The 55839-nt window shown below is 74.8% G+C and carries 57 protein-coding genes and 1 pseudogene (2 of these 58 cut by a window edge); 34 read left to right on the top strand and 24 right to left on the bottom strand.

Translation table 11 applies throughout. From position 1 onward, the window contains the following. The 3 genes in view from ND486_RS14705 to ND486_RS14695 are tightly spaced (at most 1 nt apart) and all read right to left on the bottom strand, a layout consistent with a single transcriptional unit that may run on beyond the window. Positions 1–283, bottom strand: partial view of an ABC transporter ATP-binding protein gene (locus tag ND486_RS14705; RefSeq protein ID WP_251784792.1) — the 5' portion only. 1790 nt of this gene lie to the left of the window's left edge; 283 of the gene's 2073 nt are visible here — the first part of the coding sequence; the start codon lies at positions 281–283; the stop codon falls past the left edge of the window. Beyond that, complete coding sequence (locus tag ND486_RS14700) at positions 280–1236, bottom strand: ABC transporter permease (RefSeq protein ID WP_224403170.1); 957 nt, start codon at positions 1234–1236, stop codon at positions 280–282. The genes ND486_RS14705 and ND486_RS14700 overlap by 4 nt, the downstream gene beginning before the upstream one ends. Position 1237: 1 nt before the next feature. Then, a complete protein-coding gene (locus ND486_RS14695) occupies positions 1238–2221 on the bottom strand; it encodes an ABC transporter permease (RefSeq protein WP_062401151.1) in 984 nt (327 codons plus the stop codon). 232 nt (positions 2222–2453) lie between these two features. On the opposite strand from ND486_RS14695, the gene ND486_RS14690 reads away from it, so the two are divergent. Both ND486_RS14690 and dapB read left to right on the top strand, forming a co-directional pair. Next, positions 2454–2933, top strand: a complete 480-nt coding sequence (locus ND486_RS14690) for a DUF456 domain-containing protein (RefSeq protein ID WP_020627871.1) — start codon at positions 2454–2456, stop codon at positions 2931–2933. Positions 2934–3078: 145 nt separating this feature from the next. Further along, a complete protein-coding gene (gene dapB, locus ND486_RS14685) occupies positions 3079–3828 on the top strand; it encodes a 4-hydroxy-tetrahydrodipicolinate reductase (RefSeq protein ID WP_073578118.1) in 750 nt (249 codons plus the stop codon). A 4-nt stretch (positions 3829–3832) separates the two neighbouring features. Here dapB and ND486_RS14680 read toward each other — a convergent pair whose 3' ends face one another. Next, entirely contained in the window at positions 3833–4363 is a 531-nt protein-coding gene (locus ND486_RS14680) for a GNAT family N-acetyltransferase (RefSeq protein WP_224403168.1), read from the bottom strand. A 155-nt stretch (positions 4364–4518) separates the two neighbouring features. Between ND486_RS14680 and ND486_RS14675 the strand changes: the two genes are divergently transcribed. Next, a complete protein-coding gene (locus ND486_RS14675) occupies positions 4519–5412 on the top strand; it encodes a 3,4-dioxygenase subunit beta (RefSeq protein WP_251784791.1) in 894 nt (297 codons plus the stop codon). 118 nt (positions 5413–5530) lie between these two features. Continuing rightward, positions 5531–6778 carry a winged helix-turn-helix domain-containing protein gene (locus ND486_RS14670; RefSeq protein WP_251784790.1) on the top strand — a complete coding sequence of 416 codons (1248 nt, stop codon included), beginning with the start codon at positions 5531–5533 and terminating at the stop codon, positions 6776–6778. Between the two features lie 4 nt (positions 6779–6782). On the opposite strand, the gene ND486_RS14665 is transcribed toward ND486_RS14670, so the two are convergent. The 3 genes from ND486_RS14665 to ND486_RS14655 form a co-directional block, all read right to left on the bottom strand. Continuing rightward, positions 6783–7226, bottom strand: a complete 444-nt coding sequence (locus ND486_RS14665; RefSeq protein WP_251784789.1) for a nitroreductase family deazaflavin-dependent oxidoreductase — start codon at positions 7224–7226, stop codon at positions 6783–6785. A 66-nt stretch (positions 7227–7292) separates the two neighbouring features. Next, entirely contained in the window at positions 7293–8504 is a 1212-nt protein-coding gene (locus ND486_RS14660) for a DUF4097 family beta strand repeat-containing protein (protein ID WP_251784788.1), read from the bottom strand. After that, the gene (locus ND486_RS14655; RefSeq protein ID WP_251784787.1) at positions 8501–9073 is read right to left on the bottom strand and encodes a toxin-antitoxin system HicB family antitoxin; all 573 of its coding nucleotides are present in this window, start codon (positions 9071–9073) and stop codon (positions 8501–8503) included. Before ND486_RS14655 ends, ND486_RS14660 begins: the two co-directional genes overlap by 4 nt. Positions 9074–9224: 151 nt before the next feature. Between ND486_RS14655 and thyX the strand changes: the two genes are divergently transcribed. Next, positions 9225–9989 (top strand): FAD-dependent thymidylate synthase, encoded by a 765-nt coding sequence (gene thyX, locus ND486_RS14650; RefSeq protein ID WP_062401161.1) that lies wholly within the window; start codon positions 9225–9227, stop codon positions 9987–9989. Between the two features lie 39 nt (positions 9990–10028). Here thyX and ND486_RS14645 read toward each other — a convergent pair whose 3' ends face one another. Together ND486_RS14645 and ND486_RS14640 are read right to left on the bottom strand one after the other, a co-directional pair. Beyond that, positions 10029–10772: a Crp/Fnr family transcriptional regulator gene (locus tag ND486_RS14645; RefSeq protein ID WP_208819487.1), complete on the bottom strand. Its 744-nt coding sequence runs from the start codon at positions 10770–10772 to the stop codon at positions 10029–10031. A gap of 188 nt (positions 10773–10960) precedes the next feature. After that, positions 10961–12274 carry an MFS transporter gene (locus ND486_RS14640; protein ID WP_251784786.1) on the bottom strand — a complete coding sequence of 438 codons (1314 nt, stop codon included), beginning with the start codon at positions 12272–12274 and terminating at the stop codon, positions 10961–10963. Between the two features lie 166 nt (positions 12275–12440). Here ND486_RS14640 and ND486_RS14635 point away from each other — a divergent pair, with 166 nt between their 5' ends. From ND486_RS14635 to ND486_RS14615, 5 genes are all read left to right on the top strand, one after another. After that, positions 12441–13067, top strand: a complete 627-nt coding sequence (locus ND486_RS14635; RefSeq protein ID WP_208819483.1) for a TIGR03085 family metal-binding protein — start codon at positions 12441–12443, stop codon at positions 13065–13067. A 40-nt stretch (positions 13068–13107) separates the two neighbouring features. Next, positions 13108–14139 carry a 4-hydroxy-tetrahydrodipicolinate synthase gene (gene dapA, locus ND486_RS14630; RefSeq protein WP_251784785.1) on the top strand — a complete coding sequence of 344 codons (1032 nt, stop codon included), beginning with the start codon at positions 13108–13110 and terminating at the stop codon, positions 14137–14139. A 146-nt stretch (positions 14140–14285) separates the two neighbouring features. Beyond that, positions 14286–15974 (top strand): ribonuclease J, encoded by a 1689-nt coding sequence (locus ND486_RS14625; protein ID WP_208819522.1) that lies wholly within the window; start codon positions 14286–14288, stop codon positions 15972–15974. Positions 15975–16053: 79 nt separating this feature from the next. Next, a complete protein-coding gene (locus ND486_RS14620; RefSeq protein ID WP_251784784.1) occupies positions 16054–18645 on the top strand; it encodes a DNA translocase FtsK in 2592 nt (863 codons plus the stop codon). A 172-nt stretch (positions 18646–18817) separates the two neighbouring features. Then, entirely contained in the window at positions 18818–19693 is an 876-nt protein-coding gene (locus tag ND486_RS14615; RefSeq protein WP_251784783.1) for a YceI family protein, read from the top strand. A 10-nt stretch (positions 19694–19703) separates the two neighbouring features. On the opposite strand, the gene ND486_RS14610 is transcribed toward ND486_RS14615, so the two are convergent. Further along, entirely contained in the window at positions 19704–20855 is a 1152-nt protein-coding gene (locus ND486_RS14610; RefSeq protein WP_251784782.1) for an FAD-dependent monooxygenase, read from the bottom strand. A 95-nt stretch (positions 20856–20950) separates the two neighbouring features. Between ND486_RS14610 and ND486_RS29775 the strand changes: the two genes are divergently transcribed. Beyond that, complete coding sequence (locus ND486_RS29775) at positions 20951–21811, top strand: winged helix-turn-helix domain-containing protein (RefSeq protein ID WP_251784781.1); 861 nt, start codon at positions 20951–20953, stop codon at positions 21809–21811. Here ND486_RS29775 and ND486_RS14600 read toward each other — a convergent pair. Genes ND486_RS14600 through ND486_RS14590 form a run of 3 tightly spaced genes read right to left on the bottom strand, consistent with a single transcriptional unit; the run spans position 21804 to position 23512 of the window. Next, positions 21804–22265 carry a tRNA (cytidine(34)-2'-O)-methyltransferase gene (locus tag ND486_RS14600; RefSeq protein WP_251784780.1) on the bottom strand — a complete coding sequence of 154 codons (462 nt, stop codon included), beginning with the start codon at positions 22263–22265 and terminating at the stop codon, positions 21804–21806. The two genes, ND486_RS29775 and ND486_RS14600, sit on opposite strands and share 8 nt — an antisense overlap. 3 nt (positions 22266–22268) lie before the next feature. Next, a complete protein-coding gene (locus ND486_RS14595; RefSeq protein WP_251784779.1) occupies positions 22269–22655 on the bottom strand; it encodes a VOC family protein in 387 nt (128 codons plus the stop codon). Then, positions 22652–23512, bottom strand: a complete 861-nt coding sequence (locus ND486_RS14590) for an AraC family transcriptional regulator (protein ID WP_251784778.1) — start codon at positions 23510–23512, stop codon at positions 22652–22654. Before ND486_RS14590 ends, ND486_RS14595 begins: the two co-directional genes overlap by 4 nt. Positions 23513–23995: 483 nt before the next feature. On the opposite strand from ND486_RS14590, the gene ND486_RS14585 reads away from it, so the two are divergent. The 10 genes and pseudogenes from ND486_RS14585 to ND486_RS14540 all read left to right on the top strand — a co-directional run bounded on the left by ND486_RS14585 (position 23996) and on the right by ND486_RS14540 (position 30532). Beyond that, positions 23996–24889 (top strand): hypothetical protein, encoded by an 894-nt coding sequence (locus tag ND486_RS14585; RefSeq protein ID WP_251784777.1) that lies wholly within the window; start codon positions 23996–23998, stop codon positions 24887–24889. After that, the gene (locus ND486_RS14580) at positions 24882–26141 is read left to right on the top strand and encodes an SRPBCC family protein (protein ID WP_251784776.1); all 1260 of its coding nucleotides are present in this window, start codon (positions 24882–24884) and stop codon (positions 26139–26141) included. Before ND486_RS14585 ends, ND486_RS14580 begins: the two co-directional genes overlap by 8 nt. A 36-nt stretch (positions 26142–26177) precedes the next feature. After that, complete coding sequence (gene gvpJ, locus ND486_RS14575) at positions 26178–26567, top strand: gas vesicle protein GvpJ (RefSeq protein ID WP_062401185.1); 390 nt, start codon at positions 26178–26180, stop codon at positions 26565–26567. Further along, complete coding sequence (locus tag ND486_RS14570; protein ID WP_251784775.1) at positions 26564–27316, top strand: GvpL/GvpF family gas vesicle protein; 753 nt, start codon at positions 26564–26566, stop codon at positions 27314–27316. Before gvpJ ends, ND486_RS14570 begins: the two co-directional genes overlap by 4 nt. Next, on the top strand, positions 27316–27558 hold the full coding sequence (locus ND486_RS14565; protein ID WP_073578106.1) for a gas vesicle protein GvpG: 243 nt from the start codon (positions 27316–27318) through the stop codon (positions 27556–27558). Before ND486_RS14570 ends, ND486_RS14565 begins: the two co-directional genes overlap by 1 nt. Before the next feature lie 358 nt (positions 27559–27916). Continuing rightward, positions 27917–28735 carry a gas vesicle protein GvpO gene (gene gvpO, locus ND486_RS29770; RefSeq protein ID WP_251784774.1) on the top strand — a complete coding sequence of 273 codons (819 nt, stop codon included), beginning with the start codon at positions 27917–27919 and terminating at the stop codon, positions 28733–28735. Positions 28736–28744: 9 nt separating this feature from the next. Next, positions 28745–29074, top strand: a pseudogene (locus ND486_RS14555) (gas vesicle protein); the annotation flags it as partial. Positions 29075–29293: 219 nt separating this feature from the next. Then, on the top strand, positions 29294–30037 hold the full coding sequence (locus ND486_RS14550) for a GvpL/GvpF family gas vesicle protein (RefSeq protein WP_251784773.1): 744 nt from the start codon (positions 29294–29296) through the stop codon (positions 30035–30037). Beyond that, on the top strand, positions 30034–30243 hold the full coding sequence (locus ND486_RS14545) for a gas vesicle protein (protein WP_251784772.1): 210 nt from the start codon (positions 30034–30036) through the stop codon (positions 30241–30243). The genes ND486_RS14550 and ND486_RS14545 overlap by 4 nt, the downstream gene beginning before the upstream one ends. Beyond that, positions 30233–30532, top strand: a complete 300-nt coding sequence (locus tag ND486_RS14540; protein WP_062401193.1) for a gas vesicle protein K — start codon at positions 30233–30235, stop codon at positions 30530–30532. The genes ND486_RS14545 and ND486_RS14540 overlap by 11 nt, the downstream gene beginning before the upstream one ends. Here ND486_RS14540 and ND486_RS30040 read toward each other — a convergent pair. Further along, on the bottom strand, positions 30447–30833 hold the full coding sequence (locus ND486_RS30040; protein ID WP_224403155.1) for a PadR family transcriptional regulator: 387 nt from the start codon (positions 30831–30833) through the stop codon (positions 30447–30449). The two genes, ND486_RS14540 and ND486_RS30040, sit on opposite strands and share 86 nt — an antisense overlap. Positions 30834–30953: 120 nt before the next feature. Between ND486_RS30040 and ND486_RS14535 the strand changes: the two genes are divergently transcribed. After that, positions 30954–31391 carry a hypothetical protein gene (locus ND486_RS14535; RefSeq protein ID WP_251784771.1) on the top strand — a complete coding sequence of 146 codons (438 nt, stop codon included), beginning with the start codon at positions 30954–30956 and terminating at the stop codon, positions 31389–31391. Between the two features lie 2 nt (positions 31392–31393). On the opposite strand, the gene ND486_RS14530 is transcribed toward ND486_RS14535, so the two are convergent. Then, the gene (locus ND486_RS14530; RefSeq protein ID WP_100880044.1) at positions 31394–31915 is read right to left on the bottom strand and encodes an amino-acid N-acetyltransferase; all 522 of its coding nucleotides are present in this window, start codon (positions 31913–31915) and stop codon (positions 31394–31396) included. A gap of 52 nt (positions 31916–31967) precedes the next feature. On the opposite strand from ND486_RS14530, the gene rimO reads away from it, so the two are divergent. The 4 genes from rimO to ND486_RS14510 all read left to right on the top strand — a co-directional run bounded on the left by rimO (position 31968) and on the right by ND486_RS14510 (position 35623). Next, positions 31968–33464, top strand: a complete 1497-nt coding sequence (gene rimO / locus ND486_RS14525; protein WP_062401199.1) for a 30S ribosomal protein S12 methylthiotransferase RimO — start codon at positions 31968–31970, stop codon at positions 33462–33464. Beyond that, positions 33461–34078, top strand: coding sequence for a CDP-diacylglycerol--glycerol-3-phosphate 3-phosphatidyltransferase (pgsA, locus tag ND486_RS14520; RefSeq protein WP_251784770.1), 618 nt, complete (start codon positions 33461–33463; stop codon positions 34076–34078). Before rimO ends, pgsA begins: the two co-directional genes overlap by 4 nt. Positions 34079–34213: 135 nt before the next feature. Beyond that, the gene (locus ND486_RS14515) at positions 34214–34585 is read left to right on the top strand and encodes a helix-turn-helix domain-containing protein (RefSeq protein WP_062401203.1); all 372 of its coding nucleotides are present in this window, start codon (positions 34214–34216) and stop codon (positions 34583–34585) included. A gap of 189 nt (positions 34586–34774) precedes the next feature. Continuing rightward, entirely contained in the window at positions 34775–35623 is an 849-nt protein-coding gene (locus ND486_RS14510) for a PspA/IM30 family protein (RefSeq protein WP_208819455.1), read from the top strand. A 121-nt stretch (positions 35624–35744) separates the two neighbouring features. Here ND486_RS14510 and ND486_RS14505 read toward each other — a convergent pair whose 3' ends face one another. The 3 genes from ND486_RS14505 to ND486_RS14495 form a co-directional block, all read right to left on the bottom strand. Further along, positions 35745–36620 carry a DNA-formamidopyrimidine glycosylase family protein gene (locus ND486_RS14505; protein WP_251784769.1) on the bottom strand — a complete coding sequence of 292 codons (876 nt, stop codon included), beginning with the start codon at positions 36618–36620 and terminating at the stop codon, positions 35745–35747. A gap of 39 nt (positions 36621–36659) precedes the next feature. Continuing rightward, entirely contained in the window at positions 36660–38123 is a 1464-nt protein-coding gene (locus tag ND486_RS14500; RefSeq protein ID WP_251784768.1) for a glycosyltransferase family 39 protein, read from the bottom strand. Positions 38124–38257: 134 nt separating this feature from the next. Further along, complete coding sequence (locus tag ND486_RS14495; RefSeq protein WP_251784767.1) at positions 38258–38659, bottom strand: MauE/DoxX family redox-associated membrane protein; 402 nt, start codon at positions 38657–38659, stop codon at positions 38258–38260. Positions 38660–38854: 195 nt separating this feature from the next. Between ND486_RS14495 and ND486_RS14490 the strand changes: the two genes are divergently transcribed. Continuing rightward, positions 38855–39793 (top strand): endo alpha-1,4 polygalactosaminidase, encoded by a 939-nt coding sequence (locus ND486_RS14490; RefSeq protein WP_251784766.1) that lies wholly within the window; start codon positions 38855–38857, stop codon positions 39791–39793. Between the two features lie 22 nt (positions 39794–39815). On the opposite strand, the gene ND486_RS14485 is transcribed toward ND486_RS14490, so the two are convergent. Continuing rightward, positions 39816–40502: a DUF2848 domain-containing protein gene (locus tag ND486_RS14485; RefSeq protein WP_062401211.1), complete on the bottom strand. Its 687-nt coding sequence runs from the start codon at positions 40500–40502 to the stop codon at positions 39816–39818. 121 nt (positions 40503–40623) lie between these two features. Between ND486_RS14485 and ND486_RS14480 the strand changes: the two genes are divergently transcribed. Then, positions 40624–41949, top strand: a complete 1326-nt coding sequence (locus ND486_RS14480) for an MFS transporter (RefSeq protein WP_251784765.1) — start codon at positions 40624–40626, stop codon at positions 41947–41949. On the opposite strand, the gene ND486_RS14475 is transcribed toward ND486_RS14480, so the two are convergent. Beyond that, a complete protein-coding gene (locus tag ND486_RS14475) occupies positions 41939–42580 on the bottom strand; it encodes a GntR family transcriptional regulator (RefSeq protein WP_251784764.1) in 642 nt (213 codons plus the stop codon). The two genes, ND486_RS14480 and ND486_RS14475, sit on opposite strands and share 11 nt — an antisense overlap. A gap of 36 nt (positions 42581–42616) precedes the next feature. Between ND486_RS14475 and ND486_RS14470 the strand changes: the two genes are divergently transcribed. Then, positions 42617–43408, top strand: coding sequence for a carbon-nitrogen hydrolase family protein (locus tag ND486_RS14470; RefSeq protein ID WP_251784763.1), 792 nt, complete (start codon positions 42617–42619; stop codon positions 43406–43408). A 263-nt stretch (positions 43409–43671) separates the two neighbouring features. On the opposite strand, the gene ND486_RS14465 is transcribed toward ND486_RS14470, so the two are convergent. Next, a complete protein-coding gene (locus tag ND486_RS14465; protein ID WP_251784762.1) occupies positions 43672–48756 on the bottom strand; it encodes an ATP-dependent helicase in 5085 nt (1694 codons plus the stop codon). A 60-nt stretch (positions 48757–48816) separates the two neighbouring features. Continuing rightward, positions 48817–49338 carry a hypothetical protein gene (locus ND486_RS14460; RefSeq protein ID WP_073578093.1) on the bottom strand — a complete coding sequence of 174 codons (522 nt, stop codon included), beginning with the start codon at positions 49336–49338 and terminating at the stop codon, positions 48817–48819. Positions 49339–49419: 81 nt separating this feature from the next. Here ND486_RS14460 and ND486_RS14455 point away from each other — a divergent pair, with 81 nt between their 5' ends. Continuing rightward, complete coding sequence (locus tag ND486_RS14455) at positions 49420–50682, top strand: MFS transporter (RefSeq protein WP_251784761.1); 1263 nt, start codon at positions 49420–49422, stop codon at positions 50680–50682. A 9-nt stretch (positions 50683–50691) separates the two neighbouring features. On the opposite strand, the gene ND486_RS14450 is transcribed toward ND486_RS14455, so the two are convergent. After that, positions 50692–50853: a hypothetical protein gene (locus ND486_RS14450; RefSeq protein WP_208819443.1), complete on the bottom strand. Its 162-nt coding sequence runs from the start codon at positions 50851–50853 to the stop codon at positions 50692–50694. Positions 50854–50930: 77 nt separating this feature from the next. Here ND486_RS14450 and ND486_RS14445 point away from each other — a divergent pair, with 77 nt between their 5' ends. The 3 genes from ND486_RS14445 to ND486_RS29765 all read left to right on the top strand — a co-directional run bounded on the left by ND486_RS14445 (position 50931) and on the right by ND486_RS29765 (position 53639). After that, positions 50931–51125, top strand: coding sequence for a DUF3046 domain-containing protein (locus tag ND486_RS14445; RefSeq protein ID WP_062401227.1), 195 nt, complete (start codon positions 50931–50933; stop codon positions 51123–51125). A 259-nt stretch (positions 51126–51384) separates the two neighbouring features. Beyond that, entirely contained in the window at positions 51385–52437 is a 1053-nt protein-coding gene (gene recA, locus ND486_RS14440; RefSeq protein ID WP_062401229.1) for a recombinase RecA, read from the top strand. 2 nt (positions 52438–52439) lie between these two features. Continuing rightward, entirely contained in the window at positions 52440–53639 is a 1200-nt protein-coding gene (locus ND486_RS29765; protein ID WP_308215846.1) for a regulatory protein RecX, read from the top strand. 28 nt (positions 53640–53667) lie between these two features. Here the strand turns inward: ND486_RS29765 and ND486_RS14430 are convergent, their stop codons facing one another. Further along, a complete protein-coding gene (locus ND486_RS14430) occupies positions 53668–54819 on the bottom strand; it encodes a hypothetical protein (protein WP_251784760.1) in 1152 nt (383 codons plus the stop codon). Between the two features lie 355 nt (positions 54820–55174). Here ND486_RS14430 and modA point away from each other — a divergent pair, with 355 nt between their 5' ends. Then, positions 55175–55839, top strand: partial view of a molybdate ABC transporter substrate-binding protein gene (gene modA / locus ND486_RS14425; RefSeq protein WP_251784759.1) — the 5' portion only. The gene runs 133 nt beyond the window's last position; the window shows 665 of its 798 coding nt (coding positions 1–665); the start codon lies at positions 55175–55177; its stop codon lies off the right edge, out of view.

Here is a 55839-nt window from a genome sequence, read left to right as displayed (position 1 = left end):
TCATCCCGATGTCGTCGCCGCGGATCCCGGACATCGCCTCGTCGGACAGCCCGACCAGCTCGCGGCCGGACAGGGTGATCGAGCCCGTCACCGACGCCGACTCGGGCAGCAGCCCCATCACGGCCAGCGAGGTCACCGACTTGCCGGACCCGGACTCGCCGACGATGCCGAGCGTGCGCCCGGGCAGCAGGTCGAAGCCGACACCGCGGACGGCCTCCACCCGGCCGGCCTCGGAGGGGAACGCGACGGTCAGGTCGCGCACGGACAGCACGGGGGTGCTCATGCCCTGCCTCCCGCGCGCGACGTCGGGTCGAGGGCGTCGCGCAGGCCGTCGCCGACGAACGCGAGCGACGCCGTCAGCAGCACCAGCAGCACCGACGGCACGATGAAGATCCACGGCGCGGTCGCCATGGAGGAGCCGCCGTCGGCGAGCATGGTGCCCAGCGAGACGTCGGGGATCTGCACGCCGAACCCGATGAACGACAGCGCCGTCTCGCTCTGCACGGTGCTCGCCACGTTCAGAGTGAAGGTGACGATGAGCAGCGAGCCGATGTTCGGGATGAGGTGGCGGAACACGATCCCCGGCCCGGACACGCCCATGAAGCGGGCGGCCGAGACGTACTCGCGCTCGCGCAGCGTCGTCGCGACCGTCCAGACCACGCGGGCGGTGGTCATCCAGCCCAGCAGGGTCAGCGCGACGATCAGGATCCGGTAGTCGCCCGACCCCCACTGCGAGGCCAGCGCCAGGATCAGGAACGACGGCACCACCATCAGGAAGTGGACGACGGTGAGCAGGGCGCGCTCGCCGCGCCGCGCCCAGGTCCGCCCGCCGCCCAGGTAGGCCGCGCCCGCCCCGACCACCGCGGCGATCAGGGTGGTCAGCAGCGAGACCGTGACGGCGATGGTCAGCGAGCGCTGCAGGCCGTGCACCGCCTGGGCGTAGACGTCGTTGCCGCCGGCGGTGGTGCCCAGGGGATGGTCCAGCGACGGCGCCGCGGTCAGCGCCGCGAAGTCGACGTCGGTGTGGTCGTAGGGGGAGAGCAACCCACCGACCAGGGAGAACAGCACCAGCAGGCCGAAGACGACCAGGCCGGCCATCGCGGGCCGGTTGCGCCGGTACCGGCGCCAGACCAGTGCGGCGCGGGCGCCCCGGCGACGGCGGGGCGCGGTGGCCCCGGGGCCGTCGTCGGCGCCGTCGCCGACCGTGGGGGCGAGCTCGGGCATGTTCAGGCTCATGTCAGCCCACCCGCACCCTCGGGTCGAGGGCGACGACCGCGACGTCGGCGAGCATGGCGCCGACCGCCGTCGTCACCGCGCCGAACGCCGCCGTGGCGACGACGCCGTGGATGTCGTTGGTCGAGATGGTGCGGATGAAGTAGTCGCCCATGCCCTGCCAGGCGAAGGTCTTCTCGGTGATCACCGCGCCGGTGAACAGCGCCGGGATCGCGAACGCCACCTGGGTGGCGACCGGGATCATCGAGCTGCGCAGCCCGTGGCGGCGGATGGCCTGCCTGCGGGTCAGCCCCTTGGCCCGGGCGGTCCGCACGTAGTCGGAGTTGACCACGTCGAGCAGCATCGAGCGCTGCAGCAGGTGGTAGCCCGCGTAGGAGATGACCAGCAGCGAGATCGTCGGCAGCACCAGGTGCTGGGCCCGGTCGAGGAGCAGCGGCCAGAACCCGGTGACCCCGGGCGACTCGGACCCCGCGACGTAGAACAGCGTCCCGCCGACACCCTGGTTGATCGCGATGGCGACGAACACGACCGCCAGCGCCGCGACCGCCGACGGGATGTTCAGGGTGAACACCGAGGTCAGCTGGGCGGCGCGGTCACCGAGCCGGTACTGGCGCTGGGCCGAGTAGACCCCGAGCGCCACCCCGATCACGATCGACAGCAGCAGCGAGAAGAACACCAGCTGCCCGGACACCACGACGCGGAACGCCACCTGCGCGTTCACCGGGTCGCCGATCGGGCTGGTGCCCCAGTCCCACCGGGTCACGATCCCGGTGACCCAGATCCACCACCGCTCCAGGACCGGGACGTTCGAGTCCAGGTTGTACTGGCCCAGCGAACGGGCGATCTCCGCGTCGGTGCGCGGCGGCCGCAGCTGCAGGTAGTTGACCCGGGGGTCGAGGAACGAGTTCGCGAGGAAGTAGACCAGGTTGGTCGCGACGACGATCATCGCGAGCCACCCGGCGCCCCTGCGCAGGAGGTACCGGAGCACGCTGCTCTTCTCTGTTCGTCCGCGGTGCGGTGGTGGTGACCGGCACGCGCGGGTGGTGGGACGACCGCAGGTGAGCGGGTGTCACTGTTTCGGGTGACATCGAGGCTGGCACGCCAGTACCAGAAATCGGTAGACCCGGCTCACAGCGTTTACCCATTCGTGATGATGACACCCGGCCGTCATCGCGGGTTCGTCCGCTCGGCGCGTGTGACCTGCTGGCAGGCTGGGTGTCATGACCGCCCTCGCCGTCGTCGCCGGCCTGATGATGCTCGTCGGCCTGGCCGGGATCGTGCTGCCGGTGCTGCCCGGGCCGCTGCTGATCGTCGGCGGGGTGGCGGTCTGGGCGGTCCCGCGCGGCGACGCGGTCGGCTGGTGGGTGCTCGGCATCGCGGTGCTCGTCACCGTCGCCGGTCAGGTCGCGAAGTACCTGCTCCCAGGACGCCGGCTCAAGGCCGCCGGGGTCCCGACGCGCACCCTGTTCGCGGGGCTCGTGCTGGGGGTCGTCGGGTTCTTCGTCGTGCCCGTCGTCGGGCTGTTCCTCGGGTTCGTGCTCGGGGTGTGGCTGGCCGAGCTGGCCCGCCTGCCCGACGCCGCCACCGCCTGGCGCTCGGCACGCGAGGCGCTCACCGCCGTCGGCTGGAGCATCCTCATCGAGCTCGCGGCCGGGCTGGTGACGGTCGCGGTGTGGATCGGCGGCCTGGTCGTCGGCTGAGGCCCCGGCCGACCGTGCCCCGCGGCCGCGGACCGGCACCGTCCGCACCGGCGTGGGACCGGTCCGGTGCCGGATCCGGGATCACGCCGGGCCGCTGCATAGACTCCGCGGCGGTCCACGACGTCGAGGTGCGCGAGGTGTACGGGTGAGCGGGACGATCAAGGTGGCGGTCCTCGGGGCGAAGGGCCGGATGGGCTCCGAGGTGTGCCGGGCGGTCGAGGCCGCCGGGGACACCGAGCTGGTCGCCGCGCTGGACGCGGGCGACGACCTGTCCGCCCTCGACGGCGCCGACGTCGCCGTGGACTTCACCCACCCCGGCGCCGCGATCACCAACATCCGCGAGTGCCTGGCGCGCGGGGTCGCGCCCGTCGTCGGGACCAGCGGCTTCGACGCCGCCAGGTTCGACGAGGTCCGCGCGATCCTCGACGAGCGCGGCTCCGGCAGCGTGCTCGTCGCCCCGAACTTCGGGGTCGGCGCCGTGCTGATGATGCACTTCGCGGCGCAGGCCGCCCGCTTCTTCGACTCCGCCGAGGTCGTCGAGCTGCACCACGCCGGCAAGGTCGACGCGCCGTCCGGTACCGCCGCGCGGACCGCGTCGGTGATCGGCGCGGCACGACGCGAGGCCGGGCTCGGCGAGGTCCCCGACGCCACCACCGACGACCCGCACGGCGCCCGCGGCGCGGTCGTCGAGGGCGTCCACGTGCACGCGGTCCGGATGCCCGGGCTGATCGCGCACCAGGAGGTCATCCTCGGCACCGACGGCGAGGTGCTCACCCTGCGCCACGACTCGATGAACCGGACCAGCTTCATGCCGGGCGTGCTGCTCGCGGTGCGCGCCGTCCGCGACCGCCCGGGCCTGACCATCGGCCTGGAGCCGCTGCTCGGGCTCGGCTGAGCCCTCAGTCGACCAGGTGCAGGTCCAGCGTCCCGGAGTGGCGGACCTCGCGCAGCGTCGACGTGCCGGTGTCCAGCGTGCGCACCGCGCCGTCGGGTGCCCAGCCGGCGCGGCCGTAGAAGTTCCGTGAGGCGGTGTCGGCCTCGGCCACCCAGGTGCGCCCCGAGTCCGAGCCGGACTCCCGCAGCGCGGCCGCGGCGGCGGCGAGCAGCCGTCCGCCGTGCCCGCGCCTGCCCCAGCGCGGCTCCACGAGCAGCGTGCTGACCTCGGCGATCGCCATGCCGTCGGCCCCGGCGTAGCGGGCGGCGGCGGCGAACCCGACGGTCTCGTCCCCCTCGACGGCGACGAAGAGGTGGAAGCCGTCCCCGGCGTGCACGGCGTCGCTCCAGTGCGAGCGCGCGGCGTCCGAGGTGAGCCCGGCGAACGCCTCCTCGGGCAGCAGCCCGGCGTAGGCGGTGCGCCAGGTGCGGTCCTGGATCGCCATGATCGCGCCGACGTCGTCGTCGGTGGCGGGGCGGACGGTCGCGGTGGCCATGGGTCATGCCTACCGTGCGACCCCGCGGGCCGCGTCACCGCCCGGGTCCACAGCGGCCGCACAGGTCGTTGCGATCCGCGCCCCATCCCCGGTCCCTAGCGTCGTCCTCGGTTCCGCACGACAGTTCCCCACGACGACGCACCGGAGGACCCGCCATGCCCCGCTACCAGGGCCGTGACCTGCCCCGCCCCGACGACGAGGTCGTCGACCAGGGCCTCGGGTTCGACCTCGGCACCCTGCTGAGCAGGCGCCGCATGCTGGCCGTGCTCGGCGTCGGCGCCGTCACCGCCGGGCTCGCGGCCTGCGGTACCGCGGCCCCGTCGGCGACGACCGCGACCACGACCGGCGAGATCCCGGACGAGACGGCGGGCCCGTACCCCGGCGACGGCTCCAACGGTGCGAACGTGCTCACCGACTCCGGGGTGGTGCGCAGCGACATCCGGTCGAGCTTCGGCACCGGCTCGGCGACCGCGGCCGGGGTGCCGATGACCCTCGAGCTGACGATCACCGACATGGCCGCCGCGGGCATGGCGGGTGCCGCGGTCTACGTCTGGCACTGCGATCGCGACGGCCGGTACTCCCTGTACTCCGAGGGGCTGGAGGACGAGAACTACCTGCGAGGGGTACAGGTCGCCGGCAGCGACGGGAAGGTGCGCTTCACCAGCATCTTCCCGGCCTGCTACAAGGGGCGCTGGCCGCACATCCACTTCGAGGTCTACCCCTCCGAGGCCGACATCACCGACGCCGCCAACGCGGTCGCCACCTCGCAGGTCGCCCTGCCGCAGGCCGACTGCGACACCGTCTACGCCACCACGGGATACGAGCAGTCTGTGTCCAACCTGGCCGAGCTGAGCCTGGCGTCCGACAACGTCTTCGGCGACGACGGCGGCGCCCTCCAGCTCGCGACCGTCTCCGGCGACCCGGCCACGGGCTACACGGTCGCACTGACCGCCGCCGTCGACCCCACCACCGAGCCGGCCGCGGGAGCCGCCCCGGGCGGTGGCGGGCCGGGTGCCGGCGGCCCCGGCGGCCCGCCGCCCGGCAGCTGACCGGCCGGATGTCACCCGGCGCGGTGCCGCGGGTCCGGTGCCGCCCGGTGTGGTGCGGCCCGGCCACCGGTCCGGGCGGTACCGGATCCTGTCGGTGCTCCGTGGCAGCATCCCGGCCGTGCGCACGATCTCAGCCGACGTCGCCCGTCGGACGTTCCTCGCGGCCCAGGGCTTCACCGACCCGCGGCCGTCCGGGCCGGTCACCCGTCGTCATCTCGGACGGGTGCTGGACCGGGTGAAGCTGCTGCAGCTCGACTCGGTCAACATCGCGGTGCGCGCGCACTACATGCCGCTGTTCAGCAGGCTCGGTGCCTATCCCGCCGCCCTCCTCGACGACGCCGCCTGGTCGCCCGACGCGCGCCGCCCGCGGCTGCTGGTGGAGACCTGGGCGCACGAGGCGAGCCTCGTCCCGGTCGTCGACCGGCCGCTGCTCTCCCACGAGACGCTGCCGCGGCGGTGGTGGAAGCACTACGGGCCGCTGCTGGAGAAGCACCCGCGGCTGGCCGGGGACATCCTCGACGTCGTCGCGGAGGCGGGGCCCATGGGCGCCGGGGCGATCGAGAAGGCGCTGGCCCCGGCCGGCCGGGCCGGTGAGGTGCGCCCGCGCCCGCCCGGCGCGACCTGGTGGGAACGCTCGGAGGTCAAGCGGGTCTGCGAGTACCTGTTCGCGACGGGGGAGCTGTCGGTCGGCACGCGCGTCCACTTCGAACGCCGCTACGACCTGCCCTCCCGGGTCCTGCCGCCGGAGATCCTGGCGCTGCCCGAGCCGGACCCGGCGGACGCCGCTCGCGAGCTCGTGGCCAAGTCCGCGTCGGCGCTGGGGATCGGCACCGAGACCGACCTGCGCGACTACTACCGGCTCGGCCCGGACCGCACCCGCACCGCGATCGCCGAGCTGGTCGACGCGGGTGCCCTGGAGCCGGTGAGCGTGCGCGGCTGGGACCGGCCCGCCTACCGGGACCCGGCGGCCCGGGTGCCGCGCGCGGTGACCGGGCGGGCGCTGCTGTGCCCGTTCGACCCGCTGGTGTGGGAGCGGGACCGGACCGAGCGGATCTTCGGGTTCCGCTACCGCATCGAGATCTACGTGCCGGAGCCGAAGCGGGAGTACGGCTACTACGTCTTCCCGTTCCTGCTCGACGGCGAGCTCGTCGGCCGGGTCGACCTCAAGGCCGACCGGGCGGCCGGGGTGCTGCGGGTGCCCGGCGCGTTCGCCGAGCCCGGGGCGAGCGCCCCGCGCCCGCGGATCGCGGCCGAGCTGGCCGGTGAGCTCGCGACGATGGCGGGCTGGCTCGGGCTCGACGGCGTCGCCGTGGGGGAGCGGGGCGATCTGGCCGCCGAGCTCCGCGCCGAGGTCGCCGCCCGCTGAGGGGTCAGGCGGGATCGAGGCGGAACACGGCGATCGTGTCCAGGTGCTCGGCGACCTGCTCCTCGGTGGCGTCGGCCTGCACCGGGAACGCCGACAGCGCCCACGGCACGTCGAGTGCCCGCAGGTAGCCGACGACGACGGCCGCGGCCTCGGCGCGCCCGGGCTCGACCGCGCGGTGCGGCTCGTCGCCCGTGGCGGAGCGGATCGCGCACTCCGGCGTCGCCCGCAGGTTGCGCACCCAGTCCCGCCCACCGGTGGGGGAGACCAGGTAGCCGGCACCACCGTGCCCGACGACACCGATCGGGGTGTCGCGCGGCTCCCCGCTGCGCCGCCCGCGGGTACGCAGCACGCGCAGGGCGTAGCCGCCGTCGGGGACGGGGGTGGCGGGCATCTGCAGCACCCGGGCGGTCATGGAGGCGTTCGTCGCGGCGATCTCGGTGCGGTCCACGACGCCGAGCCTACGCCGGTACCTCGCTCGCCGATCATCTCGATGAGCGAGGGACCGGTCGCAGGGTCAGACCGCGGCGGCCGACGCCCGGGTCACGAGGACGTCGCCGCTGCCGGTGCGTCCGGACAGCCGCACCGCGGGCGCCGTGGACGGGGTGTCGTGGCGGACGTCGAGCTCGGATCGGGCGCGGCCCGACCCGGTCGACAGGTCCAGCTCGGCGGCCACACCGGAGTGCACCCCGACCCGGACCGACCCCGACCCGGTGCCGAGCCGGACGTCACCGGAGACCGCGTCGGCGACGACGACGTCCCCCGACCCCGAGCGCACCTCGAGGTCCGCGGTGAGCTCGCCGACGCGGACGTCGCCGCTGCCGGTCCGGATGCGCGACGCGCCGCCGAGCGACCCGGCCTCGACGCTGCCGGAGCCGGCACGCAGATGCGCCCGGCCCGAGCACGTGCCCAGGTCGATCGACCCCGAGCCGGTGGTGACGTCGGCGTCGCCGTGCACCTGGGCCACGCGGGCCGCGCCGGACCCGGTCCGCACCGCGGCCCAGGACGCCCGGCCGGTCAGCTCGACCGAGGCCGCGCCGGTCCGCACCGCGGGCCGCGACCCGGCGGGGGCGGAGATGGTGACCACGAGCGGCACCGCGCCGAGGGCCGGGTCGTCCGGCCCGCGGACCACCAGGCGTCGCGACGAGGCCGACCACTCGACGGTGACGGCGTCGACGGCGTCCGCCGACGGGTCGCCGGTGGCCTCCCACGGGGCGCCGACGATCGGGTCGAACCCGCGGCCGGACCAGCCCACCCCGGCCCGGGGCACGCCGGAGCCGCCGGTCATCGAGCTGCCGATCCAGTCGAGCAGCCCGCCGAGGCCGCCGGACCACGGCGCGGCGCTGCGGTCGGCGGTGACCTCCGCGCGGACCTCGCCGGCCCCGTCGACCAGGTCGATCCGGACCCGGCCGGCGCCGGTCGTCACCTCGATCTCGGCGGCGCCGGCGCAGTCGAACCGCTCGCTGCGGGAGGGGGTGCCGGCGGGGCCGGTGCCGCCCGTGGAGCCGTGGTCGCCGCCCGCGCCGCCGGAGCCGGCGCCGCCGGTGCCCGCGCTGTCGGTGTCGCCGGTCGGCGCGGGGCCGGCGCCGCCGCCGTCGGCGCCGCTCGCGCCGGGGGAGCCGCCGCCCTCCCCGCCGGGGCCGCTGTCGGAGCCGGTGTGGGCGTCGCCGCCGTGCGTGGCGTCACCGCTGCCGTCGTCCGGCCCGGGGCCCGTCCGCTCGTCGCTCATCCCTGCACCCATCCCCTCAGGTTGCGCCCGTCACGGTGCGGACGGCCGGTGCGTCCCTCCGCGCCGGCCAGTGCCCCCTGCACCGCCTGGGACACCCAGGTGTTGAGCGAGACGCCCTGGGACTGGGCGGCACGCTCGGCCTGGGCCTTGATCTGCTCGACGATGCGCAGGGTGACCCGGCTGATGTCCCCGGCGTCGCCGGAGAACGGCGAGCCACCGGAGGCCGGGCCACCGGAGGCGCCGCCGCCGAACGGGAAGCCGCCGAACGGCGCGGTCCCCTCGCTCGCCGGGGCCGGGTCCGGGGTGGGGGAGTGCCCGGGCTCCGGGTCACCCCCGGACACCGACACGCGTACCTCCCGGCCGTGCAGGCGGACCTCGACCGAGCGGTCGCCGAGCGCGGCGGTCGCCTCCGAGGCCAGGTCGGACAGGGCGTTCATGATCGCGAGCCGGGCGGCGGGCTCGATCGCGGAGCCGAGCAGGGCCGCCGTGCGGCGGGTCTGCTCGTCACCCGCGGCCGCCGCGGCGGCGAGGTCGTCGCGCAGCTGCGCGACATACGGCGTGAGGTCCATGACACCACTATGGCGTCACCGGTGACATCACGCCACCCGTTCGTGGCGTCGGTGGCGACGTCGCAGGGCACCGGGGGTGGCGCGGCCGCCACCGTGGGTGCGGGCGCGGGGCCCGGCGGGTGCCGGGGACGCCGGTCGTTACCCTCGCGGCATGCCGGAGACCGCGCCGAAGACCGTCCCGCTGACCGTGCAGCTCGTCGCGAAGACCGAGTTCACCCCGCCCGCGGACGTCCCGTGGTCCACCGACGCCGACGGCGGCCAGGCGCTGGCCGAGTTCGCCGGCCGCGCCTGCTACCAGTCGTGGACCAAGCCGAACCCGCGCACCGCGACCAACGCCGGCTACATCGCCCACATCCTCGAGGTCGGGCACCTCTCGGTCCTCGAGCACGGCTCGGTCAGCTTCTACCTGACCGGCATCTCGCGCTCCCTGACCCACGAGCTGATCCGGCACCGCCACTTCTCCTACTCCCAGCTCTCGCAGCGCTACGTCCCCGAGCGTGACGCCGCGATGGTCGAGCCCGACGTCATCGCCCAGGACCCGGAGCTGCACGAGCTGTTCCTGCAGGCCTCGGCCGACGCGCTCGCCTCCTACGAGAAGCTCCTCGAGGGTCTGGAGGCGCGCTTCGCCGACGTGCCGAACGGCACGCTGCGGCGCAAGCAGGCCCGCCAGGCCGCGCGGTCGGTGCTGCCGAACGCCACCGAGACCAAGATCGTCGTCACCGGGAACTACCGGGCGTGGCGGCACTTCATCGCGATGCGCGCCTCCGAGGCCGCCGACGTCGAGATCCGCAACCTCGCCGTCGAGTGCCTGCGCCAGCTGCAGGTCGAGGTGCCGAACGTGTTCGCGGACTTCCAGATCCAGACCCTCGCCGACGGCACCGAGATCGCCTCCAGCCCACTGGTGGCCGAGGGCTGAGCGAGGCTCTCCGAGCGGGCATCGGCGCCGGGGACCGGCTCAGGCCAGGACGGCGTGCACCCGTCGTCGCAGGTCCGGCAGGTCCCGCACGACGAACCCGCGTCCCTCCTTCTCCAGCAGGCCCTCCGCGACCAGCCGGGACAGCTCCCGGCTGGTCGTGACCCGGGTGAGCCCCACGAGCAGCCCCAGCTCGTCGACGGCGGGGCGGATCGACAGCCGGGCCACCTCGTCGAGTGCGATCTCGCCGTAGGCCTCCACCAGGTGGCCGAGCAGCAGGATGATCCGCTCGCGGGCGGGCAGCCCCTCGATGAGCACGTGCAGCTGCATGACCCGCTGCTTGTAGGCGATCCGGCGGGTGATCTCCAGCAGCAGTTCCGGCTCGTCGCGGGCGGCGGTCAGCAACGCGTCGCGGGTCACCGAGACGATCTCCGACGGCCGGGTGCAGACCGAGGCGAGGTGCCGCGGCCGTCCGTCGACGCAGGCCGCCTCGCCGAGGCTGGCGCCGGGCTCGGCGTAGGCCAGGGAGCGTTCCGAGCCGTCGGGCCGGTGCAGGTAGATCCGGACCCGCCCGGACACGACGAGGTGGAACCGCGACGACAGCTGGCCCTGGGTGTAGACGTGCTCGCCGCGGGCGTAGTGGCGGGGGCTGCCCAGCTGCGCGATCCGCGAGGTCAGCGACGTCCACGGGGCGGTCAGGAACGGTGAGACCGGGTGGTCGTCGGGGTCGGGGGCGGGCAGCGCGCGCACGGTGCCGTCGGGCCGCCGTACCGCGCCGCTGCTCATGGTCCCGCCTCCCGGCCGTCGCCGCTGGTCCGTCCGGACGGTAGCGGGCTCGGGCGCCTGCGGGTAGGTGGACGGCCCGGACGCCGAGGGGTGCGTCCGGGCCGTCGGGTCCGGGGGTGCCGGCCGGCGGCCGCCGGCACCGGGTGGGGTGCGGTGCGGCCCGCCCGGACGGGCCGCACCGGTGGCCGTCAGGCGGCCGCGAGCTGTGCGTCCTGCTCGGCGAGGGAGTCCGCGTCGGTCTGCGGCAGGGCCAGCGTGCAGAGCAGGCTGATCAGCGAGACCGCCGAGAGCAGCAGGCCGATGCCGAGGCTGCCCAGCGTCGACGCGGCCAGCGCCGCGGCGAACAGCGGGACCACGCCGCCGCCGAAGACGCCGGCGAGGTTGTAGGCGATCCCGGCGCCGGTGTAGCGGAAGCGGGTCGGGAACAGCTCCGGGAGCTGGGCGCCGATCGGGCCGTAGGCGATGCCGACGACGCCGAGCACCAGCGACAGGCCGAGACCGAACGACCACACGGTGCCGATGTCGATGATCGGGAACGCGAGCAGGCCGGCCGCGACCGAGGCGATGTTGCCGCCCACGACCATCTTCCGGCGTCCGACCCGGTCGGACAGGATCGCGGAGGCGATCGTCGTCAGGGCGAAGACCAGGCCGCCGACGATGCCCATGGCCAGCACCGAGGTGCGCGGGAGCTCGAGCTGCTGGGTGCCGTAGCTGGTCAGGTAGGTGACGCCGATGTAGAAGAAGGCGAACACGGCGGTCGTCGAGCCGGCGCCGAGGAACACCGCGGCCGTCCGGGTCGTGAAGACCTCCGTGACCGGCAGCCTGGTCGAGACCGGGCCGCTGTTCTTGAACGTGGCGGTCTCCTCCAGCGCGAGGCGGACGTAGAGTCCGACCGCGACGAGCAGCACCGACCCGATGAACGGGATGCGCCAGCCCCAGGCGAGGAACGCCTCGTTGCTCATGGTGAGCGCGGTGACCAGGAAGGTCGCCGAGGCCAGCGCGAACGCGACCGACGGGCCGAGCTGCGGGAACAGGGCGTACTTGCCCCGCGCCTTGGTCGGCGCGTTCTCCGCGGTCAGCAGCGTGGCACCGGCCCACTCGCCGCCGACGGCGAGGCCCTGCAGGATGCGCAGCACCACGAGCAGGATCGGCGCGAGGACGCCGATCGTGCCGGTGGTGGGCAGCAGGCCGATGGCCAGCGTCGAGAACCCCATCAGCAGCAGCGTGGTGACCAGCGTGCCCTTGCGGCCGAGCCGGTCGCCGAAGTGGCCGAACAGGATCGACCCGAACGGGCGCGCGACGAACGCGACGCCGAAGGTGGCCAGGGCGAGGGCGGTACCGGCCGCCGCCCCGAGCTCGGGGAAGAAGACCTTGTTGAACACCAGGGCCGCGGCGGTGCCGTAGATGAAGAAGTCGTAGAACTCGATGACCGTGCCGGTCATGCTCGCGAGCGCGATCTTGCGCATCGACCGCGGCGGCTGCGTGGCGACAGCGTTCGTCACGTGTGTTCTCCCCGTCGAGAAGCATGGAGTGGGACGGATCGGAGTATCGGGACACGGACAGGTGAGATCTGTATCACCGGCTACAGACGGCCTGCGTTCCGTCAGCCGTTTGTCGACCGTTCGTCGTGCGGTGCGGCCCGGAGCGGGCCGGACTAGGTTGGGGGCGGTGAGCCTTGCCACCGCCGAACGTGCCGCCCTGTGTGCCGAGTTCGAACGCTCGGGCCCCGACCGCCCGACGCTGTGCGAGGGGTGGAACGCGCGGGACCTGCTCACCCACCTGCTGGTGCGCGAGCGGCAGCCGTGGAACGCCGCGGGGATCGTGGTGCCCGCGCTGTCGGGCATGACCGACAAGGCGATGGACGGGTACGCGTCCGCGGCCTGGCCGAACATGATCGACGACCTGCGCAAGGGGCCGCCCGCGTGGTCGCCGTTCAAGGTCGGCAAGGTCGACGAGATCGCCAACGGTGCCGAGTTCTTCGTCCACCACGAGGACCTGCGCCGCGGGGAGCCCGGCTGGGAGCCCCGCCCGTCGGACCCGGAGCGTGACGGGCAGCTGTGGAACCTGCTCGCGAACCAGGCGAAGCTGCTGTTCCGGCGCAGCCCGGTCGGCCTGGTCCTGGCCCGTCCGGAGGGCGCGACCCAGGTCGTCGCGACCGGGTTCGGCGTGGTCACGGTGACCGGTGAGCCCGCCGAGCTCGTGCTGCACGCCTTCGGCCGGGACGCCGCGCGGGTGGAGGTGACCGGTCTGCCCGCCGACGTGGAGGCCTACCGGGGTGCCCCGTCCGGCATGTGACCGGGAACCGTCGGTCCTCCGGGCGGTACCGTCACCAGTCATGAGCACCGGCCCCGATCCCGCCCCCGGCGGGCAGCAGCACCCGCCGCGCCGACCGTTCGGCGAGGTGCTGACCGCGATGGTCACGCCGTTCGACGCCGATGGCGAGCTGGACCTGGCGAAGGCCGAGGAGCTGGCGAACCACCTGGTCGACCTCGGCAACGACGGGCTGGTCGTCAACGGCACGACCGGTGAGGGGCCGACGACGTCGGACACCGAGAAGTCCGAGCTGATCCGCGCCGTCGTGTCGGCGGTGGGGGACCGGGCGACCGTCGTCGCCGGGGCGGGCACCTACGACACCGCGCACTCGATCGAGCTGGCCCGCAGCGCGGAACGCGCGGGTGCGCACGGGCTGCTCGTGGTGACGCCGTACTACTCGCGGCCGCCGCAGGAGGGCCTGCTCGCGCACTTCACCGCCGTCGCCGATGCGGGCGACCTGCCGGTGATGCTCTACGACATCCCGCCGCGCAGTGTGATCGGGATCGACGTCGAGACCTTCCAGCGCCTGGCGCAGAACCCCCGCATCGTCGCGGTGAAGGACGCCCGCAACGACCTGCGCGTCGGCACCGAGGTGCTGGCCACCACGACGCTCGCCTACTACTCGGGCGACGACCCGGTGAACCTGCCGTGGCTCTCGGTCGGGGCGGTCGGCTTCGTCAGCGTGATCGGCCACGTCGTCGCCGACCGGCTGCGCGCCATGATCGACGCCTACCACGCCGGTGAACACCAGCGGGCCCGTGCGCTGCACTACGCGATGCTCCCGGTGATCCGCGGGATGGGCCGGGTCGGCGGCGCGGTGTTCGCCAAGACCGCACTGCGGCTGCGCGGCATCGACGTCGGCGACACCCGGCTGCCGCTGCCGCCCGCCACCGAGGACCAGGTCGCGGCGATCGCCGGCGACCTGGCCGTCGCCGGGGTGGCGCTGGACCCGCAGGCCCGCCCGAACGCCCCCGCCTACCAGCCCGGCCACGGTGCCCTGGGCGGACGCACCGCAGCCGACATCGGCGCCGAGGTCGCGTACCACCGCACCTGAGCGGAGCGCCGCCTCCGCACCCGGGCGGGCCCCGAGAACGCGAACCAGAGAACACGAACCCATGTGAGGCACGAACCCCTGTGAGTCCCCAGCGCAACGACCGACGCAACCGGCCCGGCCGGACGCTCTCCGCACCGCCGGAGGACATCGAGCGCCCGGAGCTCCCGGACGCCCCGCCACCCGCCCTCGCGCGGGGTGGCCTGCGCGTCTACGCGCTCGGCGGCATCGGCGAGGTCGGTCGCAACATGACCGTCTTCGAGTACGAGGGCCGGCTGCTCGTCGTCGACTGCGGCGTGCTGTTCCCGTCCGACTCCGAGCCGGGCATCGACCTGATCCTGCCCGACTTCCGGACCATCGAGGACCGCCTCGACGACATCGACGCGCTCGTGCTGACCCACGGCCACGAGGACCACATCGGTGCCGTGCCGTGGTTGCTGCGCATGCGCCCGGACATCCCCGTCGTCGGGTCCCGGTTCACGCTCGCCCTGGTCGCGGCCAAGTGCAAGGAACACCGCCTGACCCCGCACCTGCAGGAGATCAAGGAGGGCGACCGGGTGTCCCACGGCGGGTGGGACTGCGAGTACTTCGCGGTCAACCACTCGATCCCCGACGCCGTCGCCGTCGCGATCCGCACGCCCGCCGGGCTGCTGCTGCACACCGGCGACATCAAGCTCGACCAGCTCCCGCTCGACGGGCGGCTCACCGACCTGGGCGGGTTCTCCCGGCTGGGCGAGGAGGGCGTCGACCTGTTCCTGGTCGACTCCACCAACGCCGAGGTGCCGGGCTTCGTCACCCCCGAGGCCGACATCGGGCCGGTCATCTCCGACCTGGTCCGCCGGGCGCCGTCGCGGATCATCCTGGCCTGCTTCGCCAGCCACGTGCACCGTGTCCAGCAGGTGCTCGACGCCGCGCACGCGCACGGCCGCAAGGTGTGCCTGACCGGGCGCTCGATGGTCCGCAACATGGGCCTGGCCGACGACCACTCGCTGCTGAACATCCCCGACGGGCTGCTCGTCGACATCGACGAGGCGATGCGCCTGCCCGACGAGAAGCTGGTGCTCGTCTCCACCGGATCGCAGGGCGAGCCGCTCGCCGCGCTGTCCCGGATGGCGCGCGGGGACCACCGCAGCATCACGATCCGCCCGGACGACACGATCATCCTGGCCAGCTCGCTGATCCCGGGCAACGAGACCGCCGTGTTCGGCGTGATCAACGGGCTGACCCGGCTCGGCGCGACCGTCGTGCACCAGGGCAACGCCAAGGTGCACGTCTCCGGGCACGCCCCGGCCGGCGAGCTGTTGTTCCTCTACAACGCGGTGCGCCCGTCGAACGTCATGCCGGTGCACGGGGAGTGGCGCCACCTGCGGGCCAACGCCGCGCTCGCGCGTCGCACGGGGGTGCCCGAGGAGTCGGTGGTCATCGCGGAGAACGGCGTGGTCGTGGACCTCGTCGACGGCCGCGCGGCGATCACCGGCCGGGTCGAGGTCGGGCAGGTCTACGTCGACGGGCTGTCGGTCGGTGACGTGGGCGAGACCACTCTCGGTGACCGCATCGCGCTCGGCGAGGGCGGTTTCATCGCGATCAACGTGGCGATCGACCACAAGACCGGCCGTGCGCTGTCGCGTCCGACGCTGTCCGGCCGCGGGTTCTCCGACGACCCCAAGGCGCTCGACGCCGCCCAGTCGCTGGTCGAGGACGAGCTGTCCCGGCTGGAGAACGAGAACGTCACCGACCCGCACCGGATCGCCCAGGGCGTGCGGCGCGTCGTCGGCCGCTGGGTGTCGGACACCTACCGCCGCCGCCCCATGATCGTCCCCACGGTCATCGCCGTCTGAGTGTGTGGAGGGGTCGTCGACCCCTCCACACCCGCGTCGGTCCCCGGTTCGATCACCGAACCGGGCTACCGTGTGTGACATGGCGGGACGCACGGGCACGGGCAGGACCACCACGACTGCGGCCGCGGGCCGCGGCTCGGGGCGGTCGGGCTCGCGCGCGTCCACCGCCCGCAAGCGCCCGTCGGCAGGCCGCAGGCCACCGGCCCGGCGCCAGGGCCCGGACCTGGTCGACCGCGGGATCGACGCGGTCGGCCGGGGCGTGGCGAAGACCGTCCGCGCCTCCGGGCGCGCGGTCGGGCGCACCCGCGAGATCGACCCCGCGCACCGCCGTGACGGCATCGGCTTCGGCATGCTCGTGCTCGCCGTCATCGCCGCCGCCGGGCTGTGGTGGCAGGCGGGCGGCTCGGTCGGCTACTGGTTCACCTTCCTCGTGCAGGCGGTGATGGGCCAGGCCGGCGTGGCGCTGCCGGCGATCCTGCTGGGCATCGGCATCGTGCTGGTCACCACCGAGGGGCACCCGGAGGCCCGGCCGCGGATCGTGACCGGCAGCCTGCTGCTCGCCCTCGGCGTGCTCGGGCTGGTGCACCTGGGCGCCGGAGCGCCCGCCGAGCCCGACGCCTGGCGCGGCGCGGGCGGCGCGGTCGGCTACGTCGCGGGGACCCCGCTGAAGGCCGGGCTCAGCCTGTGGACGGCCGTCCCCGTTCTCGTCCTCCTGACGCTGTACTCGGTCCTGCTGGTCACCGGCATCCCGGTGCGGGAGCTGCCGGACCGTTTCCGCAGGCTCACCGGGCAGCTGCCGCCCGAGCGGGACGACGAGGAGGACACCGGCGCGGGCCGCCCGCGCACGGTGGCCGACGCCGTCGCCGAGCGGGACGGGCAGGCCGGGGACGCCGCGGAGGCGCCGAAGAAGCGGCGCCCGGCGCGGCGCAGGCAGGGGGCCGCGGAGGCCGACGCGTTCCGGACGGAGGAGGGCGAGCACGCCCCGGCCCCGGTGGACCCGTCGCTGCCCGGCGTCCCGGACGAGGAGGCGCCCGCCGCCGTCCCCGCCGCGGCCGCACCGCCGGCGACGAAGCCGCGCAAGCCCGTCGTCGAGACGCCGCAGGTCGCGGACGAGCCGCTCGAGGGAGAGCAGCTCTCGATGGCGATCCGCGAGCCGCAGTCCGACACCGAGTACATCCTGCCGCCGGCGGACACCCTGGAGTCCGGGCCGCCGCCGAAGTCGCGCAGCTCCGCCAACGACGCGATGATCGAGGCGATCACCGGGGTCCTCGACCAGTTCAACGTCGACGCCCAGGTCACCGGCTTCACCCGTGGCCCGACGGTCACCCGCTACGAGATCGAGCTCGGCCCGGCGGTGAAGGTCGAGAAGATCACCCAGCTGCAGCGCAACCTCGCCTACGCCGTCGCCAACGACAACGTGCGGCTGCTCGCGCCGATCCCCGGCAAGTCCGCGGTCGGCATCGAGGTGCCCAACACCGACCGCGAGATGGTCCGCCTCGGCGACGTGCTGCGCTCGGGCAACGCCCGCGCCGAGCAGCACCCGATGGGCATCGGCCTGGGCAAGGACATCGAGGGCCACTACCTCGTCGCGAACCTGGCGAAGATGCCGCACCTGCTGGTCGCGGGCTCCACCGGTTCCGGTAAGTCCAGCTTCGTCAACTCGATGCTGGTGTCGCTGCTGACGCGGGCCACGCCGGACGAGGTCCGGATGATCCTCATCGACCCGAAGATGGTCGAGCTGACGCCCTACGAGGGCATCCCGCACCTGATCACGCCCATCATCACCCAGCCGAAGAAGGCCGCCGCGGCGCTGTCCTGGCTGGTGGAGGAGATGGAGCAGCGCTACCAGGACATGCAGGCCAACCGGGTCCGCCACGTCGACGACTTCAACCGCAAGGTCCGCACCGGGGAGATCACCGCCCCGCCCGGGTCCGAGCGGGTGTACCGGCCCTACCCGTACATCATGTGCATCGTCGACGAGCTCGCCGACCTCATGATGACCGCGCCGCGCGACGTCGAGGACGCGATCGTCCGGATCACCCAGAAGGCGCGTGCGGCCGGGATCCACCTGATCCTGGCGACCCAGCGGCCGTCGGTGGACGTCGTCACCGGTCTGATCAAGACCAACGTGCCCAGCCGCCTGGCGTTCGCGACGTCCTCGCTCACCGACTCGCGGGTCATCCTCGACCAGCCGGGCGCGGAGAAGCTGATCGGCATGGGCGACGCGCTCTACCTGCCGATGGGCGCCGGCAAGCCGGTCCGCATGCAGGGCGCCTTCGTCGACGACGACGAGATCTCGAAGGTCGTCGCGTTCACCAAGGAGCAGGCCGAACCCAGCTACACCGAGGGCGTCACCGCGCAGAAGGCCGGCGAGAAGAAGGAGATCGACGCCGACATCGGCGACGACCTCGACCTGCTGCTGCAGGCCACCGAGCTGATCGTCACCTCGCAGTTCGGGTCGACCTCGATGCTGCAGCGCAAGCTGCGGGTCGGGTTCGCGAAGGCGGGCCGGCTGATGGACCTGCTCGAGACCCGCAACATCGTCGGCCCCTCGGAGGGCTCGAAGGCCCGCGACGTGCTGGTCAAGCCGGACGAGCTGGAGGGTGCTCTCTTCCTGATCCGCGGCGGCGGGACCGCCGACGGCGGCGAGATCGCCGACGAGGACGAGTGACGCCGCGGGTGACGGTCGCGGGGCGGTGATGATCCCGACACCGTCGGTGATCGACTTTTCGGGCCGACGGGTTAACGGGACGGTCACGTTCGTGCCAGAGTGACCAGGGGTCGCCGGCCGGCGACCGCACGTCGTGCTGCCCGTCGTCGCCGGGCGGAGGAGGTTGTGGCTGGTGTTCTGGAGGAAGAAGGACCGTCGTCGCCCGGCGCGGGGCACCACCGACCGGCATGCGCTCGTCCCGATTCCGCTGACCGGCGGTGTGCTGTCCGGTCAGGTCCGCGACCAGCAGGGCGGTGCCCTGGCCGGTACCGAGGTGTCGGTGATGGACCCCGCCGACCGGCGCGCGGTGCACGTCGAGACCGACCCGTTCGGCCGGTTCGCCGCGTCGCTGATGCCCGGCCGGTACCGGGTGCGCGTCGAGGCGGGCGGCTACCAGCAGGTCACCGACGTCGTCGAGGTGTCCTGGGGCGAGCACGCCGACATGGGCCACATCGTCCTCGGCGAGGACCCGGCGCTGCGCCCGCCGCGCCCCGGCGTCTTCGTGATCGACGGCGACCACAGCTCGGTGCGCTTCGTCGCCCGGCACATCGGCATGTCCAAGGTGTACGGCCGGTTCAACCGGTTCCAGGGGCAGATCCGGATCGCCGAGCCGTTCGAGGAGTCCTCGGTGGACGTCGTGATCGACGCGGCCAGCGTCGACACCAACGTCGCCGCCCGCGACACGCACCTGCGCTCGGCCGACTTCCTGGACGTCGAACGCTTCCCCGAGCTGCGCTTCTCCAGCGTGCGCTTCGTCGCGCACGGCGGGAACCGGTGGACCGTGGACGGCGACCTCACGCTGCACGGCCTCACCAGCGACGTCTCGCTGGACACCACGTTCCTGGGCACCGCGGAGTGGAACGGTGACCGGGTCGGCGCGGTCGCCACCACCCAGCTGCACCGCGAGCACTACACGCTCAACTGGCAGCAGACCATCGCCAAGGGGCTGCCCGTGGTCGGGTCGACGATCCAGATCCAGCTCGACGTGCAGGCGATCCGGCAGTCCTGACCTCCGGTGCTCAGTACTCCGGGAGCGTGAGGGCCGTGGCGGCGGTCGCGGCCCAGTGCTCGGCGAGCCCGGGAGCGGCGGCGTCCGGGGCGGTCAGCTCCCGGACGCGTGCGGCGTTGGTCAGCGCCAGCTCCTGGTTCGCCTCCACCCAGCCGCGCATCCGCCGCTCGTGGGCGGCGGCCGCAGGCCCGGGGTCGCCGCCGGTGCGGGCGAGCTCGCCGGCCAGCACGTAGGCGCCGACCACGGCCAGCGTCGTGCCCTGGCCGGACAGCAGCGTGGGGCACCAGGCGGCGTCGCCGACGAGCGCGACCGGACCGCGCGACCAGACCGGCAGCCGCACCTGGGTGACCGGGGTGAGGTACAGGTCCTCGGCGCGGGTCATGCCGGCGAGCAGCTCGGGCAGCCACCAGCCCCCGCCGGCGAAGTGCCGCGCCACCAGGGCGCGCTGCGCCCCGAGGTCGCGGTGGTGGTAGGTGGCGTCCGGGTCGGAGAAGCCGAGCATCACCCGGACCTCGGTGTCGTCGCGGGCGGTGTAGAGCCCGGCCATCGCGTCGGGGCGCTGCAGGAACACCTGCCAGCGGCTCAGCTCGAAGGTGTTGGGCAGGGTGAACACGGCGACGTGCTGGCCGAGCGGGACCAGCCGGCCGTCGTCGTCGGGGCCCAGGGCCAGGCGCCGGACGCCGGAGTGCTGGCCGTCGGCGCCCACCACGACGTCGTAGTGCTCCTCGGTACCGGACGCGAAGCGGACCCGGGTACCGCCCGCCGGGTCCGGGTCGAGGGCGACGACCCGGTCGCCCCACCGGTGCTCGACGCCGTCGAGCGCGCCGGTGAGCAGGGCGGCGAGGTCGTCGCGGAGGATCTCGACGTCGTCGCTCGCGACCGGCCCGCCGGTGAGCGTCACCTCGGTACTGCGGAAGACCTCGGTGCCGTCCTCGTCGACCAGGGACATGCCGTCCATCGCGGTGCGTGCGGCCCGCAGCGCGGCCCCGAGCCCCATCCGGTCGACGACGGTCAGCGCGGGCCCCCGGACGTCGACGGCCTGCCCGCCGGGCCGCGGTCCCGGCGCCGACTCGACGACGACGGGCCGGAACCCGTGCCGCCGCAGCCACCACGCGAGTGTCGCCCCGGCGATGCCGGCCCCGCTGATCAGGATGTCGGTCATGCGTCCTCCCTCGGTACGGTGTACGAGATCACCATGACCCCACGAGCTGGGACGACGCCTGGCCTGTAGCGGTACAGGTGGTACAGGGAGGTGCGGTGGACGGGTCGCCGACGGACCGGGTCGCGGCCGCGGTGCGTGCCCGCATCGAGGCGGGCGACCTGCGCCCCGGGGACCGTGCGCCGTCGGTGCGCGCGCTGGTGGCCGAGCACGGCGTCGCGATGTCCACCGCCGCCCGGGCGCTGACCCGGCTGCGCGAGGAGGGTGTGCTGCACACGACGGCCCGGGTCGGCTCCGTCGTCGCCGGGCCGGCGGGACATCCGGGTCCGGTGCCGCCGCCGGACACGGACCGGCTGGTGCGGACCGCGATCGGCATCGCCGACGACGAGGGCCTGGCCGCACTGTCCATGCGCCGCCTCGCCGGTGCGTTCGGCGTGCCGACGATGTCGCTGTACCGGCTGGTCCGCAGCCGCGACGAGCTGCTGCTCGCGATGCTCGATGCGGTGTTCGCCGAGCTGGTGCTGCCCCCGGCCGACGGGCCGTGGCGGGCCCGGCTGGAGGGGGCGGTGCACGCGCAGTGGCGGGTGCACCGGCGGCACCCGTGGCTCGCGCGGGTGCTGTCGCTGTCCCGTCCGCAGGCGCTGCCGTCGCTGCTGCGCTTCGCCGAGTTCGAGCTCGCCGCGCTGGAGGAGGTCGTCGCCGACCCGGTGGAGCGGTTCGACCTGCACCTGGCGCTGACCGGGTTCGTGCGGGGGATGGCGCTGACCCTGGCCGCGGAGCAGGAGGCGCAGGCCGACACCGGCGTCGACGCCGACACCTGGGCCGACCACGACCCCGGGCTGCGCACCGCGCTGCGGCGCCACGGCGGGCCCGCGCTGCGCCGGATCGGGGACCACCCCTACGACCTGCAGCGGGTCCTCGACACCGGGATCGCCCGGTTCCTCGACGGGATCAGCTGAACCCCTGCTGTCGCCACGCCTCGTAGACGGCGACGGCGGCGGCGTTGGCCAGGTTCAGCGAGCGGTTCGACGGCCGCATGGGCAGCGCCACCGTGCCCGTCACCCAGTCCGCGCCCGCCACCTCCGGCGGCAGCCCGGTCGACTCGCGGCCGAACAGCAGCACGTCCCCGTCGGAGTAGGCGACGTCGGTGTAGCGGACCGGCGCGCCCGGCACGAACGCGAACACCCGGGCCCCCGCGGCGCGCACCCAGCCGGCGAACGTGGCCGTGTCGTCGTGCACGACGACCTCGGCGAGGTCGGCGTAGTCGAGCCCGGCCCGGCGCACCGAGCGCTCGTCGAGGGAGAAGCCGAGCGGCCGGACCAGGTGCAGCTCGGCACCGGTGTTCGCGGCGAGCCGGATCGCGTTGCCGGTGTTCGGCGGGATCTCCGGGGTGTGCAGGGCGAGGCGGACCACGCGCTACTCGTACCAGGTGCCCCCGCTCCAGTGGTTGCCGTCCGGGTCGGCGATCTCGAACAGGCGGCTGCCGTAGTCGGCGTCGAAGGGCGCGTGCACGACGGTGGCACCGGCCGCGACGGCGCGGGCGAACAGGACGTCCGGGTCGTCGCAGACGAGGTGGACGGCCGCGCCGCCGGGTGGGCGGCACCCGTCGTGGGCGGGGCCGAGCATCACGCCGCCGGGGGCACCGGTGGACCCCGTGCGCACCAGCTCGGCGTGGACGATCGTGCCGTCGTCGCCGGTGTGGACGGCGCGCTCGGTGAAGTCCAGCGCCGAGGTCAGGAACGTGACCAGGGCGCGCGGGTCGGGGCTGGACAGGCTGGGCCAGAGGCCGGGCAGGTCGCTCATGGGTGCGAGGGTGCCGGGGACGGGCGCCGCGGTCGTGGACGAATCGGAGCCGCCGGCCGGACCCGCTCGGCCCGCCAGGTCAGCGCGGTGGTCCCCGCCAGGTCGCGGAAGTCGCGGGCCAGGTGCTGCTGGTCGGCGTAGCCGCAGATCGCGGCCAGCTCGGCGAGCGGGGGAGCCGACGGGCGGCGCAGCAGCGTGCACGTCCGCTCGAACCGGATGACCCGTGCCGCGGCCTTCGTCGCGAGCCCGGTCTCGCGTCGCAGCCGCTCACCGAGGTGGCGCTGCGACCAGCCGACCTCCCCCGCGACGTCCGCGACGCGCGCGGTCCCGCCGCTGCGGGCCAGCAGCTCCCAGGCGCGCACCACCTCCGGCGGCGCGTCGCCCGGACGGTCCCGGGCGTCGGCGACGGCGCACAGTGCGGCGTCGAGCAGCGCGCAGCGCCCGGCCCACCCCGGCTCGGCGCGCAGCCGGTCCAGCAGGGTGTCCAGGCCGGGGAGGAGCAGTGCGAGGTCGACGACGTCGCCGGCCAGCTCGCCGGCGGGCAGCCCGAGCAGCGTGCGGGCCCCGCGCCAGGTCATCTCCAGCTGCATCCCGGCCTGCCGGGGGCCGGTCGCGAGCACCGCGGGTGCGGCGTGCAGGCCGGCCGCCGAGGCGGCGAACCGGCCCGGGCCGCGCCGCGGATCCGGAGCGGCGAGCAGGTCGACCGCACCGTCCAGGCAGAGCACGACGGTCAGGTGGGCGCTCGACACGCCCTGGTGCGTCCCCGCCGGGCCCGCGGGGGAGGACCAGCACCAGATCCCGGACACGAGCGGGCGCAGGCGGGCGGAGGGACGCCAGCGCCGGGCCCCGTCGGACATACGGGCCAGGGTAGCGCCGCCGGGAGGGGGAGGCCGGGAGTCCGGAACGGACGATCGTCGGCGACGCCCGGACGCGCCCGTGCCGCCAGGTGTTCCGCGGTCGTTCGTCGAACGGTCGACGGGAGTCCACCGGGGGTGCCTGGCGATCCTGAGAACGGCCGTGGGGCAGGAAAGTGAGCGGTTGTCGCACGCGGCCGTCCGCCGTAGTGGACAGGGCTCTTCACGGAATGGATCTTAGGGCGGTCGTCGGCCAATCGCTCCGTTCGGACGAAACATTTCCTTAATCGATCCCACGTCTATTCGATCACTCTGGAGATCGAATGGACACCGGGCCGACAAGATCGGAATTGCGAGATCTCCCGGTCCGTATTCGTCGGGGGAGGCAGATCGGTTCGTGGTGTGTCATGGTTCCGATTCGGAGTGGGGAACGCGGGGCGTTCCGGAGTGCTGTCCGGTAATCGCTCAATGGAGAGGGACGGGGTCATGAGTAACGCCTCCAAGATCGGAATGGCCGTCGTCGGCGGCTATGTGCTGGGAAGAACGAAAAAGGCCAAGCTGGCGATCATGCTCGGGGGTGCGCTCGCCGGGCGGAAGCTGAATCTGACGCCTGCCGGAGTCGTGTCGCAGGCGTCGAAGGTGGTGGCGGGGTCGCCGGAGCTGACCCGGCTGTCCGACGCCGTGCGCGGCCGGCTGTTCGAGGCGGGCAAACAGGCCGCGGTGTCCGCGGCCGGCAACCGGCTCGAGGCGCTGACCAACTCGCTCGTCGAGCGGGTCGAGAACCTCGGCAAGCCGGTCGAGGAGGTCGCCGGCGCCGCCGGTGACGCCGCCGGGGCGGGTGTGGAGAAGACCGGTGACGCGGCCGGTGCGGCCGTCGAGGGCGCCGGTGCTGCCGCCGGTGCCGCCGGGGACACCGCGGAGGGTGCGACCGACGCCGTCGGGGACACGACCGACGCCGTCGGCGATGCCGCCGGGGAGGCTCCGGTGGTCGGCCGGGCCGCGAAGGGCACCACCCGCGCGGCCGGGTCGGCGACGCGGGGAGCGGGCCGGGCGGTCGCGGGCACGACGTCGAAGGCGCGCCGTCCGCGGTCGGCCGACGCCGACTCCGAGGACCCCCCGCGCCGGCGGACCGCACGGTCGTCGGGCTCGGGATCGTCGTCGGGACGTGCGGGATCGTCGAGCCGGTCGTCGTCGGACGGTGCGGACCCCGACTCCGAGGGCCGCGCGGCCCCGGCCCGGCGGACCGCGCGGTCCTCCTCGGGCCGCAGCTCCGAGTCGTCGTCCTCGGGGTCGTCGGGCAAGGGCGGCTCGCGCAACGGCCGGGCGCCGCGCTCGGGCGGGCGTGCGACGAAGAAGTCGGAGGCGCGGGCCGATGGCTGAGGAGCGGGACGGCAGCACCTCGGTGCTGGACCAGCTGCCCACCGACCGCCTGAAACAGGCCGGGCAGCTGCTGTTGAAGGCGGCCGCCGACCGTGCGGTCGGCGCCGCGATGAACCAGGTGGAGGGACTCACCGAGCGGCTGACGGGCGTCGCCGAGAACGGTGGGACGGGTCTGGGCGCGGCCCTCGGCGGGGGTGGCTCGGAGGAGGGGGGCAATCCGGTGACGAACGCGGTGAAGGGCGGGTTCTCGGCCGTCAAGGACAAGGTGATGGGGGCCGTCGGGCTCGGCGGCGACGACGACTCCGAGGACTCCGAGGGCGGCTCCGGCGGCGGTGGTTCCGGCGGGGGCCGCGGCAAGTTCAAGTTCATGAACATCGTCGAGCACCTCGACGTCGGTGTCCCGGTGCGGGTCGCCTACGACCAGTGGACGCAGTTCGCGGACTTCTCGACCTTCATGAAGAAGGTGCAGTCGGTCGACCAGGAGTCCGACGAGAAGACGAACTGGAAGGCCCAGGTGTTCTGGTCGAAGCGCACCTGGAGCGCGACGATCATCGAGCAGATTCCGGACACCCACATCATCTGGCGTTCGCAGGGTGCCAAGGGTTATGCCAACGGGTGCGTGTCGTTCCACGAACTCGCGCCGAACCTGACCCGCGTCGTGCTGATCCTCGAGTACTACCCGGTCGGCCTGTTCGAGAAGACCGGCAACATCTGGCGCGCCGTCGGCCGCCGGGCCCGGCTGGAGTTCAAGCACTACGGCCGGCACGTGATGGTCGAGACCCTGCTCAATCGCGAGGAGCTGGAGGGCTGGCGCGGGGAGATCCGCGACAGCGAGGTCGTCAAGACCCACGAGGAGGGGCTCGAGGAGGAGCGCGAGGCCGAGTACGACGACGAGGACGCCGAGTACGACGACGAGGACGCCGAGTACGACGACGACGAGGACGCCGAGTACGACGACGACTACGAGGACGCCGAGTACGACGACGACCTCGCGGAGGACGACGACCTCGCCGACGAGGAACCGGTCGAGGACGACGACTACGCGGAGGAGGACCTCGACGAGGACGACCTCGCCGACGACGAGGCCGTGGACGAGGAACCGGCCGACGAGCCCGACCCGGAGTACGACGACGCCGAGTACGACGACGCCGAGCCGGAGGGGGCCGAGGCCGAGGAGCCCGAGCCGAAGGAGGACGGCGGCGGCCGACGGGCCGGGAGCCGTCGCCGTCGCACGGCGGGCTCCCGTGCCTGACCCGGCCCGGCACCTGCGAACGGAGGGACGGACACCGTGACCGTCAGCCATCGACAGGGGGGCGGCGGCCGGGTCGACCGCGCCCCGCAGGGCGACCTCGCCCAGGTCATCGACCTGATCCTGGACAAGGGTCTCGTCATCGACATCTTCGTGAAGGTGTCGCTGGTCGGGATCGAGCTTGTCACGATCGACGCCCGCATCGTCGTCGCCAGTGTGGACACCTACCTGCGGTTCGCCGAGGCCACCAACCGCCTCGACCTGCACCAGAAGGGCGGCAAGGACCTCGGCGAGGTCGTCAGCGGCATCTCGGAGGGCGGCTCGAAAGGGGTCTCGAAAGGAGCCACCAAAGGAGTGATCGAGGCGGGCAAGGAGAAGTTCGACGACCTCCGGGGTGAGCGTCGCTCGCGGAAGGAGAAGAGCGGGTGAGCAGCGCGACCTACGTCTACGCCGTCGTCGCCGCCGACATCGACCTGCCCGAGGGGCTGACCCCCGTCGGCGGCGGTGAGGAGGTGGCGGTGATCGACCACGGGCGGCTCGCCGCAGTCGTCAGCGACGTCCCGCGCGACGCCCCGCTGGGCAGCCGCGAGGACCTCCTGGCCCACGAGCGCACCGTGAACACCCTGGCCGGGAGCACGACCGTGCTGCCGATGCGGTTCGGCGGCGTCGTCGACGACGACCGCGCCGTCGTCGACGAGCTCCTCGCCGCGCACCAGGACTACTTCGCCTGGGCGCTGGAGCAGCTCGACGGCTGCCGGCAGTTCGTGCTGACCGGCCGCTACGACTCCGACCGCCTGGTGGCGGGCATCGTCGAGGCCGACCCGGAGATCCAGCAGCTCGGTGAGGCCGTGCGCGGCAAGGACCCGGACGCCACGTACTACGAGCGCATCCGGCTCGGTGAGGCGATCGCGGGCCACGTCGAGCGCATCCGGTCCGACGACGCGGACCTCGCCGTGGAGCGGCTGGGCCCGTTCGCGGTCGCGACGTCGGTGAAGGAGCCCGCCGCCGAGGACGGCGCCGTCGAACTGGCGCTGCTGGTGCACCGCGACCGGGTCGGCGACTTCGAGCAGGCCGTCGACGCGCTCGGCGACGAGTGGGACGAGCGGGTGCGGCTGCGCCTGATCGGCCCGGTCGCACCGTACGACTTCCTGCCCGAACCACCGGAGGCCGAGGGCTGATGGGGCTCTTGCGCGGCCTGCTCGGGCTGCCGCTCGCACCGCTGCGCGGCGTCGTCTGGGTGGGGGAGCAGCTGCAGGACCAGGCCCACGCCCGGCTCTACGACCCGGTCGCGGTGCGCCGGCAGATCGACGAGGTCGAACGGGCCTACGAGCAGGGGGAGATCTCCGAGGCCGACCGCGACGCGCGTCAGGAGGTCCTGCTGGCCCGGCTGACGGGGCGACCGGGGGACGGCCGTGGCTGAGCCGGAGGACCGGCCGTCCGACGAGCGACCGCGTCGTCGCAGGTCGGGAGAGCCGGCCCGTCGGCGGGACGGATCGGAGGCTCCGGTGCGGCGACGGGCGGGGGAGGCTCCGCCGCGTCGGTCGCGGGACGGGGAGGACCCGCCCCGCCGCCGGTCGGCGGACGACGACGCCGCGCCGCGCCGCCGGTCGGCGGACGGGGGACAACCGCCCCGGCGGCGCCGTCGGGCCGACGGCGGGTCGTCGCGCCGCCGCTCCGACACCGCGGACGACCGGGCGGCCGACGCGCCGTCGGAGCGGGACGGACGCGGTGCACCCGACGGCGGGTCCGAGCGGCGTCGCGACACCGGCGAGCGGCCGGTGCGTCGTCGCTCCGCCGGGGACGAGCCCGCCCGTCGTCGCCGGTCCGGCGACGACGGTGCGACCCGGGAGCGGCCCGCGCGCCGCACCCGGCCCCGCGACGGCGACCGGGCCTCGGCGACGCCACGACGTCGCCGTGACGACACGGAGGAGCAGTCCCCGCAGCGGCGGCGTCGCCCGGCGGGCGGAGGCCCGCGGCGGGGACGCGCCGGCCGCGACGAGCCGGACCGGGAGCCGGTGGGCGACCAGGACGAGGAGGTCCTGGACGACACCGGGGCCGACGACGGGACCGGGGACGAGGTCCGGCCCGGCGACGGGGCCGACACCGACACCGGGGACGACCGGGAGACCGATCTCGACGTCGACGAGCCCGATCCCGAGTTCGAGGAGGAGGAGGAGGAGCCCGAGCCCGAGCCCGAGCCGATGGTGGACGAGCTCGGTGCCGACGACGAGGACGACTCCCCCGAGGACGAGGGACCGGACGACGAGGTGACGGAGGACGAGGGGCCCGAGGCCTCCGAGGACGAGGAGCCGGAGGAGCGACCCGACCCACCCCGGCGTCGCATCGGCGCCCGCGCGGCCGCCCGCGCCGCCGTCGAACAGATCGTGGAGATGACCGGCCGCGCACCGGAGGGGGTCACGTTCGTCCGCAGGCAGGACGACAGCTGGCTGGTCGGTGTCGAGGTCGTCGAGACCGAGCGCATCCCCGACTCCTCCGACGTCCTCGCGGTCTACGAGGCCGAGCTCGACGACGAGGCCGAGCTGATGTCGTACCAGCGGGTCCGGCGCTACCCGCGCGGCCGCGGCGACGACGACTGAGGGAGGACCATGAGCGACGCCGTCCGCTGGAGCAGCCCCGGTGCGCCGCAGCGCCGCGCCGAGCAACCACCCCGGCAGTCGGGCACCGACCTGGCCGACATCCTCGAGCGCGTCCTGGACAAGGGCATCGTCATCGCCGGCGACATCCAGGTGAACCTGCTCGACATCGAGCTGCTGACCATCAAGATCCGCCTGGTCGTGGCCTCGGTGGACCGCGCCAAGGAGATGGGCATCGACTGGTGGGAGCGCGACCCGACGCTGTCGGGCGGCCGCGACGAGCTGGAGGAGGAGAACGCACGGCTGCGTGACCGGGTGGAGCGCCTCGAACGCCTGCTCCCCGCCGACGAGCGGTCCACGCCGTCCGACGACACCCACGACGGTCCCGACGGGGAGTCGGCCCGGGCCGACGACGCCGCCGTCGAGAGGTCGATCGACCGGGCCGTCGCGGACCGGGACGGGGACGGACCCGAGGCCCCACCGCGTCGCACCCGCCCCGCCGCCACCCGGCGGCGCCGCACGACCACCACCCGTCGCCCGGCACGCGGGAAGGACTGAGCCGTGGACCTGACCTACGTCTACGCCGTGGGCGACGCGGCCCCGCCCGACCTGGCCGGGCTCACGGGCATCGGGGGCCGCCCGGTGCACACGGTGACCGGCGGCGACGCGCTCTGGGCCGCCACCGGCACCGTCCCCGAGTCCGACTTCGGCGAGAGCGCCCTGACCGCCCGGCTGGAGGACCTGACCTGGCTGGCGACCACCGCGCGGGAGCACCACGCCGTCGTCGACGCGCTCGGTGCGCGCACCGTCGTCGCGCCGCTCGCCCTCGCGACGGTCTACCGCGACGACGACCGGGTCCGCGCCGTGCTGACCGAACGGCGCACCGCGTTCGCCGAGGTCCTGGACCGGCTCCGGGGCCGCACCGAGTGGGGCGTGAAGGCCTACGCCACGCCGCGGCCGGAGGGCCGCGACGCCGGGCGGGCCTCGTCCGGTGCCGAGTACCTGCGCCGCCGTCGCCGGGAGCTCGACCGCGTCGCGGGTGACGACGACGCCGCCCACGCCGCGGCGCAACGGTTGCACGAGGCGGCGGCGCGGGCCGCGGTGACGACGCGACGGCACCGGCTGCACGCCCCCGCGCTGACCGGCCGCACCGAGCCGATGGTCCTCAACGGCGCCTACCTGGTCGACGACGCCGACCGCGACACCTGGCGCGCCGCCGTCACGGGGGCCGCGGACGGCGCCGGGCTCACCGTCGAGGTCACCGGGCCGTGGGTGCCGTACTCGTTCGTCGAGGAGGAGCGGTGAGCACGGGGGAGACCGGCCTCGCCCACCGCGAGGTCGCGCTGGTCGATCTGCTGGACCGGCTGCTCGCCGGCGGGGTCGTGCTGGCCGGGGACGTCACCGTCTCGCTGGCCGGGGTGGACCTGATCCGCATCTCGCTGCGCGCGCTGATCGTGTCGATCGCCCCGGCCGGGCGGCAGACGGGGGAGGAACCGCCCGATGACGCCTGACCCGCGCCCCGGCGGCCGGATCGACATCGACCGCGACGCCGTCCGCCGCGACCTCATGAAGCTGGTGCTGACGATCGTCGAGCTGCTGCGTCAGCTCATGGAGCGCCAGGCGCTGCGCCGTGTCGAGCAGGGTGACCTCACCGACGACGAGGTCGAGGACCTCGGCACCGCCCTCATGCACCTCGAGGAGGCGATGGACGAGCTCACCGCGGAGTTCGGTCTGACCGCGGCGGACCTGAACCTCGAGCTCGGCCCGCTCGGTCCGCTGCTGCCCCGGCACCGCTCGTGACACCCCCGCCGGGCAGCACCGCGCGCACCGCCCGCACGTGCGCCTCGAACTCGCGGGTCCGTGACCTCAGCACCCGCTCCCCGCCCGGGGTCAGCCGGTACCCGCGGCTGCCGGCCGGGCGTCGCACCAGCCGGTTCCGTTCGAGCCGGTGCAGTGCCCGGTACACCGGGCCCGCCGACAGGGCCAGCGCGCCGCCCGAGCGGTCGAGCACGGCGTCGCGGACCGCGGCCCCGTCGCCGGGGGCGTCGTGGATCGCGCCGAGGAGCAGCAGGTCCAGCGTCGACCGGTCCGGTGGCCGCATGGGCGCGCTCCCTCCGCTCGTCGGCTCGAACTGCAGCGTTCCCCCGCCCGGGCGGGCGGAAACCGACACACACCCGGAACCGAGAGGACCGATCGTCATGGCCGTACCCGCGAGGACCCGATGAGCACCGCGACACAGGAGGCCCCCGCGGTCCCGCAGGCCCGGGCGCCGCGCACGGCGACCCCGCCGGCGCCGCCCGACCCGATGACGCAGCTGCGCGACGCCGGGGAGCGGCTCCTGGCCGCACTCGTCGACCGGCTCGCCGCGCTCGCCTGCGACCAGGTCGACCGCCTGGCCGACTCGCTGGAGCGGATGGCGGCCGACGGCGGGCCCGGTCTCGGCGCCGCACTCGGGGCGGGCAAGGCCCTCGCCCGCGGTGACAACCCGGTGTGGGGCGCGATCAAGGGCGGGTTCGCCGCGCTCGGGACCGCGGCGAAGGTGCTGATCGGCGTCGTCGTGGCGCTGGCGCCGGTGCTGCTGCTGGTGGCACTGGTCGTCGCGATCGTCGCCGCGCTGGTGTGGGCCGTGGTCGCGGCGGTGAGGGCCGCCACCGGCTGAGGTCAGAGGGTGAGCAGCATCCGCACGTTGCCCAGGGTGTTCGGCTTCACGTGGGCGAGGTCGAGGAACTCGGCGACGCCGGCGTCGTAGCTGCGCAGCATCGCCGCGAACACCTCGGCCGACACCGGCGTCCCGTCGATCTCGGCGAAGCCGTGCCGGGCGAAGAACTGCTTCTCGAACGTGAGCACGAACAGCCGTTCCAGCCCGAGCTCGCGCGCGCCGTCGATCAGGGCGGCGACGATGCGGTGCCCGACCCCGCGGCCCAGCACCGACGGCGACACCGCGACCGTGCGGATCTCACCCAGGTCCTCCCAGAGCACGTGCAGGGCGCCGCAGCCGACGACCGTGCCGTCGACCTCGGCGACGAGGAACTCCGGGACCGCCTCGTAGAGGGTCACGGTCTCCTTGGCCAGCAACACCGTGCCCGCGTACTCGTCGACGAGCTCGCGGATCCGGCGGACGTCGCGGGTGCGGGCACGGCGGACGATCACGTCGGGAACCGGGGCGGGGACGGGCTCGGGCACGGCAGGAGAGCCTAGACCGGGGCCGTCGGACCCGGCGTCTACCCTGGTACCCGTGGCTTCCCCCGAGAACGCACCCCGCCGCGCCGCCCTGCTGACGCTGGGCTGCGCGCGCAACGAGGTCGATTCCGAGGAGCTCGCGGGCCGCCTGGCCGGGTCCGGCTGGGAGCTGGTCGACGCCGAGGACGGCAGCCCCGACGTCATCGTCGTCAACACCTGCGGATTCGTCGAGCAGGCGAAGAAGGACTCGATCGACACCGTGCTGGCCGCCTCGGACGTGGCCCGCCCGGCGGGGGCGAAGGTCGTCGCCGTGGGCTGTCTCGCCGAGCGCTACGGCGCCGAGCTGGCCGCCGACCTGCCCGAGGCGGACGCGGTGCTCGGCTTCGACGCCTACCCCGAGCTCGCCGAGCGCCTCGGCGACGTCCTGGGCGGGCACGCCCCGGCCCCGCACGTCCCCACCGACCGCCGCACGCTGCTGCCGATCTCCCCGGTCGAGCGCCCGGCCGCGACGGCGGACGTCTCGGTCCCCGGCCACGACTGGGTGCCCGACATCGCGCGCACCCGCCTGTCCGGCGGGCCGGTCGCGTCGCTGAAGCTCGCGTCGGGCTGCGACCGCCGCTGCGCCTTCTGCGCCATCCCGAGCTTCCGCGGCAGCTTCGTGTCCCGCCCGCCGGCCGACGTGCTCGGCGAGGCCGCCTGGCTCGCCCGGCAGGACGTGCGCGAGATCGTGCTGGTCAGCGAGAACTCCACCAGCTACGGCAAGGACCTCCCCGGCGGCACCCGCGCGCTGGTCGACCTGCTCCCGCAGCTCGCCGGGATCGACGGGGTCGAGCGGATCCGGGTCGCCTACCTGCAGCCGGCCGAGCTGCGGCCCGACCTGCTCCGGGTCATCGCGACCACGCCGGGCGTCGCTCCCTACTTCGACCTGTCGTTCCAGCACGCGTCGGCGCGGGTGCTGCGCCGGATGCGCCGCTTCGGGTCGCGCACCGACTTCCTCGACCTCTGCGAGCGCATCCGCGCGCTCGCCCCGGAGGCGGGGATCCGCTCCAACGTCATCGTCGGGTTCCCCGGCGAGACCGAGGAGGACCTCGCCGAGCTGGAGGCCTTCCTCACCGGCGCCCGGCTCGATGCCGTCGGTGTGTTCGGCTACTCCGACGAGGACGGCACCGAGGCCGAGGGCTACGACGGCCACGTCGACCCGGCCGAGGTGCAGGCCCGTGTCGCGCGGATCTCCGCACTGGTCGACGAGCTGATGGAACAGCGCGCCGAGGAACGCATCGGCACCGAGGTCGTCGTGCTCGTCGAGTCCGGGGAGAGCGACGAGGACGACTGCACCGGCCGCGCCGCGCACCAGGGCCCCGACGCCGACGGCGAGTCCACCGTCGTCGGGGCGGCACAGGACGGCCCGGAGCCGGACTCGCTGCGACCCGGTGACCTGGTCCGCTGCCGCGTCGTGGACACCGAGGGTGTCGACCTGCTGGTGGAGGCCCTGGAACTGCTCGACCCGCGTGTGCCGGCCGCGGCCGTCCCGGCGGCCTCCGCAGCCGGATGAGCTCGCACCCGGCCGGGGGCACCGCCGGAATCGGTGACCCGCCGCTGCTGAACATCGCGAACGCGCTGACCGTCCTGCGGCTGCTGCTCGTCCCGGTGTTCGTCGTCGCGCTGTTCGTCGACGGCGGCGAGAACGTGGTGTGGCGGCTGGTCGCGTTCGCCGTGTTCGTCATCGCGGCGGCCACCGACCGGCTCGACGGCCAGCTGGCCCGCAGCCGCGGGCTCGTCACCTGGTTCGGTGCGCTGGTCGACCCGATCGCGGACAAGGCCCTGATGGGCGCCGCCCTGATCGGGCTGTCGATCCTCGGGGTGCTGCCGTGGTGGGTGACGATCGTGATCGTCGTCCGCGAGCTCGGCATCACCGCGCTGCGCTTCGTCGTGATCCGCCGTCGCGGGGTCATCCCGGCCAGCCGCGGTGGCAAGGCCAAGACCGTCGCCCAGACCGTCGCGATCGGGCTGTTCCTGCTGCCGCTGCCGGAGCTGCTGGGCCCCGGCACCGCCGCCGCGACCGCCGTGCTCGTCCTCCAGTGGGCGGTGATGGCCGTCGCGCTGGTGCTCACGGTGGTGACCGGCGCCGACTACGTCCGCAAGGCCGTCCGCCCCCGGCCCGCCTGACCTGCGGGGACGATCCGGGGCCCGCACGGCGTTGAGGTGTTCGCCGTGGGCGGACAGCGTCACGGCGCGTGGGAACCGGGGAAGTCGGTACGGTGAGACATCACCGGGTGTCCGGGGAGCAGTCGAGGAGGGCACATGCTGCTGCGGGAAGCGATCGGCAGTGGGCTGCGTGAGGTGCGCACCGCGCGCCGGCGCACGCTGCGCGACATCTCGCGGGCCGCGCGGGTGAGCCTCGGGTACCTCTCCGAGGTCGAGCGCGGGCGCAAGGAGCCCTCCAGCGAGCTGCTCGCGGCGATCTGCGAGGCGCTCGGGGTCTCCGTGCCGGACCTGTTGACCACCGTCGCCGCCGAGATGGCGACGGCGACGTCCGCCGCGGCCGCGGGCCGTCGCGACGACGTGCTCGTCCCGATCGGGCAGCGGCACGCCGAGCTGCGGCTGGCCGGGCGGCCGGGTTCCGTGGTCGCCGCACCGGCGTCCTCGGGCGGGCCGGTGGCCTCGGCCGCCTGATCGCACGGCCCGCCCCGGCCGACCGCTCCTGCGCGGTAGGGTGCGGACAGACCGGCAGCGATGCCAGGATGGACAGGGCCGGAGGTCCGGTGCCGACCACGGGGGGAACGCGGGGTCGGTCCGGGGTCCGCACGCCCGCCGTGGTGGCGGGCACGGTCGCGAGCGAACGCAGGCGGAGGACGCGCAGAGATGGCCAACGGATTCACCAAGTTCTTCAGCTATCTGTCGGCCCTGTTCTCGTCGAAGGTCGACGAGCACGCCGACCCGAAGGTGCAGATCCAGCAGGCCATCGAGGACGCCCAGCGCCAGCACCAGCAGCTGTCGCAGCAGGCGGCCGCGGTGATCGGCAACCAGCGCCAGCTGGAGATGAAGCTGAACCGGCAGCTGGGTGAGATCGAGAAGCTGCAGTCGTCGGCGCGGCAGGCACTCGTGCTGGCCGACCAGGCCCGCTCCCAGGGCGACGAGCAGAAGGCCCAGCAGTACGAGCAGTCGGCGCAGACCTTCGCGACCCAGCTGGTGACCGCGGAGCAGGGCGTCGAGGACCTCAAGACGCTGCACGACCAGTCGATCGGTGCCGCCGCACAGGCCAAGCAGGCCGTCGAGCGGAACTCGATGATGCTGCAGCAGAAGATCGCCGAGCGCACCAAGCTGCTCAGCCAGCTCGAGCAGGCCAAGATGCAGGAGCAGGCCGCGAAGTCGCTGCAGCAGATGAGCGAGCTGTCCGCGCCGCGCAACGCCCCCTCGCTCGACGAGGTCCGCGACAAGATCGAGAAGCGGTACGCCACCGCGCTCGGGTCCGCGGAGCTGGCCCAGAACTCGGTGCAGGGCCGGATGCTGGAGGTCCAGCAGTCGACCACCGACATGGCCGGCATGTCGCGGCTGGAGCAGATCCGGGCGTCGATGTCGGGGGCGCCGATCGCCGGGGGCCAGCAGGCCCCGCAGGTGGGCCAGGGGGAGCCGCAGCAGCAGCTGCCGTCCTCGCCGGCGCCGGCCCAGCAGCAGAACACCCAGAACCAGCAGCAGCCCGGCACCGCCTGAGCCGCTCGCCCGTTCCGCACCGTCCGCCGCGGCCCCGCCCAGGGACCGCGGCGGACGTGTGTCCGGGCCCGGGCGGCCCTCCGCGGGCCCCGGCCGCCGGTCGCGCCCGTTGCGGCAGGGGTCAGCGGGTGCGGGCGGCGCCGGGCGGCGGTCGCCCGGGGGCACCGCGGCGCGGGCCGGTGGCCCGGCGCACCGGGCGCGGGGACGGTCCCGTCTGGCAGCGCGGGCACCAGTAGGTGACCCGGGCCCGGTGGTCGTCGCCCTGGTCGGCGGTCCGGATGCGGGTCCCGCACCGGCGGCACGGGCGTCCGGGCCGCTCGAACACCCAGTGCGCCTCGCCGGCGGCCAGCGAGCCGGTCGTCGTCTGCTCCGGGCGGTCCTTGTTCGACGACAGCAGCCGCCGCGACAGGTCGATGACCCCGGGCAGGTCGGGCACGTCGCGGATCGGCACCCAGGGCGTGAGCCCGAGCAGGAAGCAGATGTCGTTGCGGTAGAGGTTGCCGAGACCGGCCATGACCCGCTGTTCGAGCAGCACCAGCCCGAGCGGGTGGTCGGCCCGGGCGGTCATCCGGCGCAGCGCCTCGGCGTCGTGGCCGGGGCCCCACTCCGGGTCGAGCAGGTCGGGCCCGAGATGCCCGACGAGGGTGTCCTCGTCGTCGGTGGGGAGCAGCTCCAGGTCGTGCAGGGCGAACCCGACGGCGACCCGGTCGGCGGTCTCCAGCACCGCGCGCGCCTCGTGCGCGACCCGGCGCCACCGCATGCCGGGCCGGTACAGGTGCCAGGAGCCGTCCATCCGGAAGTGGCTGTGCAGGCTGCGGCCGTCGTCGAAGCGGGTGAACAGGTGCTTGCCGACGGAGACGACGCCGGTCACGGTCAGCCCGGCCAGGTCGTGCTCGACCAGGCGCGGATGGCGCAGCTCGCCGCGCAGCAGCTCGTGCCCGGACAGCGCGGTGTGCAGCCGCTTGCCGGCCAGGTACACGGTGTCTCCCTCGGGCACGACCGCGACGCTACCCGGGCGGGCCCGGACCGGCCGGGCTCAGTCCACGACGAGCGTCCGCAGCTGCGGCCACACCTGCGACCACGGGTGCGTCATGCCCTCGCCCAGCCAGACGCGGTTGCCGTCGCCGAGGTCGGTGACCGGTCGCAGTACCACCCCGCTGGGCGCCAGCAGGCCGGGGTCCTTGCCGAGGAAGATCACGACGTCGTGGTCGTCCGGGGGCGGGTCGAAGTAGCCGTAGCTGCGGTTGCCGCTGTACCCGGGCGGCAGGCCGAGCGCGGGGTCGGCGGTGTCGACGTAGGCGGCGAAGATGTACGAGCCGCCCACCACGACGGAGCGGTCCCGCTGGTCCGGGGGCAGCCCGTCGCGGACGCGGGCGACCTCGCCGACGATCCGCTCCGGCACGGCGGGGTCGGCCGCCCCGGCGCTCGCGGACAGCATCGCCGCGGCGAGGGCGACCGACAGCACCCCGGCCGGCCACGCCACCCAGGACCACCGCCGTCGCCCGGTCGCGCGCCGTTCCTGGAACCACACCGCCCCGAGCGCGGCGACGGCACCGTGCAGACCGCACAGGTAGTAGGCACGCCCCACGGTCACCGCGAACACGATCCACAGCACGAGGAAGGTCACCGCGACGAAGCGGTACGGCCGCAGCCGCGGCGTCGTGAACGCCGCGACCGCCCCGACCACGACGAGCACGGTGCCGAGCAGCCCGGCCAGCAGCAGCATCGCCACCGCGTTGGGGCCCGGCCCGCCGAACAGCACCGATTCCTGCGCGACGACCGACGTCATGCGCAGCTGCGGCCAGCCGTGCACGGCCTGCCACACCAGTGTCGGTGACGCGATCAGTGCACCGAGCAGGGCGGCCCACCAGAACGCGGGCCGCCGCAGCATCGCCCGCGGCCCGGCCACGCCGATCGCGAGGACCAGCACCGCGCCCAGCAGGATCACCTGGAACTTCGTCAGCGCGGCCAGGCCGAGGAGCGGGCCGACGGCGAGGAGCAGCCGGTCGTCGCGCACGCGGGTCCAGCGCACCAGCAGCCACAGCAGCAGCGCCCACTGCAGCGGTTCCAGCGAGTACGGCGTGAGGAAGTGCCCGAACAGCGTCACCCACAGCCCGGTGGCCTGGGCGAGCGCGGTGAGGACCTGGGCGCGGCGGTCGCCGCCCAGCTCACGGGCGATCAGTGCGGCGACGACGACCGCACCCGCCGTCGCCAGCGACGGCGCGATCCGCAGCACCCCGTTCACCCCGGGTGCGAGGACGTCGGCGAGCCCGGCCAGCGCCGGTGCGACCGGGGGCTGGTCGGCCGACCCCCAGTCGAGGTGGTGCCGTCCGATCGCCAGCATCAGCGCCTCGTCGAACCAGTACCCGCGCCCCAGCGCCCCCATGACGAGGTGGACGACGGCCACCACCCCGGCGACGATCCCGACGGGCAGCCGCGCGAGCCGCGGAACCGCCGTGGGTGCAGCGGCGGAGTCCCGGACCGTGGTCGACGACGTCATGTGTCCCCCCGAGCGACGACGTGGACGCCGGCGGTCCCGGGCCCGGCGCCATCAGACCCCGGCGGGTCCGTCCGGTGCAGCGGGCATCGGGCGGTGGACGATCGACTTCGGTCTACCGGCGGTCCACCCTCCGGTCAGCCGCGCGGGGCGCTGCGGGCGATCCGCACCGCCCACAGCACCAGCGGGACCTGCAGCGGCAGCCGTCCCCAGCCGATCGCCCGGTACAGCGGGTCCTTGCGGTCCCAGTGCAGCGCCATCGACACGTTCGCCGGGAACACCGCCACGAACAGCGCTGCCGCGGCCCAGCCGCCCGCACGCCGGGTCCGCGGATGCGCGACCGCCGCGGCGACGGCGCCCTCGGCGGCCCCGGAGGCGTAGGTCCAGAACCGGGGCTCCCCGGGCAGGCTGCGCGGCACGATCGAGTCGAACGGCTCGGGACGCACCACGTGCAGGACGGCGGCGGTGCCGAGCAGCCCCGCGAGCCCGAGAGCGAGACGCCGGTCGCGGGACGGGGTGCCGGGGGAGCGACGGATCATGACAGCGATGGTGCCATCCGGTACGGGCGGCGGCCGCGCCCGCCGATGCGGCGGGCGTCACGGTCGGCGCCGGGTGCCCGCGGGGGAGGATCGGCACCGTGGCTCCGGGGACGGGCGGACCGGTGCCGCCCGGTGGGCTGCGGCGGTACCGGAGAGCGCGGTGGGGCCGGTGGGTCGGCGGCGGGGGAGGACGCGGTGACGGGCGGCGTGGACGGGCACGACCGGGCGTTCGCGCTGTGCCGGGCGCACGCGTTGTGGGGGGCGCTCGCCGTCGCGGCGGTGCTGCTCGCCGGGTGCGCAACCGTCCCCGCCCCCGGGGCGGCGGCCCCCGGGGCACGGGACCCCGGTGTCGTGGACACGGCCGCACCGGCGGATGCGACCGGCCCCCGCCGTGCGTTCCCGGCCGGGGCGGGTGCGGACTACCAGCTCGGCGGCGCCTACCCGCCCCCGACGGGCACCGGGATCGTCGTCCGCGACAGCACCGCAGGCCCGGCCCCCGGCACTTGGTCGGTCTGCTACGTCAATGCCTTCCAGACCCAGACCCAGACCCAGACCCAGCCGCAGGACCGGGAGCGGTGGCTGCGCGAGCACCCCGACCTCGTCCTGCGCGGTGGCGACGGCGAGACCGTCGCCGACCCGGGATGGCCCGACGAGCTGCTGCTCGACATCTCCACCCCGCAGCGCCGTGCGGGCGTCGCCGAGGTCGTCACCCGTGTCGTCGACCGCTGCGCCGCCGCCGGGTTCGACGCCGTGGAGCTCGACAACCTGGACTCGTGGACCCGGTCCGGCGGGGCGTTCACCGCCGACGACGCCGAGGCCCTCGCGGTCGACCTCGCCGGGGTCGTCCACGCGCGGGGCCTCGCCGTCGGGCAGAAGAACGCCACCGACCTGCTCGACCGGCTGCCCGCGCGCGGCTACGACTTCGCCGTCGCCGAGGAGTGCGTCGCGTTCGACGAGTGCGGTGCCTTCACCGCCGCCTACGGGGACCGTGTCCTCGACGTCGAGTACGTCGACGGCGCGGACGCCGGTCCCACCGCCTGCGGGGAACCGGGCCGGCGTCCGCCGGCGACGGTCGTCCGCGACCGGCTGCTGGTCCCCGCGGGCGATCCCGGCCACGTCCACCGGACCTGCTGACCGGTCCCCGCCGGGCGGCCGGTCAGCCGATCGGCTCCGGGAGCCGGTCGACCTCGTAGGCCAGGCCGATCGTGTCGCCGGTGGCCGGGTCGTGCAGCTCCACCCGCCAGGCGTCGGCGAACTGGTCGACCCCCGACCTCATCGCGACGGTCCCCGACAGCAGGACGGTGCCGGGCACCAGCCAGCCGCGCTCGCGCAGCAGGCCGACCCAGTACCCGGGCGGGAGCAGGGCGGCCAGCGTCGCGTCCTGCACGAGCTCCTCGGTGCCGCCGTGACGGACCCACGCGCGCAGGGTGATGTCGTCGAGCCGGTCGGCGACCTCCGACAGCCGCCAGGCCTTCCGGCCCAGGACGTCGAGACCCGCGTTCTTGCTCCACGCCACGCCGTGCACCTCCAGGGCGCGGTCGGTGTGGTCACAGGCGACGGTCAGCAGCGGGTCGGTCACGTCGTCACCGACGACCAGCGCCCACTCCGCCTCGCCGGAGGTCCGGCCGTGCTGGGCGGGGACCCGGTCGGTCTGCGACGCCAGGTACGGCGAGACCGGGTAGAGCGCCGGCACCGTGTCCGGGGCCGGCACGCCGAGCTCGGCCAGCTCGGCGACGTGCGCGGCGACCTCCTCCTGGGCGCGTCCGGCGTACCCGGCGTTGAAGACCCGGTGGACCTCCACCGAGCGGGTGCTTCCGTCGGGCAGGGCCAGTTCGAGCGTCACGGGGGACCTCCGTCAGATGTGTACGTCGCGTAACCGATGTGCACGAGGGTTGCGCACACATTGTGTATACAGCAAGTATGAGGGCCGTCCCACCGACCACCTCCGACCCCGGGAGCCCGCGATGACCTCGCCGTCCGTCTCCTCGTCACCACCGGTCGACCGCCGTGACCTGCGCAAGGCGTTCGTCGCGAGCCTCACCGGCACCTCGCTCGAGTGGTACGACTTCGCCGTCTACTCCGCGGCGGCGGCGCTCGTGTTCCCCGTGCTGTTCTTCCCGGCCGCGGACCCGCTGACCGGTCTGCTGCTGGCGTTCTCGACCTACGCCGTCGGCTACGTCTCGCGCCCGCTCGGTGGGGTGGTGTTCGGCCGCCTCGGCGACGTCATCGGCCGCAAGCAGGTCCTGGTCGTCACGCTCGTGCTGATCGGCGTCGCGACGTTCCTGATCGGCCTGCTGCCGTCCTACGGCACCATCGGCGTCGCGGCGCCGATCCTGCTGGTGCTGCTGCGCTTCGCCCAGGGCGTCGGCGTCGGCGGCGAGTGGGGCGGTGCGGTGCTGCTCTCCAGCGAGTTCGGCGACCCGCGCCGGCGCGGGTTCTGGGCCTCGGCCGCCCAGGTCGGACCGCCCGCCGGCAACCTGCTCTCCAACGGCGTGCTCGCGCTGCTCACCGTGCTGCTCACCGACCAGCAGTTCCTCGACTGGGGCTGGCGGCTGGCGTTCCTGCTCTCGGCGGTGCTGGTCGCGTTCGGTCTGTGGATCCGGCTGAAGCTGGAGGACACCCCGGTCTTCAAGGCGATCGCCGAGTCCGGTGACCGGCCGTCCGCGCCGGTGCGCGAGGTGTTCACCGCCGAGCGGCGCCCGCTGCTCGCCGGGATCCTCAGCCGGATCGGCCCGGACGTCAGCTACGCGTTGTTCACCGTCTTCGTCCTCACCTTCGCCACCAGCCAGCTCGGGTTCTCCCGTTCGGAGGTGCTCGGCGCGATCCTCATCGGCTCGGCCCTCCAGCTCCCCGCCATCCCGCTGGCGGGCGCGCTGACCGACCGGGTCAACCGGCGCGTGGTCTACGGCGTCGCCGCCGCGATCGCCGGGGTGTGGCCGTTCGTGTTCTTCCCGATGATCTCCGGTGGCTCGTTCGGGCTGCTCGTGCTCGGCGTGGTCGTCGGGCTCGCGCTGCACTCGTTCATGTACGGGCCCCAGGCCGCGTTCGTGACCGAGCAGTTCTCGCCGCGGCTGCGCTACACCGGCAGCTCGCTCGCCTACACGATCGCCGGTGTCGTCGGCGGGGCGATCGCGCCGCTGGCGTTCACCGCGCTGTCCGGCGGGACGGGCAACTGGGTCCCGGTCGCGGTCTACCTGGCCGTCGCCTGCGCCCTGACCGTCGCCGGGCTGGTCCTGGGGCGCGACCCCGACCACGCCGAGGACGAGGCCTACCTGTCCGTCACGCCCTGAGCAGTACGCGCAGGGTCAGCTGCAGGTGCTCGTCGATCGCCTTCGCCGCCGCGTCCGGATCGTCCCCGGCCAGCGCCTCCATGATCCGGCCGTGCTCGGCGCAGACCGCCTGGCGCCGGTCCGCGGTCCGGAACAGGGCCGTCACCCCGACCCGGCGCTGGCGCACCCGCAGCCCAGCGTAGGTCCGCGAGAGCAGGGCGTTGCCGGTGGCGTCGACGAGTGCCTGGTGGAACACCATGTCGAGCTCGATGAACTCGGCCGGGTCCCCACCGGCGCCGGCGAGCTCACGCTGCCGGCCCAGGGCTGCGTTCATCGCCTCGAACGGGACGCCGTGGGCGTCCATCGCCGCGCGGGCGGCGTGCTGCTCCAAGACCCCGCGCAGCTCCATCAGCTCGGAGATCTGTCGGCCGGTCAGCGGTGGCACGTAGGCGCCGCGGCCGGGCAGCATCTCGACCAGGCCGTCGGCCACGAGCAGCAGCAACGCCTCACGGACGGGCGTGCGCGACACCCCGATCCGGCCGGCGAGCTCGTTCTCGTTGAGGAACGTGCCCTGCACCCCCGGATCGACCAGGACGGTCTCGCGCAGGTAGTGCAACGCGCGCTCGCGACCAGACTCCCGTGACGTCGGCATACGACACGTATACACCGAACCACCCCAGGAGAACGCATGCGGATCGCCCTCGTCCAGATCGCCGCCACCACCGACCCGGCGGAGAACCTCGCCCTGGTCGCCGACGGCGTCGCCGATGCGGCCGCTCGGGGCGCGCGGCTGGTCGTGTTCCCCGAGGCCACCCAGTGCCGGTTCGGGGTGCCGCTCGGCCCGGTCGCCGAGACCCTCGACGGCGCCTGGGCGTCCCGGGTCCGCGAGCTCGCCGCCGACGCGGGCGTCACCGTGGTCGCCGGGATGTTCACCCCCGCCGACGACGGCCGCGTCCGCAACACCCTGCTCGCCACCGGGCCCGGTGTGGAGGAGCACTACGACAAGATCCACTTGTTCGACGCGTTCGGGTTCGCCGAGTCCGACACGGTCGCCCCGGGGGCCCGGCCGGTCACGGTCACCGTCGACGGTGTGACGGTCGGCCTCGCGACCTGCTACGACCTGCGGTTCGCGGGCCTGTTCCAGACCCTCGGTGACGCCGGGGCGCAGGTCGTCGTGGTGCCCGCGTCCTGGGGCGCGGGGCCGGGCAAGCGTGAGCAGTGGGAGCTGCTGGTGCGCGCGAGGGCCCTCGACACGACGGCCTTCGTGGCGGCCTGCGACCAGGCGGACCCGGAGGCGGCGGGGCGTCCGGTCGCCGGTGGCGCCCCGACCGGGATCGGGATCAGCGCGGTCGCCGGTCCGACCGGCTCGCTCGTCGCGGCGCTCGACGCCGCGCCGGGGACCCTGGTCGTGGACCTCGACCTCGACGCGGTGACCGCGGCCCGCCGGGCGGTGCCGGTCCTGGCCAACCGCCGGTACTGACCCGCCCGGCCCTGCCCGGCCGGCCCTGTCCGGCGACCCGACCCTGTCCGGCGACCCGACTCCGTCCGGCGGCCCGAGCCCGTCCGGCAGCCCGGCGACCCGACCCCGTCCGGCGGCGCGACCCTGTCCGGCAGCCCGGCCCGACCCCGTCCGGCGGCCCGGCGGCCGACCCCGCCCGGCTGACCGACTCCGGGCGCCCGCCCGCCCGTCCCGGCGGCACCCCCACGGTCCGGCTGCGGGCGTCCGTCGGGGGAGGCGCCCGGTCAGGCCCGCAGCCGCAGCCCCTTCGGCGTCACCCGGAACCCGGCCTCGGTGAGCACCTCGGACAGCGCCGATACCAGCGAGTCCTGCCCGTCGGCGCGCTCCACGGCGAGCGACCCGAGCCAGCCCTCGTGCACCGCCCCGGCGAGCGACTCGGCGCCGGCGCGCAGTTCGTCGCGGTCCTCGGTGAACGACAGCAGCGACTTCCCGCCCCGTTCGACGTACAGCGCGGGCGCCCCGTCGACCAGGGTGACCAGGGCGCCGGCCTTGCGACCGGGGCGGTGCCGGGTCTCACCGGTCGTGTCCGGCCAGGGCAGGGCCGCGCCGTAGGGCTGGGCGGGGTCGGTGGCGGCGAGCACCACCCGGGACAGCTCGCGCCACGCCTCCCGCGGCGCCTGCGGGCGGCGACCGGCGCCGTCGAACTCGCCGTGGCGGCCGGCGCCGCCGAGCCCGCCCAGGCCACCGCGCAGGTCCTCGGGCACCCCGGCGTACGGGTCGTCGCCGTGCGGGAGCCCCGCAACGTCGCCGGAGAGGTCGTCGGAGCCCGGGAACCCGGCCGCCTCGCCGGAGAGGTCGTCGGGCAGGGGCTCGCCGTCCCCGGCCGGGTCCACGGACCCGGCCGGGTCGGCGGAACCGGCGCGGTCGGTGGGGTCGGCGACGACCGCGCCCGGCCCGGCACCGAGGCGGCGCGGACCGGTCGGCGGGGCGGGGGACGGGCCGCCCTCGGTCCCGGCGAGGGCCCGGACCCGGTCGATCGCGCCCGGTACCGCGAACTGCGCCGCGCCGAGCCCCTCGACGATGTAGCCGCGCCGGCACCGGCCGGACTCCTCCATCGCCCGGAGCACCTTGTAGACCGCGGCGAACCCGCCGGTGACCCGCTCGGTGCCCAACGCGCCCCGGGTCAGCACGCCGTGGCGTTCCAGGAACGCCTCCGCGGTGGCGTGCGCACGACGGGTCGGGTCGGGCTCGCGCGGCACGGCCACCGACCAGCGCCCGCCGACCGACGGCGGCCCGGTCCGGCTGGGCATCGACGGTCGCCCCGCACGCAGCTGCGCGTAGCGCCCGCGGGCCGGCCGGCGTGCCGTGCGGTGCGCCCCGCCCTGCCGCCCGGACGCGCCACGCCGCCCGCCGCCCCCGGACAGCCGGGCCCGCAGCGGGCCGAGCGTGTCGTTGGTGAGCGCGCCCGCCCAGACCAGGTCCCAGACCGCCGCGACGACGTCGTCGTCGGAGGGGGCCGGTTCGTCCTGCTCGGTCAGCAGCACCCCGGCCCGGGTCGCGAGCTCGCGGAAGAACAGCGCGCCGCCCCCGGAGTCCGGTGCGGCCTCCGGGTCGGTCAGCGCGGCCGGGTCGGTCAGCCCGAGCGCGGCCAGCACCGCGGTGTGCAGCGGGGTGCCCGCGGTGTCCAGGTCGGGGGCGGGCAGCAGCAGGTCCGCCACGTCGGCCGGGGCCAGTGCCAGCCAGCCGTCCTGCCCGGACAGTGCGCCGCACCCGACCCAGGTCACCTCACCGGCGGCGGTCAGCTCGTCGAGCAGCGCGGGGGTGTAGCCCGGTAGCCGGGCCGGCAGCACCAGCGACTCGACCGCGCTCGCCGGCAGCGGCGCCCCGGCGAGCTGCTCGACCACACCGAGCACGTCCTCGGCACCCGGTGCGCGGCGCACCCGGCCTCGCCGCTCGGAGCCCGACCGCACCTGGACGCCCTGCCACTGCGGCAGGAACCGGCCCAGCGCCCGCTGTTCGACGGGCTCGACCTCGTGCCGCAGCTTCGCCAGCGACGCGCGCCGCAGCCGTCGCAGCACCTCGGCGTCGCAGTACTCCAGCTCGCCGCCGGAACCGGCGGGCACCGACGCCTGCGGGCGCAGCTCGCCCTTCATCAGGCGACCGGTGCCGGTGAGCCGCTCCAGCACCCCGGCGACCACGGCCACGCCCAGCCCGAAGCGGCGGGCGAGCTCGGCGGCGGTGAACGGCCCGTGCGTGCGCGCCCAGCGCAGCACGAGATCCCCGAGCGGGTCGGGCACCGGCTCGGTGAACGCCTCCGGCACCCCGACCGGCAGCGCCGTGCCCAGCGCGTCCCGGATCCGGCCGGCGTCCTCGATCGCGATGAACCGTTCCTCGCCGGCGATCCGCACCCGCAGCGCCCGGCGGTCGCGCTCCAGCTGCGCCAGCCACGCCGGGTCGACACCGCGGGCCCGCCCGTCGGCCTCGGACAGGTCGCCGACGAAGCGGAGCAGGTCCGCGGCGCCCTCCATGTCGCGGGCGTGCCGGTCCGGGTCGGTGCGCTGCAGCTGACCCTCGATCTCGGCCAGCATCTCCGGATCGAGCAGCTCCCGGATCGCCTCGGAGCCGAGCAGTTCCGCCAGCAGCGTCGAGTCCAGCGACAGCGCGGCCGCGCGGCGCTCGGCCAGCGGCGCGTCGGCCTCGTAGAGGAACATCCCGACGTAGCCGAACAACAGGCTGCGCGCGAACGGCGACGGCTGTGACGACTCGACCTCGGCGACCTTCACCTTCCGCGCGGCGACGTCGCCCATCAGCTCGCGCAGGCCGGGGAGGTCGTAGACGTCCTGCACGCACTCCCGCATCGCCTCCAGGGTGATCGGGAACTGCTCGAACTTGCCCGCGACGCTCAGCAGCTGCGCCGACTTCTGCCGCTGCTGCCACAGCGGGCTGCGGCGGCGCGGGTCGCGCCGGGGCAGCAGCAGCGCCCGCGCGGCGCACTCCCGGAACCGCGACGCGTACAGCGCCGAGTTCCCCAGCTCGGCGACGACGATCTGCTCGATCTCGCCCGGCTCCAGCAGCACGTCCTCCGCGCTCGGGACGACCTCGGTGCCGTTGTCGTCGACGGCGTCCGGCAGGCGCAGGACGATCCCGTCGTCGGCGCCCGACGCGCTCACCTCGACCCCGCGGCGCTCCCGCATCCGGGCGGCGATCGCCAGCGCCCACGGCCCGTTCACCTGCGCCCCGAACGGCGAGTGCACGACGAGGCGCCAGTCGCCCAGCTCGTCGCAGAACCGCTCGACGAGGATCGTGCGGTCGCTCGGCACGTGCCGGGTCGCCTCGCGCTGCTCGCGCAGGTAGGACAGCAGGTTGTCGCAGGCCCACTCGTCGAGCCCGGCCGCGCCGGCGCGCTCGCGGGCGTCGGCGTCGGCCAGCCCGGACATCTCGCGCACGAACGCGCCGACGGCCCGGCCCAGCTCCAGCGGCCGCCCGATCGACTCGCCCTTCCAGAACGGCATCCGGGCGGGCACCCCCGGCGCCGGGGTGACGATCACGCGGTCGTGGGTGATGTCCTCGACCCGCCACGACGAGGTCCCCAGCAGGAACGTGTCCCCGACGCGGGACTCGTAGACCATCTCCTCGTCGAGCTCGCCGACCCGCGACCCGGCGCCGTCCGCGCCGCCCGGGGTCATGACGGTGAACAGGCCGCGGTCGGGGATGGTGCCGCCGGAGGTGACGGCCAGGCGCTGCGCGCCCGGGCGGCCGCGCAGCTCGTCGGTGACCCGGTCCCAGGTGATGCGGGCGCGCAGCTCGCCGAACTCCTCGGACGGGTAGCGCCCGGCCAGCATGTCCAGCACCGAGTGCAGCGCGGAGTCCGGCAGCGCCGCGAACGGGGCCGCCCGGCGGATCGTCGCGGCGAGGTCGGACAGCTGCCACGACTCCATCGCGACCATCGCGACGATCTGCTGGGCCAGCACGTCGAGCGGGTTGCGGGGGTAGCGCGTGGATTCGATCGACCCGGTCGTCATCCGTTCGGCGACGACGGCGCAGGACACGAGGTCCCCGCGGTACTTCGGGAACACGACGCCCTCGGACACCGCGCCCACCTGGTGCCCGGCGCGCCCGACCCGCTGCAGTCCGGACGCGACCGACGGCGGCGCCTCGACCTGCACGACCAGGTCGACCGCCCCCATGTCGATGCCCAGCTCGAGGCTGGAGGTCGCGACGACGCACGGCAGCACGCCGGACTTCAGCTCCTCCTCGACCAGGGTCCGCTGGTCGCGCGACATCGAGCCGTGGTGGGCCTTGGCGACCGTCGGCGCGGCCCCGCCGCCCACCCCGGACTGCCCGACCGCCTCGGCCGGGAACGCGCCCGGGGCGTCGGCGTCGAGGTCGGCGGCCTCCTCCAGGGCCGCGGCCTCCTGCTCGGCGGCGAGTTCGTTCAGCCGGGAGGTGAGCCGCTCGGCGAGCCGGCGGGAGTTGGAGAACACGATGGTCGAACGGTGCTCGCGCACCAGGCCGAGCAGCCGCTCCTCCACCGCGGGCCAGATCGAGGGCTTGCGCGCCGTGCCCGCGGCGGACCCGACGACCTCCTCGTCGGTGCTGCCCGGGGCGGGCCGCTCGTCGAGCGCGGCCAGGTCGGGCACCGGGACCTGCACCTCGACCCGGATCGTCTTGGGGATCGCGGGCTGCACGACCTCGACCGGGCGGGTGCCGGACAGGAACGTCGAGACCTCGTCCACCGGGCGCACGGTCGCCGAGAGCCCGATCCGCTGCGGGGTGGCCTCGGTGATCTCCTCGAGGCGTTCCAGCGACACCGCCAGGTGCGCCCCCCGCTTCGTCCCGGCGACGGCGTGCACCTCGTCGAGGATCACCGTCGTCACCCCGCGCAGCGACTCCCGCGCGGCCGAGGTGAGCAGCAGGAACAGCGACTCCGGGGTGGTCACCAGCACGTCCGGCGGGGTGCGCTGGAACTGGCGTCGCTCGTCGGCCGGGGTGTCGCCGGTGCGCATCCCGACGGTGATGTCGGGGACCGGCTCGTCGAGCCGCTGTGCGGCCTGGCGGATGCCCGTCAGCGGCGAGCGCAGGTTGCGCTGCACGTCGACGGCGAGCGCCTTGAGCGGCGAGACGTAGAGGACCCGGCAGCGGTGCTTCGGCTCGGCGGGCGGCGGGGTGGCGGCGAGCCGGTCCAGCGCCCAGAGGAACGCGGCGAGGGTCTTGCCGGACCCGGTCGGCGCGACGACGAGCGCGTTGCGCCCGGCCTGCGCCGCGGACCAGGCGCCCTCCTGGGCCGCCGTGGGCGCGGCGAAGGCCCCCTCGAACCACTGGCGGGTGGCGGGGGAGAAGCCCTCGAGTGCGGTCACGCCGACCATCATGCGGGTGGGGTCCGACAGTCACCCGTCGAGCGCCCGTCGGACCGGGCGTGACCTGCGACGTCAGCGGGCGGCGTCGGCCCTCGTGCGGGGCCAGACCTCCGCGGTGTCCTCGGCCGGGAACTCGGCGACGACCGCCGCGACCGTCCAGACCATCGACGCCAGGAAGTCCACGCCCAGCGCGTCGACGTAGTGCGAGGTCTCGCGGGCGTCGGCCGGGTCGACGAGCGGGGCGACCGTGTAGCGGGCCCGGGCCGCGTAGCGCGGGCCCAGGTTGCTCCCGATCCAGCCCAGCGCCCGCTCGGAGCGGTCGTCGTGGTCGGCGAGCGCGGTGCGGGCGGCGTCGTACCAGTCGGCCAGCACCAGGAAGGCCAGCGACCAGCCGGGCGGGGTGGCGTCCGGCGGCATGTCCCGGTCGACCGCGGTCAGCCTGCGCACGGCGAACCGGGCCGGGTCGGGCCCCGGCGCGGCGAGGGTCTCGCGCACCGCTCCGGCCAGCACGTCGGAGACCATGCGGTAGGCGTTCTGCAGCTCCGCGTCGTCCGTGCCCGCCGACCTGCGTGTGTTCGGGGTCGTGCCCGCCATGTCCACCGTCCTCCGCTCGTGTGGCCGGGCCGGAGCGTAACGCCCTGGCGCGCGGCGGCCGTGGCACGGCAGCATCCGTCCGTGACCGCCGCACCCGACGCCGCCTCCCCGCCGCAGGACCCCGCCCAGCCCCGCCTGCTGGCGGTGCTCGCGATCGGGCAGGTGCTCGGCGGGACGGCCGTGGCGACCTCGATCGCCGCGAGCTCGCTGGTCGCGTCCCGGTTGTCCGGCTCGCCCGCGGTCGGTGGCGTCGCGTCGACGGCGAGCGTGCTGGGTGCGGCGGGTGCGGCCGCCGTCGTCGCACGCGTGGCCCAGGCCCGGGGACGGCGTCCCGCACTGGTCGGCGGCCACCTGGTGGGGCTGCTCGGCGCGGTCGGTGCGGTCGTCGCGGCCACGACCGGCTCGGTGGCGCTGCTGCTGGTGTCGTTGCTCCTGATCGGCTCGGGGACGGCGGTGGGGCTCGCCGCGCGCTACGCCGCCACCGACCTCGCCGCGCCGGCGCGGGCCGGCCGTGCGCTCGCGCTGGTGGTGTGGGCGACGACGGTCGGTGCGGTCGCCGGGCCGAACCTGCTCGGTCCGCCGGCCGCCGTGGCCGTGTCGGTCGGGCTGCCCGGTGTCGCCGGTCCGTACCTGCTCTGCGCGGTCGCCTTCGCCCTGGCGGCCCTGACCGGGTGGCTGGGTCTGCGACCCGACCCGCTGCTGCGGGCCCGGGAGCACGCGGGGACGCCGGCCACCGCGCCCGGGGCTGCGGCGGTGCGGCCGTGGGCGGTGCTGCGGGCCTCGCGCCCCGCGCTGCTGGGCGCGGTCGGCATCGTGCTCGGGCACGCGGTGATGGTCGGGCTGATGTCGATGACCCCGGTGCACATGGACCACGGCGGCGCGGCGTTGTCGGTCGTCGGGCTGGTGATCAGCCTGCACATCGCGGGGATGTACGCGCTCAGCCCGCTGTTCGGGTGGCTCGCCGACCGGCTCGGACCGGCCCGGGTGCTGGCCGGTGCCGGGGTGCTGCTGCCGCTGGCGGGGGTGGTCTGCGCCCTCGCCGCGCCGACCGCGACCGGCCTGCTGTCGCTGGGCCTGGTGCTGCTCGGTCTGGGCTGGTCGGCAGCGGTGGTGGGCGGGTCGGCGCAGCTCACGTCGTCGCTGGCGGTGGCCGACCGGCCGCGGGTGCAGGGCTCGGTGGACGTGGCGATGAACCTGGCCGGCGCCGCCGCCGGGATCGTGGCCGGGGTGCTCGTGACGGTGTCGTACTACGCGCTGCTCGGCGCGCTGGTGGTCGTGGCGACGGTGCCGTTCCTGCTGGTGGTCGCGCGCCCGGCCCGCACGGGACGCCCGGCGGCCGGCTGAGCGGGACCCTCAGCGACGGCGCTGGTGGAGCCACCAGCGCACCAGCACGACCAGCGCGGACAGCAGCGCGAGCAGCGACACGACCTGCCACGCCAGGGGCGATCCGATGCCGGTCGTCGCGAGGACCTCGTCGGCGACGTCGACCGGGACGGTCGTGAGCAGTTCGGACATATCACCCAGGCTACCGGCTCCGGGCCGTCATCGGGCGGACACCGCACGGAACGGATGACCCGTCTACCCTCGCGGGCGTGCGACTGAGCCACTTCCGGGAACTGATGGAGGGCGAGTTCGGGCCGGTGCGGGCGGCGTCGCTGTCCCGCGACCACGTCTTCGCCGACCTCGGCGGCCGGACCGTCGAGCAGGCGATCGAGGCGGGTCTCGACCTGCGCCGGGTCTGGCGCGCGGTCTGCGCGGCCTACGAGGTCCCACCCGCACGGCGGTAGCGGCGCCCCGGACGGTCGTGGTGACCGCTCGGCTCCCGTGGGCGCCCGGTCGGCGTGTCGCGGTGTCGGATCGAACGCGTGTTCGTCTACGGTTCCGCCAGGGCTCGCGGTACCGGTCCTGCGGCGCGGTGTCGGGCGAGTTGTCCACAGGCGCCGATCCGGGCCCGTAACTGTCAGGGGTACCCCATACCGTTGTGGTGTGCCTCCCCGAAAGACACCAGCAGGACCCGATCGTCGACCACCAGCGAGGAGTCAAGAGATGTCCGCTCCGGACCGCGGCAAGGCGCTCGAACTCGCCCTCGCCCAGATCGAGAAGAACCACGGCAAGGGATCGGTGATGCGCCTGGGCGACCAGGCCCGCGTCCCGATCAGTGCCATCTCCACGGGCTCCATCGCGCTCGACGTCGCGCTCGGCGTCGGGGGCATCCCGCGCGGCCGCGTCGTCGAAATCTACGGCCCGGAGTCCAGCGGTAAGACGACCGTCGCGCTGCACGCCGTCGCGAGCGCGCAGGCGGCCGGAGGCGTCGCGGCGTTCATCGACGCCGAGCACGCGCTCGACCCGGAGTACGCCAAGGCGCTCGGTGTCGACACCGACGACCTGCTGGTCTCCCAGCCGGACACCGGTGAGCAGGCGCTGGAGATCGCGGACATGCTGATCCGCTCCGGCGCGCTCGACATCATCGTCATCGACTCGGTGGCCGCGCTCGTGCCGCGCGCCGAGATCGAGGGCGAGATGGGCGACAGCCACGTCGGTCTGCAGGCCCGGCTGATGAGCCAGGCGCTGCGGAAGATCACCGGTGCGCTCAGCAACTCCGGCACCACCGCGATCTTCATCAACCAGCTGCGCGAGAAGATCGGCGTGATGTTCGGGTCCCCGGAGACCACGACCGGTGGTAAGGCGCTGAAGTTCTACGCGTCGGTCCGCATGGACATCCGCCGCATCGAGACCCTGAAGGACGGCACCGACATGGTCGGCAGCCGGACCCGGGTCAAGGTCGTGAAGAACAAGGTGGCCCCGCCGTTCAAGCAGGCGGAGTTCGACGTGCTCTACGGCGTCGGCATCTCCAAGGAGGGTTCGCTGATCGACGTGGGCGTCGAGCAGGGGATCATCCGCAAGTCCGGTGCCTGGTACACCTACGAGGGCGACCAGATGGGGCAGGGCAAGGAGAACGCCCGCAAGTTCCTCAAGGAGAACCCGGACGTCGCCGCCGAGGTCGAGAAGCGCATCAAGGAGAAGCTGGGGATCGGCGCCGTCGTCGACGCCGAGGAGACCAGCCCGGTCGAGCCCCTCCCGGCCCCGGTCGACTTCTGAGCGTGACCGGCGAGCGCGACGGGTCCGGAGGCACGTCCGGACGGGACGGTGCGGAGCCGACCAGGCCCCGCACCGTCCCGCTCGACGACCTGTTCGGGGTGACCCCGTCGGTCACCGACGAGCAGGATCCGCCCGCGATCCGGACCGCCGACCCGACCGGCGGTGAGCCGGACGAGTCCGTCGCCGAGCCCCCGGCGGTCCCCGGCTGGGACACGAGCCCCCACCAGGTCTCGTTCGCCGCGCTGAGCGGCGCCGACGAGGCCCCCACGACGGCGACCGACCAGCCGGCTGCCTGGTCCACGGGACCAGCGGCGGACGGCGCGACGGACGGGGCGGCGGCCCCCGCCCCGGTCCGCAGGCTGACCCTCGACGGCCCCGGCCCCGGGCTCGACCCGGCCTCCGGGGTGAGCGCCGACGGCGGCGTCGGCGGTGCGGGACCCGGCTCACCCCGTGTGGTCTCCTTCGAGGAGCTGTCCGGACGGGGCGTTCGCCGCAGCGGACCCCGTCGCGACGGCGCGACCGCGCGTCGGCGTCCGGCCGCCGCGGCCGACCGGGCCGCCGCGCCCGAGGACACCGGGCCGGACCCGGTCGAGGAGAGCACCACCCCTCGTGGCCGGCGCCGCGGAGAGGGCCGTGGCCGGGGGAGACGTCGGGGCGAGGACGCCACCCCACGCGTCGAGACACCGCAGGAGCAGGAGACCCGCGCCCGCGACATCTGCCTGCGCCTGCTCACCGACCGCGCCCGCACGGTCAAGGAGCTCGGCGACGCGCTGCGTCGCAAGGAGATCCCCGACGAGGTCGCGCACCGCGTCCTCGACCGGTTCGACGAGGTCGGACTCGTCGACGACCAGGCCTTCGCCGAACAGTGGGTCCGGTCCCGCCACCGCCACCGCGGCCTCGGCAAGCGGGCGATCGCGATGGAGCTGCACCGCAAGGGCGTCGACCGCGAGATCGCCGACGAGGCGCTCACCGGTATCGACGACGACTCCGAACGCGACCGGGCCCGCGAGCTCGTCGTACGGCGGCTGCGGAGCCTGCCCGTCGGGAGCCGCGAGGAGCGGCAGTCCAGCGCCCGCAAGCTGGTCGGCATGCTCGCGCGCAAGGGCTACGGGCCCGGGGTCGCCTACGGGGTGGTCAAGGAGGAGATCGCCGCCGCCGGTGCGGAGGCCGACGAGCTGGGCGAGGCCCCGCCCGAGGACTGACCCGTCCCGGGCGGGACCCACCGCCCGGTCACGACCGCAGGTACCAGGCGAACCAGTCCCGCATCGTCGGCGCGAGGTAGTGGGTGGGCGGCACCTGCTCGGCCGGGAACAGTGCGAACCCCTGCGGGGTGTGCCCGGGCCGGTCGTGGAAGTAGGTCCCGCTCACCCAGGCCGGGTTGATGTCCAGCTCCATGCCGCGGACCACGCCGGCGTCGGCGAGCAGCCTGCCCAGCGTGCACACCGACAGCGCCGGTCCGGCGACGTACACCTCGGTGCCGTCGGCGGTCACGCCGAACCCGGACCGGTGGACGAACGCGTTCTGCCCGACCGTGCTGCCCCACTCCGCGGTGCCGCCGGTGGCGCACGTCGGGTTCACCGCGCCGTCGTCGACGAGCGGGAGCAGGTTCTGCCGTACGCTCGCGACGTCCGGCCCCATCCCGACCTCGGTGCCCCAGGCCCCGACGTCGGCCCGGCCGTCGGTGTGCAGGACCAGGCTGGCCTTGCCGGGCAGCAGCGGCGCGACCGTGCGGCCCTCGGCGTAGTAGCCGTTGTGACTGGGGTCGGACAGCTTGAACCCGCCGTTGAACGCCACCGCCACGCCGGCACCCGCCCTCCCGGCCAGCGACGTCGACGCGTGCCAGCGCCCGGCGGGCTCGCCGACGCCCGGGTGCAGGGTGCCCCGCACCAGCGCGGGGTCCATCCGCAGCACCCCGGCGAGGTAGGAGGTGTGGGTGTCGTCGACCCGCAGCGTCGTCACCTGCACCGCGGGCCGCCCGTGGTCGGCGACGACGGTCTGCCACACGCCCTCCCCGGGCAGCGGGGCTCCCGCCGCGACCGGGGCGAGCGGCGGCGTCGTCGCCGGGTCGGACAGCGCACCCGGAGCCCGCGGGATCCCGCCGGCCGGGGTACCGCCCTCGGACGGCGCGTCCACGGCGTACTGGAGCTTCTCCAGGCCGGTGACCAGCCAGTTCAGCCCGTGGTCGCGGGCCCACTCGGCGGTCGCCTCGACCGGCCCGGTACCGGGGGGCGCGGCCAGCGTCACCGCGCCCACCCCGGCGCCCGCGCCGCCGAGCAGTACCACGAGCACCCCCAGCACGGCACCCGCCCGACGCCTGCGGCGGCGACGCCGCGACGGCTCCGGGCCCGGTGCGATCCCGACGGTGGTCTCGACCGCGCTCACCGCCGCACCGCCGGGCACGGGGTGGATCCGTCCCGCCCGCGGGGCACCCCCACCGCCGTCGTCCCCGGGGCCGGGGCCCCCGGCGGGACCAGCGTCTCCAGCACCATGCGCCGTCGTCCTCCTGCGTCGTGGCGGCACGATCCGCCGCCGCGGGTGACCCTTCCGGCCGTTGCGCAGAGCAAGCCCAGAGGACGCTGAGCGATCACTGAGAGTCCACAGTCGAGCCGCACACCGGAGATCCGGTCCTGCGTACCGATCGGTGGTGCGTAACCGGTGATTGCGTGCATAAGATGCCCCCCGAGCCGCAGTTCGTGATCGGCGAACGGCGCGGGGAGTCGATCCCGGGAGGGTGTTCGTGAGGATCCGAGGACGAGTGGCCGGCGCCGCGCTGGCGGTGACGGCGCTGTTCGCGCTGGCGGGCTGCGGCGGGGGAGCCGGGGGCGGCGGGACCGCCGCGCAGCCGAGCGGCGAGGCGCAGGGCGGCACGCTGACGGTGTTCGCCGCGGCGTCGCTGACCGGCACGTTCGGTGACCTGGAGAAGAAGTTCGAGGCCGCCAACCCGGGCACGGACGTGGTGTTCAACTTCGCCGGGTCCTCGGCCCTGGCCCAGCAGATCAACCAGGGCGCCCCGGCCGACGTGTTCGCCTCGGCCGACCAGAACAACATGACCAAGGTGACCGACGCGGGCAACGCCCAGGGGCAGCCCGAGGTCTTCGCCACCAACACCCTGCAGATCGCGGTCGCGCCGCAGAACCCGAAGCAGATCGCGTCGCTGCAGGACCTGGGCAGGCCCGGTCTGCGGACCGTGGTCTGCGCCCCGCAGGTGCCGTGCGGCTCGGCGACGGAGAAGGTGGAGAAGGCCGCCGGCGTGGACATCACGCCCGTCTCCGAGGAGCAGGACGTCAAGTCGGTGCTGCAGAAGGTCACCACCGGCAACGCCGACGCCGGGCTCGTCTACCGGACCGACGTCACCGCGTCGAAGGGGCAGGCGCAGGGCGTCGACATCCCGCAGGCGTCGGA

The sequence above is a fragment of the Pseudonocardia sp. DR1-2 genome (genome assembly GCF_023717215.1).
GTDB lineage: Bacteria > Actinomycetota > Actinomycetes > Mycobacteriales > Pseudonocardiaceae > Pseudonocardia > Pseudonocardia alni.
The sequence above is the reverse complement of the archived record's forward strand: the minus strand, read 5'-3'. Positions and strand labels throughout refer to the sequence as shown.

Excerpts from the sequence above, each read along its gene's own strand:
- ND486_RS14565 (WP_073578106.1), top strand. The coding sequence starts at position 27,316 with ATGGGGCTCTTGCGCGGCCTGCTCGGGCTGCCGCTCGCACCGCTGCGC.
- thyX (WP_062401161.1), top strand. The coding sequence starts at position 9,225 with ATGCCGGAGACCGCGCCGAAGACCGTCCCGCTGACCGTGCAGCTCGTC.
- ND486_RS14535 (WP_251784771.1), top strand. The coding sequence starts at position 30,954 with ATGAGCACCGCGACACAGGAGGCCCCCGCGGTCCCGCAGGCCCGGGCG.
- ND486_RS14645 (WP_208819487.1), bottom strand. The coding sequence starts at position 10,772 with ATGAGCAGCGGCGCGGTACGGCGGCCCGACGGCACCGTGCGCGCGCTG.
- ND486_RS14475 (WP_251784764.1), bottom strand. The coding sequence starts at position 42,580 with ATGCCGACGTCACGGGAGTCTGGTCGCGAGCGCGCGTTGCACTACCTG.
- recA (WP_062401229.1), top strand. The coding sequence starts at position 51,385 with ATGTCCGCTCCGGACCGCGGCAAGGCGCTCGAACTCGCCCTCGCCCAG.
- ND486_RS14585 (WP_251784777.1), top strand. The coding sequence starts at position 23,996 with ATGAGTAACGCCTCCAAGATCGGAATGGCCGTCGTCGGCGGCTATGTG.
- ND486_RS14500 (WP_251784768.1), bottom strand. The coding sequence starts at position 38,123 with ATGACGTCGTCGACCACGGTCCGGGACTCCGCCGCTGCACCCACGGCG.
- ND486_RS14460 (WP_073578093.1), bottom strand. The coding sequence starts at position 49,338 with ATGGCGGGCACGACCCCGAACACACGCAGGTCGGCGGGCACGGACGAC.
- ND486_RS14675 (WP_251784791.1), top strand. The coding sequence starts at position 4,519 with ATGCCCCGCTACCAGGGCCGTGACCTGCCCCGCCCCGACGACGAGGTC.
- ND486_RS14620 (WP_251784784.1), top strand. The coding sequence starts at position 16,054 with ATGGCGGGACGCACGGGCACGGGCAGGACCACCACGACTGCGGCCGCG.
- ND486_RS14590 (WP_251784778.1), bottom strand. The coding sequence starts at position 23,512 with ATGTCCGACGGGGCCCGGCGCTGGCGTCCCTCCGCCCGCCTGCGCCCG.
- ND486_RS14580 (WP_251784776.1), top strand. The coding sequence starts at position 24,882 with ATGGCTGAGGAGCGGGACGGCAGCACCTCGGTGCTGGACCAGCTGCCC.
- ND486_RS14700 (WP_224403170.1), bottom strand. The coding sequence starts at position 1,236 with ATGAGCCTGAACATGCCCGAGCTCGCCCCCACGGTCGGCGACGGCGCC.
- ND486_RS14655 (WP_251784787.1), bottom strand. The coding sequence starts at position 9,073 with ATGGACCTCACGCCGTATGTCGCGCAGCTGCGCGACGACCTCGCCGCC.
- ND486_RS30040 (WP_224403155.1), bottom strand. The coding sequence starts at position 30,833 with ATGCGGCCACCGGACCGGTCGACGCTGGACCTGCTGCTCCTCGGCGCG.
- ND486_RS14660 (WP_251784788.1), bottom strand. The coding sequence starts at position 8,504 with ATGAGCGACGAGCGGACGGGCCCCGGGCCGGACGACGGCAGCGGTGAC.
- ND486_RS14680 (WP_224403168.1), bottom strand. The coding sequence starts at position 4,363 with ATGGCCACCGCGACCGTCCGCCCCGCCACCGACGACGACGTCGGCGCG.
- ND486_RS14540 (WP_062401193.1), top strand. The coding sequence starts at position 30,233 with ATGACGCCTGACCCGCGCCCCGGCGGCCGGATCGACATCGACCGCGAC.
- dapA (WP_251784785.1), top strand. The coding sequence starts at position 13,108 with ATGAGCACCGGCCCCGATCCCGCCCCCGGCGGGCAGCAGCACCCGCCG.
- ND486_RS14595 (WP_251784779.1), bottom strand. The coding sequence starts at position 22,655 with ATGAGCGACCTGCCCGGCCTCTGGCCCAGCCTGTCCAGCCCCGACCCG.
- ND486_RS14495 (WP_251784767.1), bottom strand. The coding sequence starts at position 38,659 with ATGATCCGTCGCTCCCCCGGCACCCCGTCCCGCGACCGGCGTCTCGCT.
- ND486_RS14480 (WP_251784765.1), top strand. The coding sequence starts at position 40,624 with ATGACCTCGCCGTCCGTCTCCTCGTCACCACCGGTCGACCGCCGTGAC.
- ND486_RS14470 (WP_251784763.1), top strand. The coding sequence starts at position 42,617 with ATGCGGATCGCCCTCGTCCAGATCGCCGCCACCACCGACCCGGCGGAG.
- ND486_RS14450 (WP_208819443.1), bottom strand. The coding sequence starts at position 50,853 with ATGTCCGAACTGCTCACGACCGTCCCGGTCGACGTCGCCGACGAGGTC.
- pgsA (WP_251784770.1), top strand. The coding sequence starts at position 33,461 with ATGAGCTCGCACCCGGCCGGGGGCACCGCCGGAATCGGTGACCCGCCG.
- ND486_RS14515 (WP_062401203.1), top strand. The coding sequence starts at position 34,214 with ATGCTGCTGCGGGAAGCGATCGGCAGTGGGCTGCGTGAGGTGCGCACC.
- ND486_RS14465 (WP_251784762.1), bottom strand. The coding sequence starts at position 48,756 with ATGATGGTCGGCGTGACCGCACTCGAGGGCTTCTCCCCCGCCACCCGC.
- ND486_RS14690 (WP_020627871.1), top strand. The coding sequence starts at position 2,454 with ATGACCGCCCTCGCCGTCGTCGCCGGCCTGATGATGCTCGTCGGCCTG.
- ND486_RS14510 (WP_208819455.1), top strand. The coding sequence starts at position 34,775 with ATGGCCAACGGATTCACCAAGTTCTTCAGCTATCTGTCGGCCCTGTTC.
- ND486_RS14610 (WP_251784782.1), bottom strand. The coding sequence starts at position 20,855 with ATGACCGACATCCTGATCAGCGGGGCCGGCATCGCCGGGGCGACACTC.